Source organism: Helicobacter pylori, from assembly GCF_002832345.1.
GTDB classification, from domain to species: Bacteria; Campylobacterota; Campylobacteria; order Campylobacterales; family Helicobacteraceae; genus Helicobacter; species Helicobacter pylori_CP.
Genome location: NZ_PHLZ01000015.1, coordinates 1 through 43,893, shown reverse-complemented (window position 1 = coordinate 43,893; position 43,893 = coordinate 1). Strand labels below are relative to the sequence as shown.

39 protein-coding genes, 4 tRNA genes and 3 pseudogenes are annotated in these 43,893 nt (G+C 39.0%); 14 read left to right on the top strand and 32 right to left on the bottom strand.

Going from position 1 to position 43,893, the window contains the following annotated elements; all coding sequences use genetic code 11:
- Positions 1 to 221 precede the first annotated feature (221 nt).
- The 6 genes from CXY28_RS05415 to CXY28_RS05390 all read right to left on the bottom strand — a co-directional run bounded on the left by CXY28_RS05415 (position 222) and on the right by CXY28_RS05390 (position 5,925).
- Positions 222 to 935, bottom strand: coding sequence for an amino acid ABC transporter permease (locus CXY28_RS05415; protein WP_100979845.1), 714 nt, complete (start codon positions 933 to 935; stop codon positions 222 to 224).
- On the bottom strand, positions 919 to 1,689 hold the full coding sequence (locus CXY28_RS05410) for an amino acid ABC transporter substrate-binding protein (RefSeq protein WP_100979843.1): 771 nt from the start codon (positions 1,687 to 1,689) through the stop codon (positions 919 to 921). The genes CXY28_RS05415 and CXY28_RS05410 overlap by 17 nt, the downstream gene beginning before the upstream one ends.
- Before the next feature lie 70 nt (positions 1,690 to 1,759).
- The gene (alr, locus tag CXY28_RS05405; RefSeq protein ID WP_100979841.1) at positions 1,760 to 2,893 is read right to left on the bottom strand and encodes an alanine racemase; all 1,134 of its coding nucleotides are present in this window, start codon (positions 2,891 to 2,893) and stop codon (positions 1,760 to 1,762) included.
- A 6-nt stretch (positions 2,894 to 2,899) separates the two neighbouring features.
- Positions 2,900 to 4,252, bottom strand: a complete 1,353-nt coding sequence (locus CXY28_RS05400; protein WP_100979839.1) for an alanine/glycine:cation symporter family protein — start codon at positions 4,250 to 4,252, stop codon at positions 2,900 to 2,902.
- Between the two features lie 40 nt (positions 4,253 to 4,292).
- Positions 4,293 to 5,525: an NAD(P)/FAD-dependent oxidoreductase gene (locus tag CXY28_RS05395; RefSeq protein WP_100979838.1), complete on the bottom strand. Its 1,233-nt coding sequence runs from the start codon at positions 5,523 to 5,525 to the stop codon at positions 4,293 to 4,295.
- Positions 5,526 to 5,547: 22 nt separating this feature from the next.
- Positions 5,548 to 5,925 (bottom strand): RidA family protein, encoded by a 378-nt coding sequence (locus CXY28_RS05390; RefSeq protein WP_100979837.1) that lies wholly within the window; start codon positions 5,923 to 5,925, stop codon positions 5,548 to 5,550.
- A 314-nt stretch (positions 5,926 to 6,239) separates the two neighbouring features.
- Here CXY28_RS05390 and CXY28_RS05385 point away from each other — a divergent pair.
- The 6 genes from CXY28_RS05385 to CXY28_RS05360 all read left to right on the top strand — a co-directional run bounded on the left by CXY28_RS05385 (position 6,240) and on the right by CXY28_RS05360 (position 9,021).
- Positions 6,240 to 6,314 (top strand) — tRNA-Gly (locus CXY28_RS05385).
- Positions 6,315 to 6,355: 41 nt separating this feature from the next.
- Positions 6,356 to 6,442 (top strand) — tRNA-Leu (locus CXY28_RS05380).
- A 73-nt stretch (positions 6,443 to 6,515) separates the two neighbouring features.
- A tRNA-Cys gene (locus tag CXY28_RS05375) sits at positions 6,516 to 6,590 on the top strand.
- Positions 6,591 to 6,637: 47 nt separating this feature from the next.
- Positions 6,638 to 6,725 (top strand) — tRNA-Ser (locus tag CXY28_RS05370).
- Between the two features lie 125 nt (positions 6,726 to 6,850).
- Complete coding sequence (locus tag CXY28_RS05365; RefSeq protein WP_100979836.1) at positions 6,851 to 8,341, top strand: Na+/H+ antiporter NhaC family protein; 1,491 nt, start codon at positions 6,851 to 6,853, stop codon at positions 8,339 to 8,341.
- 317 nt (positions 8,342 to 8,658) lie between these two features.
- Positions 8,659 to 9,021, top strand: coding sequence for a hypothetical protein (locus CXY28_RS05360; protein WP_100979835.1), 363 nt, complete (start codon positions 8,659 to 8,661; stop codon positions 9,019 to 9,021).
- Positions 9,022 to 9,424: 403 nt separating this feature from the next.
- Here CXY28_RS05360 and CXY28_RS05350 read toward each other — a convergent pair whose 3' ends face one another.
- Genes CXY28_RS05350 through accD form a run of 3 tightly spaced genes read right to left on the bottom strand, consistent with a single transcriptional unit; the run spans position 9,425 to position 11,783 of the window.
- The gene (locus CXY28_RS05350) at positions 9,425 to 10,438 is read right to left on the bottom strand and encodes a LapA family protein (protein WP_100979834.1); all 1,014 of its coding nucleotides are present in this window, start codon (positions 10,436 to 10,438) and stop codon (positions 9,425 to 9,427) included.
- 9 nt (positions 10,439 to 10,447) lie between these two features.
- Complete coding sequence (gene rlmH / locus CXY28_RS05345) at positions 10,448 to 10,900, bottom strand: 23S rRNA (pseudouridine(1915)-N(3))-methyltransferase RlmH (RefSeq protein ID WP_100979833.1); 453 nt, start codon at positions 10,898 to 10,900, stop codon at positions 10,448 to 10,450.
- Between the two features lie 13 nt (positions 10,901 to 10,913).
- Complete coding sequence (gene accD / locus CXY28_RS05340) at positions 10,914 to 11,783, bottom strand: acetyl-CoA carboxylase, carboxyltransferase subunit beta (protein ID WP_000505060.1); 870 nt, start codon at positions 11,781 to 11,783, stop codon at positions 10,914 to 10,916.
- A gap of 80 nt (positions 11,784 to 11,863) precedes the next feature.
- Here accD and recO point away from each other — a divergent pair, with 80 nt between their 5' ends.
- Complete coding sequence (gene recO, locus CXY28_RS05335) at positions 11,864 to 12,478, top strand: recombination protein RecO (RefSeq protein ID WP_198542623.1); 615 nt, start codon at positions 11,864 to 11,866, stop codon at positions 12,476 to 12,478.
- Positions 12,479 to 12,488: 10 nt separating this feature from the next.
- Positions 12,489 to 13,146: pseudogene (locus CXY28_RS05330) on the top strand (CinA family protein).
- Positions 13,147 to 13,148: 2 nt separating this feature from the next.
- Here CXY28_RS05330 and CXY28_RS05325 read toward each other — a convergent pair.
- The 17 genes and pseudogenes from CXY28_RS05325 to glyS all read right to left on the bottom strand — a co-directional run bounded on the left by CXY28_RS05325 (position 13,149) and on the right by glyS (position 32,591).
- On the bottom strand, positions 13,149 to 13,715 hold the full coding sequence (locus CXY28_RS05325; RefSeq protein ID WP_100979832.1) for a hypothetical protein: 567 nt from the start codon (positions 13,713 to 13,715) through the stop codon (positions 13,149 to 13,151).
- Positions 13,716 to 13,782: 67 nt separating this feature from the next.
- Positions 13,783 to 14,415: an oxygen-insensitive NAD(P)H-dependent oxidoreductase RdxA gene (gene rdxA, locus CXY28_RS05320; RefSeq protein WP_100979831.1), complete on the bottom strand. Its 633-nt coding sequence runs from the start codon at positions 14,413 to 14,415 to the stop codon at positions 13,783 to 13,785.
- 10 nt (positions 14,416 to 14,425) lie between these two features.
- Positions 14,426 to 15,265 (bottom strand): prolipoprotein diacylglyceryl transferase, encoded by an 840-nt coding sequence (lgt, locus tag CXY28_RS05315; protein WP_100979830.1) that lies wholly within the window; start codon positions 15,263 to 15,265, stop codon positions 14,426 to 14,428.
- 9 nt (positions 15,266 to 15,274) lie between these two features.
- Positions 15,275 to 16,003, bottom strand: a complete 729-nt coding sequence (locus CXY28_RS05310) for an RluA family pseudouridine synthase (protein WP_100979829.1) — start codon at positions 16,001 to 16,003, stop codon at positions 15,275 to 15,277.
- Between the two features lie 11 nt (positions 16,004 to 16,014).
- Positions 16,015 to 17,196, bottom strand: a complete 1,182-nt coding sequence (gene waaA, locus CXY28_RS05305; RefSeq protein ID WP_100979828.1) for a lipid IV(A) 3-deoxy-D-manno-octulosonic acid transferase — start codon at positions 17,194 to 17,196, stop codon at positions 16,015 to 16,017.
- Positions 17,197 to 17,961, bottom strand: a complete 765-nt coding sequence (locus tag CXY28_RS05300) for a zinc ribbon domain-containing protein (RefSeq protein WP_100979827.1) — start codon at positions 17,959 to 17,961, stop codon at positions 17,197 to 17,199. It lies immediately after the preceding gene.
- 9 nt (positions 17,962 to 17,970) lie between these two features.
- On the bottom strand, positions 17,971 to 18,702 hold the full coding sequence (locus tag CXY28_RS05295; protein WP_100979825.1) for a GTP cyclohydrolase I: 732 nt from the start codon (positions 18,700 to 18,702) through the stop codon (positions 17,971 to 17,973).
- Position 18,703: 1 nt separating this feature from the next.
- The gene (glyQ, locus tag CXY28_RS05290; protein ID WP_100979823.1) at positions 18,704 to 19,600 is read right to left on the bottom strand and encodes a glycine--tRNA ligase subunit alpha; all 897 of its coding nucleotides are present in this window, start codon (positions 19,598 to 19,600) and stop codon (positions 18,704 to 18,706) included.
- 14 nt (positions 19,601 to 19,614) lie between these two features.
- The gene (locus tag CXY28_RS05285; protein WP_100979821.1) at positions 19,615 to 20,553 is read right to left on the bottom strand and encodes an NAD(P)H-dependent glycerol-3-phosphate dehydrogenase; all 939 of its coding nucleotides are present in this window, start codon (positions 20,551 to 20,553) and stop codon (positions 19,615 to 19,617) included.
- A 335-nt stretch (positions 20,554 to 20,888) separates the two neighbouring features.
- Entirely contained in the window at positions 20,889 to 22,472 is a 1,584-nt protein-coding gene (locus CXY28_RS05280; protein ID WP_232779986.1) for a dynamin family protein, read from the bottom strand.
- Positions 22,469 to 24,120 (bottom strand): annotated as a pseudogene (locus tag CXY28_RS05275) (dynamin family protein). Before CXY28_RS05275 ends, CXY28_RS05280 begins: the two are co-directional and overlap by 4 nt.
- 296 nt (positions 24,121 to 24,416) lie before the next feature.
- Positions 24,417 to 24,704: a virulence associated protein D (vapD) gene (locus tag CXY28_RS05270; RefSeq protein ID WP_015644500.1), complete on the bottom strand. Its 288-nt coding sequence runs from the start codon at positions 24,702 to 24,704 to the stop codon at positions 24,417 to 24,419.
- Between the two features lie 69 nt (positions 24,705 to 24,773).
- Positions 24,774 to 25,055, bottom strand: a complete 282-nt coding sequence (locus CXY28_RS05265) for a DUF3240 family protein (protein ID WP_000880314.1) — start codon at positions 25,053 to 25,055, stop codon at positions 24,774 to 24,776.
- A 10-nt stretch (positions 25,056 to 25,065) separates the two neighbouring features.
- Positions 25,066 to 28,125 (bottom strand): efflux RND transporter permease subunit, encoded by a 3,060-nt coding sequence (locus CXY28_RS05260; protein ID WP_198542622.1) that lies wholly within the window; start codon positions 28,123 to 28,125, stop codon positions 25,066 to 25,068.
- Entirely contained in the window at positions 28,125 to 29,204 is a 1,080-nt protein-coding gene (locus CXY28_RS05255) for an efflux RND transporter periplasmic adaptor subunit (RefSeq protein WP_100979817.1), read from the bottom strand. Before CXY28_RS05255 ends, CXY28_RS05260 begins: the two co-directional genes overlap by 1 nt.
- Complete coding sequence (locus CXY28_RS05250) at positions 29,201 to 30,496, bottom strand: TolC family protein (RefSeq protein ID WP_198542621.1); 1,296 nt, start codon at positions 30,494 to 30,496, stop codon at positions 29,201 to 29,203. Before CXY28_RS05250 ends, CXY28_RS05255 begins: the two co-directional genes overlap by 4 nt.
- A complete protein-coding gene (gene glyS, locus CXY28_RS05245; protein WP_100979815.1) occupies positions 30,486 to 32,591 on the bottom strand; it encodes a glycine--tRNA ligase subunit beta in 2,106 nt (701 codons plus the stop codon). The genes CXY28_RS05250 and glyS overlap by 11 nt, the downstream gene beginning before the upstream one ends.
- Before the next feature lie 113 nt (positions 32,592 to 32,704).
- Here glyS and CXY28_RS05240 point away from each other — a divergent pair, with 113 nt between their 5' ends.
- Genes CXY28_RS05240 through gatC form a run of 3 tightly spaced genes read left to right on the top strand, consistent with a single transcriptional unit; the run spans position 32,705 to position 35,568 of the window.
- A complete protein-coding gene (locus tag CXY28_RS05240) occupies positions 32,705 to 33,784 on the top strand; it encodes a hypothetical protein (RefSeq protein WP_100979813.1) in 1,080 nt (359 codons plus the stop codon).
- Positions 33,785 to 33,796: 12 nt separating this feature from the next.
- The gene (gpmI, locus tag CXY28_RS05235) at positions 33,797 to 35,272 is read left to right on the top strand and encodes a 2,3-bisphosphoglycerate-independent phosphoglycerate mutase (protein WP_100979810.1); all 1,476 of its coding nucleotides are present in this window, start codon (positions 33,797 to 33,799) and stop codon (positions 35,270 to 35,272) included.
- A 14-nt stretch (positions 35,273 to 35,286) separates the two neighbouring features.
- Positions 35,287 to 35,568 carry an Asp-tRNA(Asn)/Glu-tRNA(Gln) amidotransferase subunit GatC gene (gatC, locus tag CXY28_RS05230; protein ID WP_100957300.1) on the top strand — a complete coding sequence of 94 codons (282 nt, stop codon included), beginning with the start codon at positions 35,287 to 35,289 and terminating at the stop codon, positions 35,566 to 35,568.
- A gap of 113 nt (positions 35,569 to 35,681) precedes the next feature.
- On the opposite strand, the gene CXY28_RS05225 is transcribed toward gatC, so the two are convergent.
- Positions 35,682 to 36,992: an adenosylmethionine--8-amino-7-oxononanoate transaminase gene (locus CXY28_RS05225; protein WP_100979808.1), complete on the bottom strand. Its 1,311-nt coding sequence runs from the start codon at positions 36,990 to 36,992 to the stop codon at positions 35,682 to 35,684.
- 129 nt (positions 36,993 to 37,121) lie between these two features.
- Between CXY28_RS05225 and CXY28_RS05220 the strand changes: the two genes are divergently transcribed.
- The 3 genes from CXY28_RS05220 to ftsZ all read left to right on the top strand — a co-directional run bounded on the left by CXY28_RS05220 (position 37,122) and on the right by ftsZ (position 41,368).
- Entirely contained in the window at positions 37,122 to 38,585 is a 1,464-nt protein-coding gene (locus CXY28_RS05220) for a peptidylprolyl isomerase (RefSeq protein WP_100979847.1), read from the top strand.
- Between the two features lie 15 nt (positions 38,586 to 38,600).
- The gene (gene ftsA, locus CXY28_RS05215; protein ID WP_100979806.1) at positions 38,601 to 40,082 is read left to right on the top strand and encodes a cell division protein FtsA; all 1,482 of its coding nucleotides are present in this window, start codon (positions 38,601 to 38,603) and stop codon (positions 40,080 to 40,082) included.
- Positions 40,083 to 40,210: 128 nt separating this feature from the next.
- Positions 40,211 to 41,368 carry a cell division protein FtsZ gene (ftsZ, locus tag CXY28_RS05210; RefSeq protein ID WP_000233623.1) on the top strand — a complete coding sequence of 386 codons (1,158 nt, stop codon included), beginning with the start codon at positions 40,211 to 40,213 and terminating at the stop codon, positions 41,366 to 41,368.
- Positions 41,369 to 41,817: 449 nt separating this feature from the next.
- Here the strand turns inward: ftsZ and CXY28_RS08765 are convergent.
- The 5 genes and pseudogenes from CXY28_RS08765 to CXY28_RS09035 form a co-directional block, all read right to left on the bottom strand.
- A pseudogene (locus CXY28_RS08765) lies at positions 41,818 to 42,013 on the bottom strand (hypothetical protein); the annotation flags it as partial.
- 189 nt (positions 42,014 to 42,202) lie between these two features.
- Complete coding sequence (locus CXY28_RS08900; protein ID WP_258233626.1) at positions 42,203 to 42,334, bottom strand: hypothetical protein; 132 nt, start codon at positions 42,332 to 42,334, stop codon at positions 42,203 to 42,205.
- 48 nt (positions 42,335 to 42,382) lie between these two features.
- Entirely contained in the window at positions 42,383 to 43,207 is an 825-nt protein-coding gene (gene mscS / locus CXY28_RS05200) for a small-conductance mechanosensitive channel MscS (protein ID WP_100977797.1), read from the bottom strand.
- A 134-nt stretch (positions 43,208 to 43,341) separates the two neighbouring features.
- Positions 43,342 to 43,533: a hypothetical protein gene (locus CXY28_RS08680; protein WP_080218789.1), complete on the bottom strand. Its 192-nt coding sequence runs from the start codon at positions 43,531 to 43,533 to the stop codon at positions 43,342 to 43,344.
- A gap of 136 nt (positions 43,534 to 43,669) precedes the next feature.
- Entirely contained in the window at positions 43,670 to 43,864 is a 195-nt protein-coding gene (locus CXY28_RS09035) for a hypothetical protein (protein ID WP_416136688.1), read from the bottom strand.
- Positions 43,865 to 43,893: the final 29 nt, after the last annotated feature.

The following is a 43,893-nucleotide window of genomic DNA, read 5'->3' as shown; positions in this document are numbered from 1 at the left end:
AGGGAATGCGTTGGAGCTCAAACTCTGTAAAATCCCTACTATAGGGACACAGAGTGAGAACCAAACTCTCCCTACGGGCAACATCAGCCTAGGAAGCCCAATCGTCTTTAGCGGTTGGGCACTTCACTGCTCTTATCCAAAAACACACCCATGAGAATCCCCTTATTTTGTATTATTTAGGCTGTATTATAATCAAATAAAGAGATTAGAATGAGCCAACTTTAATTTAAGATTTTTTCCACGCGCTTTTGGATCACTTCTAAAACCAAGCAAAAAAGCCAGTAAATCAAAGCGGCTTCCAAGTAAATAGGCAAAAAATCATAGCTAGCGTTCGCTTTTTGCTGCGCGATTCTAAAAACCTCTGCGATAGTTACCACAGAAGCTAAAGAAGTTTCTTTAAAAAGACTGATGAAAGTGTTACTCAGGCTTGGCGTGGCGACTTTGAGCGCTTGAAAAAAGATGACATGCCAAAAGGTTTGCAAGTAATTCAAACCCAAACTCAAGCTTGAATCCCATTGATCTTTAGGGACAGAAAGAAAGCTCGCCCTTAAAGTCTCTGAAGCGTATGCCCCCACATTAAAAGAAAACGCAATAATGCCTGCCGGGATTGGATCCATATAAACCCCAAGGGCGGGCAAACCATAAAACACCACCACAATTTGGACCAATAAAGGCGTGCCTCTAATGAGCGAGACATAGAAATTCACGCCCGCCAATAAAGCCCTATGAATGAAACGTTTAGGGGGTGCGATTTTAATGAGAGCCACCACAATAGCAATGAATAAGCCCAAAATAAAAGAGACGATCGCTAAAGGCAAAGAAATAGAAAAAGCGGCTTTTAGCATGGGGTAAAAAGCCTCTAATAATAATTCCAAACGCTCCTTGCTTAAATCTAAAGATTCAAAAAACAAAGACAGATTAGGGCTGGCTGACATCTTTTCCAAAAAATTGTTCGCCTAAGCGTTTTAAAACCCCTTTATTGATCAATCTTTGCATCGCTTGGTTGATAAGCTCTAAAGCTTTTTCTTGGTGCTTGTTAATGACAAAGGAAGCACCCCCATCTTTTTCTTTGGACTCCCATGCGATTTTAAAGGGGTTGTTTTTGTGGGTGTTTAGGTAGTTTAAGATCGCTAAAGAACTATTTAAGGTCAAATCGGCTCGTTTTTGCGCCACTAACAGCAAGGCTTGCGCCATAGAATCCACCGAAACGATTTGAGCGTCGTATTTAAAAGCGATTTCCCCATAAGTGGAGCTTAAGGTGTTAGCCACCTTTAAGCCCTTAATATCTTTAATGTCTTTAATGCGGTTTTCATCTTTCCTGACCAGCATGATCGTTCCTGAATAGCTATAAGGCAAGCTTTTGTCAAAAGCCGCTTGGCGTTTTTTAGTCGTCAAACTCACTTGGTTAGCGACCATATCAAAACGCCCTGATTTCAAACCTGTCAGCATGATATCCCATGAAGTTTCGTGGAATTTGATTTTCACGCCAAGCTCTTTAGCCAACTCCCTAGCCACTTCCACATCATAGCCGGTGAGCTTGCCCTCTTTATTATGGTAAGTGAAAGGGGGGTAAATGCCTTCTGTGCCAACGCTGATCGTTTCTTTATTAATAAGTTTTTCATACAAGCTAGAAGCGTTCAAAAAACCCCAAAAAAAGCTTATTACTAACAAAAATAAAACTTTTTTCATTTTATAATCATTCCTAATCATTATTTTTCGCGCATTCTAGCACAAAATAAAAATTTTGTATGGTTTGATTTTAAATATAGACGCGCTCCAAGCGTTTGGATAGGGTGCTTATGGTTTCATAAGGAATGGTGTTTAAAAGTGCAGCGATCTCGCTTGCGTCATTAGCTTTAGCACTTTTATCCCCAAACAAAATAATCTCATCGCCCTCTTTGGCTTGAATATCATTGAGTTTGACAAAGCACTGATCCATGCACACCTTGCCAATCAAGGGGGCTAATTGGTTATTGATCGCTACTTGAATGCGATTGCCTAAAGCGCGCGCTAACCCGTCAGCATACCCTAGAGCTAAAACACCCACTAAAGTCTCTTCATTGGTATAAAAATGCTCGCCATAGCCAATAAATTCGCCTTTTTTAACGCTTCTGATTTGAACGATTTGAGCTTTCAAACTGATAACATTTTTCAAGATGGTTGGGCATGATTCTTTCATTTCATTAGAGGGGTAAAAACCATAGAGCATGATCCCTGGGCGATAAAGGTTTAAGAAGCGGTTTTCATTCCCGTTACACAAAGAAAGGATGCCGGCGGAATTATAAGCATGGCGGTATTGAAACTCTATTTTTTGATCCAAAAGCTGCTCTAAAAAAGCGTTAAAGGCTTTCATTTGGTTTTTAGCATGGGTTTTAATCTTAGCATCAGCGTTGCTTAAATGCGTGAATATCCCCTCTATTTCCAAGCCTTTTAAAGCGCGGATTTTTTTAATGGTTTCTATGCTTTTAAAATTAGGCTCTAAACCCAAGCGGTGCATGCCGGTATCAATTTTGAGATGCACTTTTAAGCGTTTTTTGGCTTTTAAGGCCATTTGAGAAAAAACCTCTGCTTGTTCAAGGCTAAAAATCATAGCGCTCAAATCGTTATCAATCAGCATGGAAGCGTTAGCATTAGGGCTATAGCCTAAAATCAAAATGGGGGTTTTAGGGAAATGAGAGCGCAATTCTAAAGCTTCATCTAAAGTCGCTACCCCTAAATAATTAGCCCCTTCTTGTAAAAAAATTTCGCTCGCTTTAATCGCCCCTGCCCCATAAGCGTTCGCCTTGACAACCGCCATGACACAAGCGTCTTTAGGGACAATGCTTTTGACTGCACTAAAATTATGCCTTAAAGAAGCGGTATTCACTTCTACAAAACTCGCCCTTTTTAACATGCCATCTTACTTGTTAGAATGCTTGCTAAAATACCAACGAGTTTCAGAATAAACCACTTTATGCAATAAAATCAAAGCGATTAAATTGGGGATAGCCATAAGCCCGTTAGAAAGATCCGCTAAATTCCACACAAAATCAATTTTAGCCATAGCCCCCACCATCACGCTCGCTAAAAAGATCAAGCGGTAATATTTCACTTTTTTTTCACCAAAGGCGTATTCAGTGCATTTTTCCCCGTAATAAGCCCAACCAATAATCGTAGAGTAGGCAAAAAAGATCATGGTTAAAAAAATCACCACCGTCCCTAATGAGCCTAGAAAATACTCCGTGCTTTTTAAAGTGAGCAAATTAGCGCTTAATTTTTCCCCATTAGGGAGCAAGGTGTTGTATTCTGGCGCCATTAAAATCACGCTCGCTGTTGCCGAACACACTATTAAGGTTACAATAAAAGTTTGGAGCATGGACACTAAGGCTTGACGCACCGGGTGGCGCGTTTGAGCACTTGCGGCAATAATGGCTGAGCTCCCTAACCCCGCTTCATTAGAATACAACCCCCTAGCCACGCCCGTTTTTATCATCGTCGCTACCAACGCACCGCTCGCTCCGCCTACAACGGGTTTGGGGTTAAAGGCTTCTTCAAAAATGAGTTTGATCGCTTGAATGGCTAAATCAAAATGGCTGACAATAATATAAATGATAGCGATCAAATACAAAAGCACCATAACAGGAGCTAAGTAAGAAGTGAATTTACCAATGGATTTAATCCCCCCAATGACAATAAAAGCGGTTAAAATCGTGAGCAATAAGCCTGAAACCCAATTAGGCAAGTTCGCTTGTTCGCTTAAAATGGAAGAAACCGCATTAGATTGCGTCATGTTACCGGTGCCAATGCTCGCAATAATCGTAAAAATCGCAAACGCCATGGCGAGTTTGGGCATGTTAAGGCCGTTTTTGATGTAATACATAGGCCCTCCGTTGTATCCAAACGCCCCTTTTTCCCTGTATTTCACCGCTAAAATCCCCTCAGAATACTTAGTCGCCATGCCAACAAGCCCGGTAACCCACATCCAAAACACCGCTCCTGGCCCTGCAATGCTGATAGCAGTCGCTACACCTACGATACTCCCAATGCCTACAGTCGCTCCTAAAGAAAGCATGAGAGCGGAAAATTGCGAAATGTCGCCCTTAGATTGGGACTCTTTGTCAAAAAGGATTTTGATCGCATAAAAAATCTTACTGAATTGCAAACCCCTAAGATAAAAGGTTAAAAACAAGCCGGTGCCTACTAATAAAATTTGCATGGGAATCCCCCACACAAAATTAGATAATAAACGCACCACCGAATCAATCGTTTCCATAAAAACTCCTCAATAAACTAGGGTTTAAAAAAGAAATTCCTTAATCCCTAAAAAATGCAGAAAAAAGCATAATATCGGCATTTTTTTCATTCGCTCCGTCTTGGCTTAAATCGGCGATGATTTTACCAATGGCCGGGCCAAAAGTGATGCCAAGCCACCCCAGTCCTGTCGCATGGATTAAGTTTTTATAGCGTTTGTCAAACCCTAAATAAGGAATATCATTAGGGGTTAAGGGTCTGAAACCGCACCACTCTATGGCGTCTTTCATTTCAAAAGGCTGCGTGAAAGCGGCTAAATTCTTTTTCATGTTAGCGATCTGCTCTTTATCAATGAGGGCGTTGTTGGTGTTTAATTCTAATTTAGAGGTGATCCTAACGGTGTCTCTTCGTGGGGTCATTGCCATGAAAATATCCGCAAATAAAGAAGAAGTCTTGGGCTTTAATTCTTCAGGCATTTTAAAGGTGATGCTATAACCTTTAGCCCCCATCATTAAAAAATCGTTCTTGGTTTTTTTAATGAGAGTGGGGCTAGCCCCGGTGGCTAGAATGATTGTTTCTGCTTGGATTTTTTCCTTATGCGTGATAACGCCATCAATAAGGTTTTTTTTAAATTCAAAATCAACAACCTCTTCATTATAAAGGAACTCCACGCCTGCGTTTTGTAGATATTTTTGTAAAGAGCGCATCACTTCGCCCGGATCCACATGCGCGTTTTCGGTTAAAAGCACGCTCCCGCAGATATTGTCATTAACAATGGGCATGTATTCTTTGGTCTCTTTGGCGCTAAGGATTTTATAAGCACCGCTGTCATCGCAAGTTTTAAGCTTTTTTTCAAAACTTTCTTCTAGAGTGTAGATCATTAAAAGCCCGTCTTCTTTATACCAAAAGTCCATGCCGTCTTCTAGCATTTGATGATACATATCAATACTCAGCCACCCATAGCGTTCAAACAACGCCATGGTGCGGTGCGTGGATTTGGCGTTCGCGCTTTTTACAAATTTTAAAATCCATTGATAGAGCTTTAAATTAAGCCCGAAATGGAATTTTAAAGGGGCTTGGTTTTTGAGCATGAGCTTTAGGGTGTCTAACACCACACCAGGGCATGAGAGTGGGGCTTTTTTAAACGCAGAAATGAGCCCGGCATTCCCAAAAGAAGTGCCGTTTGTGCCATCGCTTTTTTCAATCACGCAAACCTTATGCCCTAACTTATGCATAGAATACGCGCAAGAAAGCCCTACAATCCCACCGCCTATGACCACGACTTCTTTTTTCATGCTGATAGCCCCTTTAATAAAATCACTTAATGGCTATCGCTTCAATTTCTACTAAAGCGTCTTTAGGCAGTTTAGCCACTTGAAAGGTCGCTCTGGCCGGATAAGGCTCTTTAAAATAACTCCCATAGATTCCATTCACCACCGCAAAATCGTCTAAACTTTTCAATAAAATAGTCGTTTTAACCACGCTATCCATCCCTAACCCTGCTTCTTTTAAAACCGCTTTGATATTTTCCATGGACTGCGTGGTTTGAGAATGAATATCCGTGCCTTTAAACTCGCCGGTGCTCGCATCAATGCCCAATTGCCCAGAGACAAAAACAAGATCGTTAGTAGCGATAGCTTGAGAGTAAGGGCCTATAGCCTTTGGGGCTAGCGTTGAATGGATGACTTCTTTCATGATTGAAACTCCTATGATGATGTGTTATGTCAGCTATTATTATGCAATCAAATTAAAAAGAAATAAAAAATGAGCGCAAAACGCCATGAATTTTCATCTTATTATAAGGTATTGTATATTTTTTACCCATATTTAGAAATTCTTAAACGGGTTTTGTTTGAATGGAAACTCAAAACATTATTGTTCATTTTTTAAATAAAAGGGATTTTGGCTGTTTTGATCGGTTTTAAAATCAGTTTTGAAATTTTTCATAAGCCCTTGACTTTTATTATTGAGTTTAGATACAATAACAATCGTCTTTTTGAATAAAGAGCGCGGGAATAGCTCAGTGGTAGAGCACGACCTTGCCAAGGTCGGGGCCGCGGGTTCGATCCCCGTTTCCCGCTCCATATTTTGATTTAACTTCTAGAGCATGGTTTCTATTTAGTTTGCCCAGGTGGTGGAATTGGTAGACACAAGGGACTTAAAATCCCTCGGTAGCAATACCGTGCCGGTTCAAGTCCGGCTTTGGGCACCATCGTTGCAAATTAAACCAAATTAAACATGGTTTGATTTTGTTATCTCAATAGACGCACTATTGTTAAATTTAAGGCGACATAGCCAAGTGGTAAGGCATGGGTCTGCAAAACCTTGATTCCCCGGTTCGAATCCGGGTGTCGCCTCCATATTGTAGTCATTTAGGGACTTTTGTAAGGGACTTTTATGAAAATAGCGGGAGATGGCTGAGTGGTTGAAAGCGGCGGTCTTGAAAACCGTTGAGGGTCATACCTCCGGGGGTTCGAATCCCTCTCTCCCGGCCACTTGATTAAAATCTTTTAAGCGATTTGTTTTGGCAAATTCATCTCTTCTTTTAACAAAGAATTTTGTGAATATTGATTGTCTCTTTTAATTGAAATTTAAAGATTAGTTTAAAGGATTTTATTCGGTGGGATTGTCAGCATCAAGCCTTATTGTTCCTATTAGCGTTATTTTAATGGTGGTTTTTACTAAAAGAGTCGCGCTCTCGTTGTTTGTGGGCATTTTAGTGAGCGCTGTTTTAATGCATTCGTTACACCTTTCTTACATCGTAGAATATGCCTATATCAAAATCACTTCCGTTTTTTACACTTACGAGCCAAAAAAAGGGCTTAATTTCAATCTTTCCAACCTCTATGTTTTTGGGTTTTTAATCTTTTTAGGCATCTTAAGCCAAGTGATTTTAAAATCCGGTAGCGTGCAAAACTTTGTCAAAAAAGCTAAAAAATACTCCAAAAACGCTAAAACCCCTGAATTTATCGCCTTTTTTTCAGGCATCATTATTTTTGTAGATGATTATTTTAACGCCCTGACCGTGGGGCAAATCTCAAAGTCTTTAAACGACGCTCATAACTCCACACGAGAGCGCTTGGCTTATATCATAGACTCCACTTCAGCACCGGTGTGCTTGCTAGTCCCTATTTCTAGCTGGGGGGCATATATTATGGGGATCATGAATAACGACAGCTCGCCCTTATTAAAAGATAGTTTTTTGGTGCTTGTCCAAAGCTTGAGCAGTAATTATTATGCGATTTTTGCGCTCATTGCAGTCTTTCTCACTATTTTATGGCAAATCAACCTCCCTAGCATGAGAAAGTATCAAAACATAGGCGTGAAGGATTTTTATAGCGAACAAGAAGAAAGCTCTTCAAAATTAGCCCCCTTGAGTTTGTTGCCTCTTTCTATTTTATTATTGATTGTGTCCATTTCATCATTGATTTTTTATACAGGAGTGATCTTAAAAAACACTGATGCGAGTTTTTCGCTCTTTTATGGGGGGCTGTTTTCACTCATTGTTACCTATCTTCTAGCTTATAGGTTTTTAGAAAAAGGGAGTTTTTTTAAACTCATGTTGGATGGCTTTAAGAGTGTGGGGCCGGCGATACTAGTCTTAACGCTCGCTTGGGCTATTGGGCCTGTGATTAGAGATGACGCTCAAACGGGGATTTACTTGGCCCACATCAGCAAGGGATTTTTAAATAGTGGGGGAGGTGCGTATATGCCTTTAATCTTTTTTTTAATTTCTGGGTTTATCGCTTTTTCTACCGGCACAAGCTGGGGAGCGTTTGCGATCATGCTGCCCATTGGAGCGGGCATGGCCAATGAAAGCGATATTATTTTGATTGTTTCAGCGATCCTCTCAGGTGCGGTTTATGGGGATCACACAAGCCCTATTTCTGACACGACTATACTATCAGCTACTGGGGCAGGGTGTTCGGTGCAAAGCCATTTTATCACGCAACTCCCTTATGCGACTATTGCGATGCTTTGCAGCGCGGTGAGTTTGGGGGTGGCAAGTTTTATGCATTCGCGCTCGCTCGCGCTTGTAATCGGTGTGGCTTTGCTTGTGGGGGTGTTTTATCTTTTAAAAAAATTTTATGGTGAAAATCTAAAAACTTGAATTGGGCATTGACCTAAAAATTTAAAAATCCCATTTTTTAAAATTAAAATTAAGGTTTTAGCGATCCCTACTGGATTAAAAAAGAGTCTTATCTCATTATCAATTAATTTAAAAAAATTATTCAAAAATAACCATCAATTATAAAAATCTTCACAAACCTCTAAATCGTAACGCTTTTTTAAAAAATACATTTTTTTTAATTTTTTAATCAACCATTAAGGTGTTTTAGGTTAAATTTCCTTATCTGTTAAACATGCGGATAATGTTATATCTTAAGGAAAGAAAATGGGGTTAGGACACTAATAAGTTTAGGGATTTTGTTAAGCGTTTTGAGTGGCGATGATCTGAGATTGTATTCAAAACCTTTAGTCTATTCGGCTGGAAGTGGGATTGTTGGGATTGATATTGACAAACGGACATTTTACAAACGAGCGTTCGCTTTCACGATGAAATCGTTGTTTGGTGAAAACTTGCTTTTGTTTGTCAAATTAAAGCATTCTGCGTTGATGAGCAAACACATGAAAGGGCCTTTAGAAAACCGCCATCATCATTCTTTCACTAAAAATTATGAAAAAGCGGTTAATGGTTGTCAAAAGTATTTCCATATCAAATTGCCTGAAGGCGCTCCTAGCAACTTCAAATCAGGTTCATACATGGCCACTATGGTGGTGCGTTTTTAAAGCGTTATTTGGGGTATTCTTTTAATACCCTTATCGTCTTTAAAATATCATCTTTCAAAAGCACAAATTTATTTTTTAGCCCTTTTTTTAAATCTTCTTAAAACTCTTTTTGTTGTATTGATTGAGCAAAGTATTTTTAAAATACGGATAAAATTCATAAAAAATTTAAAAAATAAAAAAGCTCTGTTTTCATCAAATACGGGTTACTAAAACTTTTTATGGTGGGTTAAAGCGTATTTTTGGCTTTAATTGTTTCTTTTAGGGTTAGTTTCATCAAGGTTTAAAGCATTAGCGTCTTTCCTCTTATCATTTGGCGCTAAAAGCGACCCAATTAGCCCATTCCTTGAATTTTTTGCAATCATCTATTTCTATCTGCCCTAAAAACATGAAGCCAAACAAACCCCTACAAAAACGCTTCTAATTTATAAGCTTTTTTATGCTCTTGTTTCAAATCCATATAAGCGTTTAAAAGCATGTATTCTTCAAAAGATAAAACCGCTAGATGCTCCTTAGCGAGATCGTTCATTTCTAATTCTAACAACACGAATAAAAAGGCTTTTTGCGCCTTATCGTCTTCTTGGCTTAAAATCTCAAAAAACTGGAACCATTGATCGGGGACAAGAAATTTTTGCGCTTTTTGCGCGAGCTGTAAATAATCGTTCTTGTCATAACCCACCCTTTTGCAAAGCTCTGAGATCTTTAAAGTGTCTGTGTTTAAAGATTTTTCAAAAAAGGCTTTTAAAAAAGACTTCACGCACTCTTTATCCAAGTTCTCTTGCATCGCATTCAAAGCCTTTAAAACCTCTTTTTTGTTGCCTTTTTGGGCGATTTCCATAAAAGCGTAGCGGCGTAATTCCAAAGGGATTTGCGCGTTTGTTAAAACTTCAAAGGCGTTTTTCAAATCGTTATGAATGAAAGCTTTCAAGCGTTTAGAAAAATAAGCATGCTCATAAGCTAACGAATGCTTGGTGTGATCTTTAGGCTCAAGGGTGTTATTTTCTATATTGTGGTAATGCTTAAAAAGGTTGTCCACTTTTTCGCACCCGCTATTTGGCGTGTTTAAATCAGCCTTTAAATCATAGCGGGCTAAGATTTGAGAGAGGTTTTTAGCGAGATCGCTTTTAAATTTCGTTTTTAAAAAAGTCTTTTGGGTGTCTTGAGATAGGATTTGTTTGAGCAATTTGTCAAAATCCCTTTTTTCATGGTATAAGCGGATTTTATGGCTGAGATTGTGCTTGAATAAAAAAACCCATGAAAAAAAAGCGAACATGCCTAAAACGCCCATAAGCCATACCGCAATGGGAAGATTAAAGCTGTAACTCCCTAAATTGAAGGCGTAAGCTTGCGGATCGATACTATAAACAAACACACCAAAACCCACAATGAACAAAAATGTAAAAATAATGTAAAAACGCATGCGCACCTCCTATTTATGGTATGGATGCTTAAAAATAATGCTTAAAGCCCTATAGATTTGCTCGCATAAGACAATTTTAGCCACTTCATGGCTAAAAGTCATCTCGCTCAAACTCCAAGCTTGACAATCTTTTAAAAAATTTTCTTCAAACCCATACGCTCCAGCGATAAAAAAATTAATATTAAGATGATTTTCTAACATTTTACTAAACGCAAAACTATCGCCCCTTTGAGCTTTAGGGTGTAAAGCAATGTTTTTTGCCCTAGGGTTTAAATACGGCTCAAAGGCTAGAGAGTAGCTTTTTTGAGCGAGTTCTCTAGAGATTTTTTGAGCGTTGGCGGTATTTTTAGGGAATAAATCCACTAATTCCAGCTCGCAATCAAATCGCTTGCATTGCTTTTGATAGATTTTCACTAACTCTAGGGGCGAACTTTTAGCGATAGAATACACCACGCAACGCATCAATGTTAAAACTTTAAAAAATCTTTGAAGTCTTATGCGTCATCATAGCGATGAGATCGCTCAAAGTTTTTTTCAAATCCTTCCTATGCACAATCATATCAATCAAGCCATGCTCTAATAAAAATTCCGCTGTTTGAAAGCCCTCAGGCAAATCCGCCCCTATAGTTTGCTTAATCACTCTAGGCCCTGCAAAACCTATCATCGCCCCAGGCTCTGCGATAATGAGATCCCCTAAAAACGCAAAAGACGCGCTAACGCCCCCATAAGTGGGATCACTTAAGAGCGAAATGAAAGGGAGTTTGGCCTCACTCAATCGGTTTAAAGCCGCGCTCGTCTTAGCCATTTGCATGAGCGAATAAGTGGATTCTTGCATCCTAGCCCCCCCACTCGCTGAAACAATCAGTAACGCTTCTTTTTTGGCGACTGCACGATTGATCGCTCTTACGATCTTTTCGCCTTCCACAGAGCCTAAACTCCCCCCCATAAAGCTAAAATCAAACACCACGATCTGCAAAGGCATGCGGTTGATTTTAGCCTCACCGCTGATCACGGAGCTTGGGCGGTTAGTCCTTTTTTCGTATTTTTTAATGCGTTGTTTGTAGCTCTCTTTATCCACGAAATTTAAAGGGTCATTAGGCCGTAAATGTTTGTCAAACTCTTCAAAACTCCCCACATCGCATAAAAATTCAATCCTTTCAGTTGCGTTCATGCGGAAATGGTAATGGCATTTCAAACACACGCTGTATTTACTAAACACTTCTTTATGATACATTAACGCATAACATTTAGGGCATTTCACCCAATGGCTTGGCTGTTCTTCCTTACTTGGCGCTGTCCGCAATTTATTGATCTTAAAATTTTTAAAGAAATCTGCAAATCCCATGTTTTTCCTTAATTTTGCAGTTTTATTAGGATTGTATCCAAGTTTTGCTTATAATAAACAAAATTAGCTTAAGAGTAGTGATGCAAGGGTTTCTTTTACAAACACAAAGCATAAGAGATGAAGATTTGATCGTGCGCGTTTTAACCAAAAACCAGCTCAAAACCCTCTATCGTTTCTATGGCAAACGCCATAGTGTGCTGAATGTGGGGCGTAAAATTGATTTTGAAGAAGAAAACGATGATAAATTTTTACCCAAGTTAAGGAATATTTTGCATTTAGGCTATATTTGGGAAAGAGAAATGGAGCGCTTGTTTTTTTGGCAACGCTTTTGCGCTCTCTTGTTCAAACATTTAGAAGGCGTGCATTCTTTGGATAGCATCTATTTTGACACTTTAGATGATGGGGCTAACAAACTCGCCAAACAGCACCCCTTAAGAGTGATTTTAGAAATGTATGCCACGCTTTTGAATTTTGAAGGGCGCTTGCAAAGTTACAATTCTTGTTTTTTATGCGAGGCAAAATTAGAGCGTTCTGTCGCTTTGGCGCAAGGGTTTATTTTAGCGCACCCCTCTTGTTTGAAAGCTAAAAGCTTAGATTTAGAAAAAATCCAAGCTTTTTTTCGCACTCAAAGCACGATTGATCTAGAAACAGAAGAAGTGGAAGAATTATGGCGCACGCTGAATTTAGGGTTTTGAAAGGTTAAAAATGAAATTTAAATTTTTGAATATGGATAATGAGAGCGGTTTTATTTTGATTGAAAAAGAATTGAAACGATTGAACGTTCTCGCTCAAGTCAAAGAAGATTGCATTGAATTAAAAGGCGAGAATATCCAACAAGCGAGAATCTATCTTAAAACGCTTTTTAACTCCAATATTGTGGAATTAGACGATCATCAAAAAAGCGCAAACGCTTTAATAGAGCGCTTGAAATCTTTAGATTTAAAAATTGCGGTGGCTGAAAGCTGCTCTGGGGGATTATTATCGCATGCATTCACTTCCATTAGCGGGGCTTCAGCGGTTTTTATGGGGGGTGTTGTGTGTTACAATGAAGAGGTGAAGCGCGAATTACTGAAAGTCAATGCCACAACCTTAAAAGTCTTTGGGGTTTATAGCGAAGAATGCGTGAAAGAAATGCTATCAGGCGTGTTTTTCAATTTTAAAGTGGATTTAGCACTTGCGATCAGTGGGGTGGCTGGCCCTAATGGGGGGAGCAAGGCTAATCCTGTAGGCACGATTTACATTGGTGCACAAAAGTTAGGAACTCAAGCTTTAATTGATCGCTGTTTTTTTTGAAGGGGACAGAGAAAATATTCAAAATAAAAGCGTAGAGCATGCCCTAAACATGCTCGCTAGAATGCTATAAAACTACCTTAACGTGCAAACGCTACCAAATTCTTTTTGAGCGACCTTAGCGATGTAAGCGATTTCGTTATCGTTAAGGTTTTCAACGCTCGCTTTTAAATACCTTTTGATTTGCTCAATCTGACAACCCACTAGCTTGATTTTCACCACAGCCACCTCCGATTTTAAATTCGTATAGGTGTCGGATACCTGGATCTTAGTCGCTAGGTAATTATAGATAGCGTAGCTGATATTCGTAGCCGTTTGCTCAGACTCATGGAATTGCTCCATGAAGCGTTTTTTATACTTCAACATGATTTCATGAAAAACCACAATCAAGCTCAATTTAGCGTTTAAAGCCGCTTGCTCAATCCCTAAATATTTATTATTAACAGGGATATACGCCGCGCCCATTTCTTCGTAGGGGACTTTAGCATCTTCAAAAACCCAAGCAGGAGCATCAGAGAGTTCTGATTTCATGCCCTTTAAATCAGAAACTAAAATCCCATCATCTCTTAAAAGACTCTTAGCGCTTAATGAAACGCTTGAAAACACCCCTAAAAGAGCGATTAAAACCATTCTTTTAAACAAAACACCACTCCTTAAACCTTAATTATTTAGGTTTGATTATAGTTGAAAAATTTTTGATTTTGTTTAATCACAACCAAGTAATTGCAGCAATCTTTGATTTTCTTGATTTTTGGCTCGCTTCTGCCACCCTCTTACCCAAAGCGATCAAGCATGCGATTTTAGGCTTATTGATACGCTCTTCTAAAATCTCGCCCACTTTTAAAGGATCAAAGCCCCCAATAATGCAACTATCCAACCCCATTAAGCTCACGCCCATGCAAATTTGCCCCACAGCGATATAGCATTGCTCTAAAATATAGCTTTCTAATTTTTGCATGCTGTGGTTGAATCTCACGCCAAGCATTTGAGCGAAAGAGGGGATCACTCTAACTTTATAAGACTCCGAATAAAGGTTTTGCATGTAATGACCCGTGGGCAACAACTCGCTGGGTCTTAAAGAGCATACCACCATTAACGCTGAAGTGCTTTTAATCATTTCTTCATTAAAGTAGCTGTGCGCTGCAATTTGATTTTTTAAATCCTTATTAGTAACCATCACAAAATGCCATGGTTGCGTGTTGTAAGAGCTTGGCGATAGTCTGGCGATTTCAGCGATTTCTTCTAATTCTTCGCTAGAAAACTCATAATGGCTATCAAACATCTTGCAAGAATGGTGCTCGTTTAGCAATTGTCTTCTTTTTTCTTGATCCAAAAATTTCATTGATTTTCCTTTATTTTTTTAGAATTTTTGTAGCATACAATAAAATCCCTAATGAAACAATTACCATAAGTAAGCTTAAAATCTGCCCCATGCTCAAATTTAAAAAATAAACCCCTAATTGGCTATCCGGCTCTCTGTAAAATTCCGCAATAAAGCGCATCAAGGAATACCCCAAGCCATAAACCACAATCAGCAACCCATGCGTTTTGGTGTGTTTTTTAGCCCACATCACCATTAAAAACACGATAACCCCCTCTAAAAACGCTTCAATCAATTGGCTGGGATAACGCAATTGATTATCCACCATAATGCCTATGATTTGCCCTAAATGGCTGTCTTTGGGGACAACCCTCCCCACAAGCTCCTGGTTTAAAAAATTCCCAATCCTCCCAAAAACATACCCTAAAGGCAGGCTGATCGCAATCAAATCCAAATAAATCAAAAGCTTTTTCAAATCCTTACGGCTATAAAGATACGAAGCGATCAAAAACCCCACCAACCCCCCATGATAGCTCATCCCACGAATGCCTACAAAATTCCCATGGCTATCAAAGGGGTTAAAGATTTGCCAAAAATGCGTCAAATAATAGCTGGAATTAGGCTCATAAATGAGAATGTATCCTATCCTTGCCCCTAGCACAATGCCAAGCTCCGCCCATAGAAAATAACTCTCAAATTCTTTCCTTTCAATGGGGAATCGCTTGGGGTCTTTTTGGATCATTCGTAACGCCATGTAAAATGCGATAACAATCGCACACGCATACGCCAAACCATACCAATGCACTTCAATACTGCCAAGACTAAAAGCGATAGGGTTAAATTGATCATAAATCGTATTCCAAGCGTTCATGATCAATCCTTAAATTTCAAATTCTTTAGGAGCGATCGCTTCAAATTCATACCCTAGTAGCGCGATTTTATGCGCATGGAGCATCAAGCGTTTGGCGGAACCTGTCTCGTTATTATAAAGCGTATCGCCTATAATGGGGTGGTTGATATGCTTTAAATGGACTCTGATTTGGTGGGTTCTTCCGGTTTTGATCCCCACTTTTAAAAGGGTTTTTTTGTTGATAATTTTTAAGGGCGTGATGATCGTAACCGCTTCTTGCCCTTTTTTAGAGATCTTGCTAAACGCTTTAGTGGTTTTAATCGTAAGAATGGGGGCGTTGATTTCTCGCTCTTCTTCTACAATCCCTTGAACGAGAGCTAAATACTCCTTTTTAACCACCCTGTCTTTAAAAGCCTTTTTAGCTTTTAAATGGAATTCTGAATTTTCTTTCACCAATAAAATCACCCCGCTTGTTTCTTTATCCAAGCGGTGCAACAAAACCCAACCTTTGAAAAAAGAGACTAAATCATAGCTCTCTATAAAAGGGGGTTTAAAAAGGGCTAGAATGTTTTCATCTTCAAAAATCACGCTGGGTTTTTCAATTTTTTGGACATTAAAGCGTGTGTTTTTAGGTAATTCCTTTCTGGCGACCATCAATTTCTTCCCCCCTATACTCACTAACCCCAAATCAATCAAAGCTTTGGCTTTTTTATGCGAAATGTTTTCTTGAACGCTCAATATTTTATAAGCTTTTTCCATGTTTATCCTTTTTAATGTTTAATGAAAGCGAGCAATTCGTTTAAATCATGCCCGTTTTCTAAAAAACGCGCCACGCCTAAATTTTTGTAATCTAAGAGAGCGTCTAACAGATCCTCTTTTGGAACGATTTTATAAGGCTTGACTAGTTCAAACAACGCTACTTGGTTGAAAAGATACTCCCCTGTGATTAGGCGCACATTAAAAAACGCCGGCTCTAAAGGGTTATGCCCCCCCATTTTGACAAACGAACCCCCTAAAATGACAATATCTGCGATCGCATAGAAGTTATTCAATTCCCCTAACCTATCCACTAACAAAATATCGCATTCCACAAAACCCTTTGAAGAAAAACACTCCAAACTAAAAGGCGTCGTTTTTAAAATATCTTGCAACAAATTTTGCACGCTTTTAAAACGCTCCGGGTGGCGCGGCACAACAATCAGTCTTGCGTTTTTAAAAGTCTTTTTGAACTCCAAAAACGCTTTTAACCCTAATTCCTCTTCGCCCTCATGCGTGCTGGCTAAAACAATGTTTAAAGCGCTTGGGTTTTTAGGGTAAAACGAAGCGATTAGGGGCTTTGAAAAACGCTTGATATTCAAAAAATCCACCACTTTTTTTGCCCCTAGATTCAACAAGCGCTTTTTATCGTCCTTGCTTTGTGCTAAAATCAAATCAATGCGTTTGAATAAAAGCGCATAAAAGAAAGAAAAACGCTGGTATTTAGGGTAGGAACGAACGCTGATGCGAGCGTTAATGAGCATGGTTTTTGCCCCTAATTTTTGAGCCGTGTCAAACACATTAAACCACAATTCCGCTTCTGTAACCACCAAAGTTTTTAAGCGTTTTAAGTTTTTTTTCCATGCAAATAATAGGGTTTCAAAAGGCAAGTAGCGCACTTCTATATGCTTAGAATGCCGATAAGTTTGAGCGGCTAATTCAAAGCCGGTATTAGTGGTAACGCTAATTAAAATCGGCTCTTTCAAAGCTTGAATGATCGGCTCTAAAGATTTGACCTCCCCATAAGAGCATGCATGAAACCAAAAAACCGGCTCGCTTTTTAAAAGATTGTCTTTGAGAAAAAAACGGGCTTTTAAAGAATGGCGGTATTTTTCCTTAAAGCTCCAAAAAAAGATGAAAGGCGCACCAAAAAGATGCCCCAAAGTTAAAAATAAAAGGTAGAAAAACTTAAACAATCAAACTAATTCTTGGCTTTCTTCTTGGCTTTCTTTTGGAGGTTGAGCGCTGTTTTCATACGCGCCCTCAGCGTATAAAATACGCCCGCAATACGGGCAAGTGATCATATCCCCACTCGTTAGCACTTCGGTATAAATCTTATCGTTCAATCTAATGAAACAACCCCCACAAGCCTGTTTTTTGATCGTTACAATGCTCGTGTTTTTCGCCCATCTTCTGATCCTTTCATAAAAGCTATAGATTTTAGGCTCGGTTTTTTCCACGAGTTCTTCTTTCTTTTTAAAGATGATTTGTTGGGTTTCTTTGATGTTTTTAACTTCGTTTTCCACTAAGCTTTCTAATTCCAGCACTAATTTTTCAAGCTCTAGCATTTCTTTTTTCAAATTCTCTTGTTTTTCGCTTTTGCGCTTGATTTCATTTTGCAGGTTTTCAATTTCTCTGTTAGCTTGGTTGGATCGCTCTTTAGCAATATCTTCTTCAATGTTTAAAGAGCGCAACTCCCTTTCGGATTTGATCTCACTCATTTTCTTTTGAATGCTAGCGATTTTAGCGTTCGTGTCTTGTAAGGTTTGCTCGTTTTTAGAAACCTGTAATTTTAGGGCTAATTTTTCCTCTTCTAAATTCAAAATCGCTTTATTTTTAGCTTCTTTATCATTCAAGGCTTTATCCAAGTCTTTTCGTTTTTCTCTGATCAATGGCTCTAAGGAGTCAATTTCTTTATCCAAATGCGAAATTTCAATCAATTGTTTGAGATGGGTGTTCATCGCTTTCCTTTAAATGATTTGCAAGGGGTTTTTAAAATTCTCTATTGTAACCAAATAATTAAAAGAATGCAAAATTTCAGCCACAATCAGCGCAAAACCCCTTTCGCTATAATAATGCGTGGCGTCAATCAAGCTTATCCCTAAAGATTGAGCGATCATAGCGTCGTGGTATTTCACATCGCCTGTAATTAAACAGCTTTGCGCTTTTAAAGAAGAAAACATGGACGCTCCCGCCCCGCACACAAACGCTAGATCTTTAATGGTTTGAGAACTTTTGACGCATGCTAATTGTCCCACCCCTAAAGAAGATTTAATCCTTTCTACAAGCGCATCAAATTCTATATTAGCGTTTTCTTTCACTAGCATAAGGCCTTTTTCCATCAAGCCATCAAACCCTAAAAGCGCGCTAGCGAAATGCTTGTTTAAATGCGTTTTGTCAAAATTCGTGTGCATGCTGATGACTGAAATGTTTTTTTGGATTAGGATTTTTAAAATATTCCCCGGATAAGCCTCATCATTTAGCGTTTTTAAGGGCTTGAAAATTAAAGGGTGGTGCGTGATGATTAGGGCGTTTTTGGGAGCGTTTAGAGCGATTTGAAGCGTGATTTCTAAGCATGCGATAATCTCGCTAAATTCACTATTTCCACTCCCCACATTTAACCCGCTATTATCCCACGATTCTTGAAGTTCAAAAGGCGAAAGGCGATTCAAAACTCCCAACACTTCCTTAACTAACGCCATTTTAAGCCTTTGTTAAAGCGTTTTTTAAACGCTCTTCCCTCTCTTCTTCTTGCTCTTTATAAAGAAGCGCACACCCTTTGGCTAAATCCCTAATTTGTAAAATATAATTTTGCCTTTCAGCCACCGAAATCGCTTTTCTAGCGTCTAAAATATTGAAAAAATGCGAGCATAGCATCACAAAATCATAAGCCGGCAAGGGGAGCTTGTTTTCCAAGCAATGCAAGGCTTCGGCTTGAGCGTTTTTAAACATTTCTAACAGCCTTTTCACGCTCGCTGTTTCAAAATGATACTTGCTGAATTCGTATTCGCTTTCTAAATGCACTTGCGCATAACGCACGCTGTCATGATTGTTTTTAGCCCATTCAATCTCTAGGATATTTTCCACTTTTTGCACATACATCGCCAATCTTTCTAAGCCATAAGTGATCTCCACCGGGATAGGGTTACAAAGAATGCCCCCCACTTGCTGGAAATAAGTGAATTGCGTAACCTCCATGCCATCAAGCCACACTTCCCAGCCAAGCCCCCATGCCCCCAAAGTCGGACTCTCCCAATTGTCTTCTACAAATCGTATATCATGCTCATTAAGGTTTATCCCTAACACTTCTAAGCTTTTTAAATACAGTTCCTGAATATTAGAAGGGCTTGGCTTGATGACCACCTGAAATTGGTAATAACTCCCCAAGCGGTTAGGGTTTTCCCCATAGCGCCCGTCCGTTGGCCTTCTAGAGGGCGCGACATACGCCACATTCCACGGCTTTTTATCCAAACTCCTTAAAAGCGTGGCCGGGTGGAATGTCCCAGCTCCTGCAGGAATATCATAAGGCTGGATCACCAAACAGCCTTGATCTTTCCAATACTCTTGTAATTTTAATAATAAACTTGAAAAATCTTGCATGCTCTCTTTCCTTATTAAGCGCGTCTGATCAAATCGTTCATGCTCTCTAGCACACTCTTACCCTTTAAAAGCAAGGCTAGTTCGCTCGCAATGGGCGTATAAATGCCGTATTTTCTAGCGATTTCCACAATGGCGTTGGTCGTTTTCACCCCCTCAGCCACTTCGCCCAATTCTTCTAAAACCACCTCTAAAGGCTTGTTTTGGGCTAGCCCCAAGCCCACACGATAATTCCTGGATAAAATAGAATTAGCGGTTAAAAACAAATCCCCAGCCCCAGAAAGCCCTAAAAAAGTCTCTGTTTTGCCCCCAAAGAACGCCCCAAAGCGTTGCATTTCCACCAAACCTCTAGATAATAAACTCGCTTTAGCGCTATTGCCTAATTTCAAGCCATCACAAACCCCCCCCGCAATGGCTATCACATTTTTATACGCCCCAGCGATTTCGCCCCCTATGATGTCTTGTTGGGCGTAGGCTCTGATAAAAGAGGGGGTTTTATTGGCAAATTCTAGCGCTAAAGCCTGATTATTAGAATGAATGACTAACGCACAAGGCAGGCCTTGAATGATTTCAGCCGCAAAACTAGGACCCGCTAAAAAACACAAAGAATTAAGATCGATAAAATCCTTTGCGATCTCGCTCACAAACGCCCTGTTTAAAACCTCTATCCCTTTAGAAGCGATTAAAACTTTAGCGTTTTTGGGTAAAGAAGCGTTTTGAAACCATTCCCTTAAGTGCTGCACGCTAATAGCGATCACATAGAGTGCGGCTTTTAAGCCTCTTTGTAAATCCACTTGCTCTATGGGGGCAGAACCTTTAGAAATCAAGGCGTCATTGAGCTTTTTTAACGGCTCGTTTAGATCGCGCCTTGAAATGATTTTGACTTCATTCTTTTCTCCAAAAGCAAAGGCTAAAGCCCTCCCCCACGCCCCGCCACCAAATACTGCAATTTCCATTAAATTCCTAATCTCATTGATTGTAAAACTCACCATTTTACAATAATAAGTTTAAAATAGCCCTTACATTCAAAACGCTGTCTTTGATTAAAAATAGGGTAGTTTAAAAAATTTTTTAAATTTTAAAAAATGGGATTTTGGTTACTTTACCTTAAACTCATTGTTTAAGGGGATAGGGGGGTATTTTGCACTTAACTCTCCCCCTTAACCCCCTTAAGTATCCCCCTAACCCAAGAATACCGCTTCAAGGGGTTATCGCTTGCTTGACGCAAGCTCTTTTATTTTGATTATAAAAAATGCTTTCAGCATTTTTAAATTCTTAATTGCTGTTTTTCTTATTTGCCAAACAAATCATTAAAAAGGCTTTCAAAAAAGCCTGGCTTATCGCCATTTTTCCACTTCCGCAAATCGTTTTGAAGCTCCTCATCGTTTAAGTAATCTTGATAAGCTTTCTCATTTCTTTCTTTGTATCCTTTAAGTATTGATAAATTTCTTAAAGAATAGTCTAATTGGAGCATTTCATTACGACGATCTATCAAATCTCTATATTCTTGGATTTTTTCTTGGCTCAAATCATACCAATCCAAGCAAAACATGTAATAATCCCTAAAATACAGTGCCATTTTTTTGATTTCTTCAAACTCTCTGTAGTTTTCTTCTTCCGGTGTATTTTTTAGATCCCTCCACTCCCGCAAATCGTTTTGAAGCTTCTCATCGTTTAAATCAGATTGATAACTTTCATTCATTGCTTCTTTAAATCTTTTAAGCTCTATTAGGTTTTTTAAAGAGTAGTCTAGTTGGAGTCGGTAATTATTGTCATCCGCATAACCTTTTAATTGAGATGAAAGGGATTTTTGCGCGTTTTCTAAGGCTGTAGGGAGGTGTTGGCGAGATTTTTCCACTTCACTCATAGAGCCAACGGTGCTGTCGGCTTGGCTTGCCACAAAATAAATTTCTTGAAGGCCTTCTTTGTTAGAAACCCTGTCAAACAAACTCATATCGCTATCTGTTAAAAACTGATTAGAAGGGCTTACAATAAACACCACATCGCAATCTTTCAATAAGGCTTTGGTGCGCTCTTCTCTGGAAGCGATGGGATCATTCACGCCCGGGGTGTCAATCACTTCCAAATCTTTAAGATTGGGGTTATTCAAAGAAATTCGCACCGCTTTAGTGCAGGGCATATACTTCCCGTCCGCGCCCACGAATTGGAGCAATTTTTGATTCAGCTCTTGTAGGCTGTTGGCTTGAATGCGCGGATCCAATTTTTCCGTGTTGAACAATCCGCTTTTTTTTATTTTTTCGTATTGATCGTGTGATGAAACGAGTTTTTCGTCCCCTTTTAATTTATCTTTAGCGATCCTTTCAGCCCTTTTTACTATTTCTTCATCGCTTAAAATATTCTCTTTAGGCGCTGCTTCATGGCTTTTGTTTATGTTAAGCATGTTGCTAAGATTCTTAATTCCCTCTTTAGCTCTGTTTGAAAGACTCTGTTTTTCTTTTTGCTTTTTGACTTCTTCATCAACAATCCTGTTAAACTCCCTTACATACCTTTCATGTTCGTTTTTAAGCTCTGCAATATCCTTTGGGCTATAAAACTCCACTTCAGCGTTCAGAGTATTGGCGTATTTTAAAACAGTAAGGCTAGCGGTCATGGGCGTTGCCGCTTTGGGTAAAACCTCTACACCCTCAAAAATCAAAGCGTTCAAGAGCGAGCTTTTGCCCGCTTTCACGCGTCCGATGATACCGACTTTAAGATCCCTACCTTCAGCCTGCATTTCTTTTAGCGTTTTCTCTAGCTCTTCGGTTTTAATCACAGAGTTATCACTCATAAAAGGCTTCGCTCTTTCTTGCAAACCTTGTTCTTGTAGCGTTTTTTCAATTAAAGCGCTTTTTTTGATGATTTCTTGCGCGTTCATTGTTGATCCTTTAAATATTGTTGTTCTAGATCGCTTAAAGCGTTGATCTTATTTTCTAAGATTTGTTTTTGCACTTCTAGATCGTTTAGGTGTTTTTCTTTTTCTGTTTGCGCGAGCGCGATTTCTTGTTTTTTATGCGTGATTTCTAGTTCGCACCGATCTTTTAAACCTTTTAGGGAATTTTCCAAGCATTCATTAAACAAGCCCGGTAAAACTTTTTTAAGATTGTATTGAACCTCTGGTATCACTTTGACTTCAATCAGATTTTCTAATTTCGCCCGCTCTTTTTCCTCGTTTCTAAAGAATGAAGCGATGATATTAGGCAACAAAGTCAATAATTCTTTTAAAAGAGGTTTTAACCCTTGCAAAATCAGCGCGAAGGGTCTTGTAACCGGGTTCTTGGATAAAATCACGCTTAAGGCGTTGATCCCTAGTTCAAGGCTATGCTCTAAATTTACAGAAAAACCGCTAGAAAGCTGCGTGTTATTTAGGCTTTCAAATTCCGCGCAAAAATCTTTTGAAAAAGAAAGGTTGATCTTTTCAATCTCTAATTTAGCGTTTTTGATCAAGCTTTGTTGCATGATGCTTTCTATTTCGCTATTGAACTCGTTAGGCTTGTTGATTAAAGAGGCTAAATAGGATTTTTGCTCCCTGACCTCTTCTACTACTTTTTTAACCACCGATCCCAAGCCACGCTAGAATATTCTTCTTCTAAATTAGCCCTTAATTTTTCATAGGTTTTTTCAATGTCTTTAACGCTCAAATCCAAAGCTTGTATTTCTTCTAAAGCCTTTTCTTTAGAATAATCAAAGCTTTCAATCACGCTTTTTAGGCTGTTTTGTAACTGGGAATTTAAAAACTTCAATCGTTCCAAATACAAAGCGCTAAAAAGCTTTTCAGCGTCTATTTTATCCGCTACCTCTAAAAGAGCGTTGTTGTCTTTATTAGAATAAATAAGATGCGTTGTCAAATCAAGGTGATCCTGGATTTGCTCTTCAATATAATGAGAAACCTCTTCTACTTGTGAAGGCGTTCTTAAATTCGTTTTACTCAAAATAAAGCTAAGGCCTTTGTCAAACTCTAAAAGGTTTTTTAATTCCCTAACCATGCGTTTGGTGAGATTGCTCTCTTCTACGCTTGCAAGAATGACAAAATGCACGCCCCTTTCTAAATATTCCAAAATGGCATGGGTGTGGCTTGAAATAAGGCTATCAAAGCCTGGCATATCCACAAACACTAAAGGAGCACTGTTTTTCAAAGCTTCATTATTCAAATAAACTTTAAGGTAGGAATACTTAGACGCATTCTCTTTAATAACCTCAAAACTTTGCTCATTCAGTTCAAAACTCTCTGCTTTTTCATCATTGTTTGAAAAAGCCTCTATGCGTTCGTTAGCGCTATAGTGCAACTCAGTGGCTAAAGAAGTCTCTGGCGTGATACCGGTAGGCAAAACGCTACTGCCTAAAAAGCGGTTTAATAGCGTGCTTTTGCCTGTGCTGAAATTCCCCACAACGGGTATCACTAGCTGTTGTTTTTGAATGCTTGCTAAAAGAGTGGAGCATTCTGTTTTATCGATCTCCACTTCTTTTAAAACTTCTAAAACCTGTTCTAAAAACTCCACAAAATTTGTCTGTGCACGTAAAATCATTACCAATCCTTTGTAATTAAAAATTAAAATCTAAAAATTAAAAACTAAATCAGACGCAAAAATCCCTAAAATATGGGTTTATATGAGGGTGAAAAGATAAAACGGCTGACTAGAGAGAGAAAGCGGATTTTTAAGTAAGAATAACAGTCATTACAAACTCCTAGCACCATTTAATAGTTGGTATTATACTTGATTTTTATGGGTTAGAGTTAATACGACAAAATGAATGATTTTTGATTGCGTCAAATAGCGTGAGATCCTCTTGTCTTGTTTGTCAAAACTCGCAAGAGCTATACTTATAAAACGATTTTAATAGCCGGCATCAAATCGTTGTTTTCTTCTATTTTTAACATTCTGACATCTTTAACACAATCCGCAAAACATGGTACTTGCTTAGCTAAAATTTGCACCGTAGCGACGCAAGTAACAGCGTTGATGGTCTCATCGCCAAAATACACGCTACCTTGTTGCCATTTAAAGCCGTGTTGTTCCATGAATTTACGAATATCAGAATAAACTTTTGACAGATTCACTGCGTTTTCATTCAAGCAATTGGTGTCAAGATCAAAAGTTACAGCATACATTTTAACTCCTTTATTGGTTTGTGTTATAGCATGTTTTTACTTAGAATTTCGTTTGATAACCCATGCGTTTTACAACCCATGCGTTTGAGAATAAAACAATTTCATTTCTTTAGAAGCGAACTGGTTTTTTAAAGCTTGGGCTAGAGATAAAGCGATCTCATCGCTTAAAAAAAGCTTGAATTTAGCGTAATCCTTGCGCCCGCTCACCTGCTCTTTTTGGCTTAAAAGCAGCGAAGAAGCGGCGTATTTATAGCATTCCACATAAAAAAAATCATCAAAACCTTTTTCAAATAAATAATCTATTAAAGCGTCTTTCAAGCAAATATCAATATAAATTTCTAAAGCGAGCATGTAAAATCCCTTAATTGATTTTAATCTTTTTAGCGATGAGCATAAACATAGGCGGTAGTAAGAGTAAGGTTAGAGCGCTTGAGGTAACCAAGCCTCCAAGCACCACGATCGCTAAAGGTTTTTGGACTTCTGATCCTACGCTATGAGAAAATAATAAAGGGAGCAAACCCAAACCGGCAATGCAAGCGGTCATTAAAACCGGTCTCAAACGCCTTTTAGCGCCCAATAAAACGCATTCTTCTACGCTTTTTCCTTGCAAGAGAAGCTCTTTAAAATAGCCTATCATCACCACGCCATTTAAAACCGCAATCCCAAAAAGAGCGATAAAGCCCACGCTCGCTGGCACGGAAATATACTCCCCTACCGCAAACAACGCAATAAGACCTCCGGTAACCGCAAAAGGGATATTCAAAAGAATGAGCAAGGCTAAAGGAATGCTTTTAAAAGTGAAAAAAAGAATGAAAAAAATCGCTAAGATGCTTAAAGGGATAACGGTAGAAAGCCTTTTATTGGCCCGTTGCTGGTTTTCAAACTGCCCCCCATAAGTGATATAGTAGCTAGGAGGGAGCTTGATGTTTTGAGCGATCACTTTTTTAGCCTCTTCTACAAAGGAATTCAAATCGCGCCCCACCACATTACTGCGAACCACGCTCATGCGCATTGAATTTTCACGCACGATAGAAACAGGGCCATCCACTTCTTCAATTTTGGCGATAGAAGTGATAGGCACTAAAACGCCATATTTGGAAGTCAAGGCTAAACTTTTGATTTTAGTGATAGAGCTTGCAAAATCGCTCTCTTGGCGGATCATCACTGGCGTGCGTGAAATCCCTGTAGGGATCACATCTACAACTAAGCCCTCTAAAGCGGATTTTAAAAACTTGGAAAATTCATCGCTAGTGATCCCCACATTCGCCATCGCTTCTTTATTAGGGGTTACATACAAATAATTCACGCCCTCATTGAGCATGGTTAAAACTTCACTAGAGCCTTTAATCCCTTTTAAAGCTTGCGCGATTTGAAAACTCAACTCGTTTAAGGTGCTAATATCATCTCCAAAAATCTTAACCGCTAAATCCCCCCTAACCCCTGTAAGCATTTCAGAAATCCTCATTTCAATGGGTTGGGTGAAAGAAAAGTTAATCCCCTTAAAGTCTTTTAAAGAATCCATGATTTTTTCTAATAATTCATCTTTGGTTTTAACGCTCCATTCTTTTTTAGGAATAAAGGAAATAAAAGTATCGGTTTGATTCAATCCCCCCAAATCCAGCCCCAATTCATCGCTCCCTGTGCGCGCGACAATGCTTTTAACTTCCTTGACATGCTTTTTAATCGCGCTCTCAATGTTTAACATGAGATCTTTAGATTGATCTAAAGAAATAGAAGGGGTGGTTTCCACGCTCAAAACCACATCGCCCTCATCTAAAGCGGGCATGAAATTCTTCCCCACAAAAGGGAATAAAGAAAGGCTTGCGATTAAAAAAACAAACGCTCCTAAAATCACTTTTTTAGGGTTATGCACAAAAAATTCCAATAAAGGGGCGTAGATTTTATTTAAAAACCTCGTTAAAAAGGTTTCGCTATGGGGCGTGGCTTTTAAGACAAGAGAGCTGACTACAGGAATGATAGTGATGGATAAAACTAAAGTGCCTAAAAGCGCATACACAATGCTTTGCGCTAAAGGCCTAAACATCTTGCCCTCTAACCCCTGCAAGGTTAGAATCGGCACAAAAAACACAATAATAATCACCACCCCGCTCACCACTGAAACGGCGATTTCTTTGCAAGAGCGATAGATCGCATGGAGTTTAGTGGTTTTAGTGTTAGCACTCAATTTTTCAAAAGCGTTTTCCACCACCACCACGGCTGAATCAATGAGCATGCCTATAGCGATAACCAACCCCCCTAAACTCATCAAATTTAAAGTCAGATCGCTAAACTTGATAAAAATAAACGCCACGGACAAGCTTAAGGGTAAAATCACCCCCACAGCCACGCTCGCCCTCAAATTCCCTAAAAATAAAAAGAGCGTGATGATAATTAAAACAACGGCTTCAATGAGGGTTTTAGAAACAGTGGCAATGGCTTTTTGCGTGAATTCTGAGCGATCATAAAAAACATTAATGGACACGCCGCTCGGTAAAAGGGGTTTTAATTCTTCTAATTTTTGATACACTTGAGTGATGATTTCTTTGGTGTTGGCTTCTTTTAAAGAAAGCACTAAGCCCTCTGTGGTCTCGCCCACGCCATCTTTAGTGACAAACCCCAAACGGGTGCGAGACTGGCTGATGACTTTTGCAAAATCCTTAATGTGCAAATGCCCTAAATTAGTGGAAACGGTGATTTTGCCAATGTCTTCCAAACTCAAAGAAGCGGTTTGGATTTTGACTAAAAAGGTTTCGCCATCTCTATCCACGCGCCCCGCTCCGCTGTTTCTTAAATTCACTCTCACAGCCGATTCTAAATCAGAAATACTCACCCCAAGCCTTGCCATGTCATTAAAATCCGGCACGATCACAAACGCCCTGCTAAAGCCTCCAATAGAATTGACATCCGCCACACCGCTAATCATTCTTAATTGCGGGCGGATCACAAAGTCTAAAAGCTGTCGTTTTTCTATCTCAGTGATATTGCCATCAATGGTGAACATAAAGATGTCTGATAGCGGCGTAACAATGGGCGCCATGCCCCCCTCAACCCCCACGGGTAAATCTTTCATCACGCTGCTCAAGCGTTCATTAACAATGTTTCTCGCTAAATAAATATCCACGCTGTCATCAAAATCTATCGTGATGTCTGAAATAGAATATTTTGAAATACTTCTTAAAGATTTTTGCCCTTTTAGCCCTAAAAGCTCCAATTCTAAAGGGCGCACGATGTTGTTTTCCATTTCTTCAGGGCTAGAGCCGGGGAGTTTTAAAATGATTTTAACTTGAGTGGGCGAAATATCCGGGAAAGCATCTACTGGAGTGTGGATAAAACTATAAGTCCCAAAAAACAAAACAAGAATCGCGCCAACAATCACGATTATTCGCTGGCGTAAGGAAAATTCAATAATGGAAGCGAGCATTATTCTTCCCCTAAATTGTTGATCATGCCTTTTAACCCTATCAATGACCCCACTGCCACGCTGTCATTAGGGTGTAAATTTTGAGCGTTCACGATAAAAATCTTGCTGCGTTCTTCTAAAACTTGAACCACCACAGGCCTAAAACCTTTAGGCGTTCTCACAAACACCAGGTAATCCTTTCCGTTTCTGATTAAAGCGTTTGAAGGGATTAAAACCGAGTCTTTGGGTTGAGAGCCTTGAATATACATTTCTACCATTTCCCCCACATGGTAATTGCCCTCATCTAATAAGGCGGTGGCTAAAATCGTGTTAGATCCTTTGTCTAAAACCACCGAAACGCTTTGGATCTTCCCGATTTTTTCCCCCTCTTCATTATAGACCGGCGAATCTCTTTTAATGGATTTAGAAACGCCTACAGGCAATTTGATTTGAGCGATCAAATCATCGCTTTTTGAAATACGCACATAGCTAGTGAAAGCTAAAATCTTCTCGCCCACATTTTTAGGCGCTAACGCCAAAAGACCGCTATCGCTAGCCACAATCCTAAAACCATAATGCCCTTTAGGGTTTTTGGGATCCACGCCAAAGCTTTTAAACGCGCTCTCTAATTGTTCCACCTTTAAGCCCATTTCTTCACTGGCTAGAAAGCTCGTTTGATACTCCCTTTTAGGGATCACTCCAGCCCTATAAAGCTCTAAATCTTTTTTAGTGATATCTTTAGCGATTTTTAATTTATTTTGGTTGTTTTGCAATTCAAAATACAAATTGCTCAAATCAATAGAGCTCACTTCACAGATCGCATCTCCAGCCTTCACCTGCTCGCCCTCTCTTTTATAAACCGCAACCACAGACGCATCAAAACTCAAGCTCTGCACCACAGAACTCTTGCTATCAAAATCAATATAAGCGTTAAAAGGAAGCCCTTTACTGAAAATCTCTTTATCTAATTTAATCACCTTTAACCCCATGGGTTGCAAGTTTTTTTCTTCTAAAACAATTTCTGGATACTCTTTAGCCTCCAAAGAAACACCCATTGAAAAAACGCCCATTAACATAAGCCACAATAACGCTCGTTTCAATGCAATTCTCCTAATCTGGTCAAACTCTCCCCTAAAGTCTCTTCTAAAAGCGCGCTAATATCAATGTATTCAATCTTCGCTTCCGCCAGAGTAATAAGAGCGTCCATGTAAGAATTTTGATAAATCAAGTATTCAAAAAGCCCGATTTTTTGAGCTTCATAAGCGATGCGCCCCATTTCCATCAAACGCTTCTTATTGGCAATGGCTTCTTTTTGGGTTTCAATGTATGCTTCTTTGGTTTTGAGCTGGTTTAAGTAGGAGTTGGCGTTGATTCTAATGTTTCGTTTCATCACTTCATTTTGCGCGAGCGTCCCGCTTTGCAAATCCAAGAATTTACGCTTTTGATAGATATTTTTAGGCGTTACCGGTAAAGGGATACGCACTTCTACAGAAAGATTAGTTGAAGAGTTATAGCTTTCAGAGCCAATCCCGAATTCAAATGCATTAAACACATCTCTATTAGCCAATTTCGCATTCACCTGATAATCTTTAGCCGTCAAATCCAAAATATCCACATACAACGAGCGATCCAATTTAAACTTTAAAGCTTCAGGCTCTAAATGCACGTATTCAAAATCCAAACCGATCACCTTGACATCATGCAAATGGTTTAAATAAGTGTCAAAATGCGCCCCCTCTTTGACCGGCTCCACAATCGCTAGCATCGTGTCTAGCATTTTTTCTAAATCTATGAGTTTGGTTTCCACATTGGTTTTAGCGAGTTTGGATTCCAAATAAGAATTATTAAAGTTGATATAGTCCTTTTCGCTCATGCTACCGGCTTTGACTTTTTCTTTAGCGATTTTGAGCTGCGAATAAAAATTCGCTTCTCGTTGCACATACACCTGATACTTTTCTTTAGTCATCACGTAAGTCAAATAAAGGCGTTTAGCGCCAATAAAAGCGAGATTTTTATTTAATTGATAGCTTTTATCGTATTGAATGGTTTTAATAGAAAGGCTTTTGGATAAAAGCGAACTCACCCATGGGAGCTTGGGTCTTACTATTAAAAGGGTTCTGGGTTGCGCTTCTATAATGCCTTGGAAGTTTTTCACCATAGAAGTTTCATTATCAATATAGGGAAAATCCCATGCATTGATTGAACGCTGTTCGTTCAAACGGCTTTTAAAATCGGCTTTTTTACCGATCAGTTCCATAGAATTGGTTTCCACTTCTTTAAAAAACTCTTGTAGGGTAAAGGTTTTCGCATCAAGTGCACCCACACCGCTTATTAAAAAAGCTACCCCCAAACAAAAACGCTGGACTTTGCGTTTGAAAAAATTAAATCGCAATTTCTTTAATATCCCCAATCTCTAAGAAACTTTGATACACGCCCCACAAGAAATTTTTACGATTTTTTTGGATTTCTATGTCTTTATCCATGACCAGCACGCTTTTAAAATATTCTTCTAAAGGTGCATGCAAACCAAAATAAGCCTCTATTTTGCTATCCAAACTCTCAAAAGCGCTCGTTTTGATCGCATTGAACGCTTCAAAAAGGGCATGCTCTTGCGATTCTTTGAAAAGACTCGTAGAAAACCCGCTTAATTCGTTAGGGTTTCTGTCTTTATTGATATTGGCTAGGCGTTTGAAAGCGCTAAAAAGCAACTCTTTTTTTTGAGCGTTCTTAGGATCGTCTAAAAAGCGTTTTAAGGCTTTGACTTTTTGAATGATTTTAACAATGTCTCGCTCGTTGGTGTTTAACACGCTCCTTATAATAGAGGGGTTACAATCTATTAAATTATGAAAGCGCTCCAGTAAAAACTTCTCTAAAATCTCTAAATCAAAGCTTTGATAAACGCCCACTTTTTCAAAGAGGTTTTTCAAATCCGCTTTCAAATCAAATTCTAACCCGTAATGCGCGATGATTTTCAACAGCCCAAAACTCAAGCGCCTTAAAGCAAAAGGATCTTTAGAACCGCTAGGGATTTTACCCGCGCTAAAAAGAGAAAACAGGCTGTCTAATTTCAAGCTCAAAGCCACGATCGCACTAAAAACGCTAGAGGGCAAGGGAGCGTTTTCGCTTGCGGGCAAATACTGCTCTTTCAAGCTCAAGGCGACTAACTCGTTTTCGTTTTGTTTTAAAGCGTAGTAATAGCCCATGATCCCTTGAAGCTCGCTAAATTCATACACCACTTCACTAAGTAAATCCGCCTTAGCGATTTGAACGGCTCGGCCAACTAACTCAAGGGCTTTTTCTAAAGGCATGTTTAAAGATGAAAGATATTTTTGCGTCAAGTATTGAGCGATGGTTGATTCGCGCTCCATTTTATCCTTTAAAGTCCCTAAACCTTGCACAAAAACCACGCTCTCTAAAGGGGCGTTATCTAAGGGCTTTTTGAGATCGTTTTCATAAAAGAAAACCGCATCGCTCAAGCGGGCTTTTAAAACCTTTTGGTTGCCTGCAATGATTTTTTGCTTGTCTTTATTGATAGCGTTACTCACCACAACAAAGCCGTTGTGCAATGTTGGGCTTTCTTCTTGGCTTTTTTGACTAAAAACTGCAAAATAGCGTTGGTTTTCTTTCATGGAAGTGATGATGATTTCACTGGGCAATTTCAAAAACGCCTTGTCAAACTCCCCTAAAAGTGCACTAGGGTATTCCGTGATCGCTACAACCTCATCTAATAAATCCCTATCTATTTCTACGATGATGTGGTGCTTTGTTTCTAGCTCTTTAATTTCTTGTAAGATTTTAGCTTCGCGCTTTTTAGGATCTAAAATGACATGGTTTTTTTCTAAAACTTCAAAATACGCTTTAGGGCTATCCACTTGGATGAAATCAAAACTCTCTTGTCGGTGCGCTTTCGTGGCTTGCTTGGTTTTAAAGCCATACTCTTTGACTTCAATATCGTTAAAATTTTCCCCATTAAACAACACGCAAATATTATGAATGGGTCTGATAAAGCTTTTTTCCACATTACCCCAACGCATAGACTTCCCGAAATTCAAACCCTCTAAAAACTCTAACACAATGGGCATGATTAAGTCTTTTGTAGGCTCTTTTGCATGGATTTTAGCGTGATAAAGCACTTCTTTATTGTTTTTAAACGCTGTTTGGAAATGCTGGTGATCCTTTAACCCTAATTTTTGATAAAACCCTAAACCTAGAGCGTTCAACCCTTGCGTTTTATCTTGATGATTGCATGCGATTTTAACCGGAGGCCCAAAAAATTCCTCTTTAGTTTCTTGGGTTAAAAGAGGAAAGTCTTTAATGAACAAACACAAGCGCCTAGGGGTGTAAAAAACCTCTATAGTTCCCACTTCTAAAGCGCGTTTTTGAAAAAGAGCGTGGAGTTTTTTAGGCATTTCTTTATATTCATTCAATAACGCTTGTGCGGGCAATTCTTCAACCAAAATCTCTACTAACAATTCATCTGAATGCAAAATCTCAATTCTCCCTAAAAAACAAAATCACTATTAAGACTAAATCATGTTAGAATTATACTTGAATTTATTTTTAGTTTAGTTTATTTTTTAAATACAACAAGGTAGGCGTTTTGAAACATTTAACCCCACTCACTCACACCCTTTTTAAAGCCTTATGGCTAGGTGCAGCCTTAAGTGCATCTTTAAGCTTAGTTGCAGCAGAAAGCCCCACTAAAACAGAGCCTAAGCCCGCTAAGGGGGTTAAAAATAAGCCCAAATCGCCCGTTACTAAAGTCATGATGACCAATTGCGACAACATTAAAGATTTTAACGCTAAGCAAAAAGAAGTCTTAAAAGCCGCTTATCAATTCGGCTCTAAAGAAAATTTAGGCTATGAAATGGCAGGCATCGCATGGAAAGAATCATGCGCAGGGGTTTATAAAATCAATTTTTCCGATCCGAGCACGGGCGTGTATCATTCTTATATCCCAAGCGTTCTAAAAAGCTATGGGCATAACGATAGCCCCTTTTTGCGTAATGTGATGGGGGAATTGCTCATCAAAGACGATGCGTTTGCTTCTGAAGTGGCTTTAAAAGAGTTGCTCTATTGGAAAACACGCTACCATGACAATCTAAAAGACATGATTAAATCTTACAACAAGGGCAGTCGTTGGGAAAAAAACGAGAAGTCTAACGCCGAAGCTGAAAAATATTACGAAGAGATACAAGACAGGATCAGGCGTTTGAAAGAATCTAAAATCTTTGATTCGCAGTCCAGTAATGACCAAGAATTGCAAAAAAGCGCTAATAGTAACTTGGATTTAGACCCTATCGGCAACGCCATGCCCCAAACTTTAGCCACCCAAAAATCTCAAATAGAAAAATCTCAAATAGAGGAAACCCAAGCAGAAAAACCCCAAGAAATGAAAGAGGCAGCTAGCGAGCGAGCCATTAATAAGCCGCTAGAAAAAGAAAAAGATAAACCCATGTATTTCGCTCAAATCAATAACGCTGATTTCGCGCCCGCTAAAAAAAGCCCCAAAAAACCGGCTAAAGTGAGCCAAAAACGCTCCTTTAAGAATAACATTAAAAATAATGTAAAAAACAACGCCAAAACCGCTTCCAAAAAACAAGAAGTGTGCAAAAATTGCTCTCCAGGGCAAAGGAATGCGATTTTAGCCAACCACATCACTCTCATGCAAGAGCTTTAAAAAGTCCTAAAAATGGTGCAAAAAACTCTTTTGATTATCACTGATGGCATTGGGTATCGTAAAGATAGCGATCATAACGCTTTCTTTCATGCTAAAAAACCCACTTATGATTTGATGTTTAAAACCTTGCCTTATAGCCTGATTGATACGCATGGCTTGAGCGTGGGCTTACCTGAAGGGCAAATGGGGAATTCTGAAGTGGGGCATATGTGCATTGGGGCTGGTAGGGTGCTGTATCAGGATTTAGTCAAAATTTCTTTAAGCCTTCAAAACGATGGATTAAAAAACAACTCCGCTTTTTTAAACACGATCCAAAAAAGCCCTGTGGTGCATGTTATGGGTTTGATGAGCGATGGAGGCGTGCATTCACACATTGAGCATTTTATCGCTCTGGCTTTAGCGTGTGAAAAATCCCATAAAAAAGTCTGTCTGCATTTAATCACCGATGGGCGCGATGTCGCTCCTAAAAGCGCTTTAACCTACTTGGAACGAATGCAAAATATCTGCAATGAAAGCATTCAAATCGCTACCGTAAGCGGTCGTTTTTATGCGATGGATAGGGATAAGCGCTTTGAAAGGATTGAGCTTGCGTATAACAGCCTAATGGGGCTTAATCACACGCCTTTAAGCCCTAGCGAGTATATCCAAAGCCAGTACGATAAAAACATTACCGATGAATTTATCATGCCCGTTTGTTTTGAAAATTATTGCGGCATGCAAGATGGTGAAAGCTTTATTTTTATCAATTTCAGGAATGATAGGGCTAGAGAAATCGTGAGCGCTTTAGGCCAAAAGGAATTTAACAGCTTTAAGCGTCAAGCTTTTAAAAAACTCCATATCGCTACCATGACCCCTTATGACAACACTTTCCCCTACCCTGTTTTATTCCCTAAAGAAAGCGTTCAAAACACGCTCGCTGAAGTGGTGTCTCAACACAACCTGACCCAAAGCCATATCGCTGAAACTGAAAAATACGCGCATGTAACCTTTTTCATCAACGGCGGAGTGGAGACGCCTTTTAAAAATGAAAACCGAGTGCTTATCCAAAGCCCTAAAGTTACCACTTATGATTTAAAGCCTGAAATGAACGCTAAAGAAGTAACCCTTGCGGTGTTAGAGCAAATGAAACTAGGCACGGATTTGATCATTGTGAATTTTGCTAATGGCGATATGGTGGGGCATACGGGGAATTTTGAAGCGAGTATCAAAGCGGTAGAAGCAGTGGATGCATGTTTAGGAGAGATCCTTTCACTAGCGAAAAAATTGGATTACGCCATGCTTTTAACAAGCGATCATGGGAATTGCGAACGCATGAAAGATGAAAACCAAAACCCCTTAACCAACCACACCGCTGGGAGCGTGTATTGCTTTGTTTTAGGGAATGGAGTCAAATCCATTAAAAACGGAGCCTTAAACAATATCGCTAGCAGCGTGTTAAAACTCATGGGCCTTAAAGCCCCAGCAACGATGGACGAACCCCTATTTTAAACTAAAGGAAAAGAATGCAAATTGATGACGCATTATTGCAACGATTAGAAAAATTGAGCATGCTAGAGATTAAAGACGAACATAAAGAGAGCGTTAAAGGCCATTTAGCGGAGGTTTTAGGCTTTGTAGAAAACATTTTCGCTTTAGAAACTAGTGCGCTAAAAACAGATACAGAGCTATGCGCCCCTTTAAGAGAAGATGTGCCCAAAAGCCAACCCAACATAGCCAATGAGATTTTAAGCCAAAACAAACACAGCCAGGATCATTACTTCGTTGTGCCTAAAATCATTGAATAGGTTTTATTGAATGGGTTTTATATCAAGTTAAAAACTTTTGAAATCAAACAGACAGAAAAAGCTGTCGTTTGATCCAATTCAAGCTTTTTACTATTTTATTTTTAAAAACGCTTTCAGTCTTTTTTTAACTCATCAAGAATTTCCACTAACCCCGCAACCGCCTTTTTGACTTCTTCATGCGTGATAATATAAGGGGGCATGAGGTAAATGGTGTTGTTTAAAGGGCGCAATAACAGACCTTTGGTTAGAGCTTTTTTAAAAACCGCCAAACTCAAACGCTCTTTGGTTTGAATAAAGACTTCAAAGGCAAAGACCATGCCCAAATGCCTTAAATCAGACACCACTTGCTGCTCTATCAAGGGTTTTAATGCGTTTTGGAGCACGCTAAAAATAAACCCGCTTAAAGCCTTGTTCTTCTCAATAACATTTTCTTTTTCAAAAATATCCAGAGTGGCGTTCGCGCATGCGCATGCTAGGGCGTTTCCTGTGTAGCTGTGCGAATGCAAAAACGCTTTATTTTCTTCATAGGGAGCGTAAAATTGGTTATAGATTTCATTATGGGTCAATAGCGTGCTTAAAGGCAAATACCCCCCGCTAATCCCCTTAGACAAGCATAAAAAATCAGGCTCAATCCCGCATTGTTCATAAGCGAACATGCTCCCTGTGCGCCCAAACCCGGTAGCGATTTCATCAAAAATAATGTGGATGTTTTTTTGCTTGCATAATAAAACGGCTTGTTTTAAATATTTTGCGCTATAAATATGCATATTCCCTGCGCATTGCAAAAGAGGCTCTGCAATGAAGGCGCAAATTTCTTCATGATGCTTATCTAACAAACGCTTTAAAGCGTTCAAACTATTTTCTATTTCATTATCGTTTTTAGGCACGGGTGTGGTGAGATTTTTGAGTAATAGTGGGGTGTAAGTGTCTTTATAAAGTTTCACATCGCCCACGCTTAACGCTCCCAAAGTCTCGCCATGATAGGAATTAGAAAGCGATAAAAAAAGCTTTTTAGGGCGTGTTTGGTTTTTTAAAAAATGGGCGTGATAGCTCATTTTCAAAGCGATTTCAATGCAAGATGAGCCGTTATCCGCATAAAAGCATTTGTCCATATGAGTGAGCTGGCAAAGCCTTTGAGAAAGCGTAATAATGGGCTTATGGCTAAAAGAAGCCAAAAGGACATGCTCCAAACTATCAATTTGATTTTTGAGCTGTTGGCTGATGTAGGCGTTATTATGCCCAAAAAGATTCACCCACCATGAGCTGATTAAATCCATGTAAGCGTTATCATTAAAATCATAGAGATAAATCCCTTGAGCCTTTTTAATGGGGATAATGGGGAAATTTTGATGCTCTTGCATTTGCGAACAAGGGTGCCAAAGATACTCCAAATCCAAAGCGGCTAAATTTTCTTGAAAATTCATGTTAAAAACTCTCTATAATAAGGATAATTTTAATAACCTTTGGTTAAAATAAGGTTATTTGATTTTACTATAAGGTTGTTTAAACTTGAATTTCATATTTTTGATTTTTTAAAAGGGATTAGAGTTCTTATGATTGAATGGATGCAAAATCATAGAAAGTATTTAGTGGTTACAATATGGATAAGCACGATCGCTTTTATTGCTGCCGGAATGATAGGTTGGGGGCAATACAGCTTTTCTTTAGATAGCGATAGCGCTGCCAAAGTGGGACAGATTAAGATTTCTCAAGAAGAATTAGCCCAAGAATACCGCCGCCTTAAAGACGCGTACGCTGAGTCTATCCCTGATTTTAAGGAACTCACTGAAGATCAAATCAAAGCCATGCATTTGGAAAAAAGTGCTCTAGATTCGCTCATTAATCAAGCCTTATTGAGGAATCTCGCTTTAGATTTAGGGCTTGGCGCTACGAAGCAAGAAGTGGCGAAAGAAATCAGAAAAACGAGCGTTTTTCAAAAAGATGGTGTTTTTGATGAAGAATTGTATAAAAATATCTTAAAGCAAAGCCATTACCGCCCCAAGCATTTTGAAGAAAGCGTTGAAAGGCTTTTAATCCTTCAAAAAATCAGCGCTCTCTTCCCCAAAACCACTACCCCTTTGGAGCAATCCAGTTTATCGCTTTGGGCAAAATTGCAAGACAAATTAGACATTCTTATCCTGAACCCTAATGATGTTAAAATCTCTCTTAATGAAGAAGAGATGAAAAAATATTACGAGTCCCATAAAAAGGATTTTAAAAAGCCCACGAGCTTTAAAACACGCTCTTTATATTTTGACGCTAGTTTGGAAAAACCTGATTTGAAAGAATTGGAGGAATACTACCATAAAAACAAGGTGTCTTATTTGGATAAAGAGGGGAAATTACAGGATTTTAAAAGCGTTCAAGAGCAAGTCAAGCATGATTTAAGCATGCAAAAAGCGAATGAAAAAGCCTTAAGGAGCTATATCGCTCTAAAAAAAGCGAATGAGCAAAACTACACCACGCAAGATTTTGAAGAAAACAACTCCCCCTATACTGCTGAAATCACGCAAAAACTCACCGCTCTCAAGCCCCTTGAAATCCTAAAGCCAGAGCCTTTTAAAGATGGTTTTATTGTGGTGCAGCTCATCTCTCAAATTAAAGACGAATTGCAGAATTTTAATGAAGCCAAAAGCGCTCTTAAAACCCGCTTGACTCAAGAAAAAACCCTTATGGCGTTGCAGGCATTAGCTAAAGAAAAGCTTAAGGATTTTAAAGGCAAAAGCGTGGGCTATGTAAGCCCTAATTTTGGAGGCACTATTAGCGAACTTAACCAAGAAGAAAGCGCTAAGTTTATCAACACCCTTTTTAACCGCCAAGAAAAAAAGGGGTTTATTACTATTGGTAATAAAGTGGTGCTTTATCAAATCACAGAGCAAAATTTCAACCACTCCTTTAGTGCAGAAGAAAGCCAGTATATACAGCGTTTAGTCAATAACACTAAAACGGATTTTTTTGATAAAGCGTTGATAGAAGAATTGAAAAAACGCTATAAGATAGTCAAATACATTCAATAAATGCAAGGGGAAATCATGGAACATAAAGAAATCGTTATAGGGGTTGATATAGGCTCTAGAAAGATTTGTGCGATAGTGGCTGAATTTAAAGAAGGGATTTTGCGCATCATTGGCACAGCCCATCAAGACTCCAAAGAAATCAATTCAAAAGCCATTAAAAGAGGGCGTATCAATAGCCTTGCTCACGCTTCTAACGCCATTAAAGAAGTGATTAATAGCGCTAAAAAAATGGCAGGTTTGAACGCTGATGAAGACAGGAATAACCCCATTTCCTCCTTTAGAGAATCGTATTACCCTAAAACTAAAGCGATTGTTTCTTTTTCTGGGGCTTATACTGAAAGCATTAGAGATGTTACCGGTGTAGCTAGCACTAAAGACAATGTGGTAACCATTGATGAAATCAATCGCGCTATCAATAACGCATGCGCTAAAGCAGGCTTGGATAACGACAAACATATTTTGCATGCCCTCCCCTATCGCTTCACTTTAGACAAACAAGAAGTGAATGACCCTTTAGGGATGAGCGGGACTCGCTTGGAAGTTTTTATCCACATTGTCTATACAGAAAAAAACAACATTGAAAATTTAGAAAAAATCATGATCCAATCTGGAGTAGAGATTGAAAACATCGTGATCAATTCTTATGCAGCCTCGATTGCCACCTTGTCTAATGACGAAAGGGAATTGGGCGTGGCTTGCGTGGATATGGGCGGAGAGACATGCAACCTTACGATTTATAGCGGCAATTCCATACGCTATAACAAATACTTACCCATAGGCTCTCACCATTTAACCACGGATTTATCGCACATGCTCAACACCCCATTCCCTTACGCTGAAGAAGTTAAGATCAAATACGGGGATCTTTCTTTTGAAGGCGGAGAAGAAACGCCCCATCAAAATGTCCAAATCCCTACCACCGGCTCTGATGGTCATGAAAGCCATATTGTGCCGCTTAGTGAAATCCAAACTATCATGAGGGAAAGGGCTTTAGAAACTTTTAAAATCATCCACAGAAGCATTCAGGATAGCGGCTTAGAAGAGCATTTGGGCGGAGGCGTTGTGTTAACCGGTGGGATGGCTTTAATGAAAGGGATCAAAGAATTAGCCAGAACCCATTTCACTAATTACCCGGTGCGTTTGGCGGCCCCTGTGGAAAAATACAATATCATGGGCATGTTTGAAGACTTGAAAGATCCTCGCTTTTCAGTCGTGGTTGGCTTGATTTTATACAAAGCAGGGGGGCATACCAATTATGAAAGAGACTCTAAAGGGATTATCCGCTACCATGAAAGCGATGATTACACAAGAACAGCCCATCAATCAAGCCCTACCCCCCATATCCATCCATCGCCCACAGAAAGGAATTTGAGCGATTTAAAAGCCCCTAGCGCTCCTTTAAACACCGCTAAAAACGATGACTTCTTGCCTATAAAACCCACCGAACAAAAAGGTTTTTTTAAAAGTTTCCTTGATAAGATTTCTAAAATCTTTTAAGATACAGCCATTTCTTTATGCGATAAAAACGCCTTGATAGTTAAAAAGCCAGAAAACATGGTATAATCCTTTAGCTATTTATCAAAGTTTAAGATTTGCAAAAATCGTATCTCAAGGGGAATGTGGCTATGGTTCATCAATCAGAGATGGAAAATTATAATATTGGTCAAGCGAGCATTGAAGAAGTAAGCGATCCAGCTTATAAAGGGGCTAAGATTGTCGTCATCGGTGTTGGAGGTGGGGGGTCTAACATGATTAAACACCTGGTTGAATACGGCGTGCATCAAGATGTTACCCCCATTGCAACGAACACTGATGGCCAACATCTCAAAAACAATCCCGCTCCGGTTAAAATCCTTTTAGGCAAAGAGTCTACTGGAGGTTTAGGCGCTGGAGGGGTTCCTGATATTGGTAGGAAAGCCGCTGAAGAAAGTGCTAATGAAATTAGAGAAGCGATTAAGGACGCCAAATTAGTCATTGTCTCTACAGGGCTTGGAGGAGGGACTGGGACTGGAGCCACCCCTACTATCGTTAAAATCGCAAAAGAAGTGGGAGCGCTCACGATTGCTATCGTTACCAAGCCTTTCAAATACGAAGGGTCTCAAAAAAGCAAGAAAGCCGAAGAGGGGTTAAAGGAGTTGGAGCAATCTAGCGATTCTATTTTGGTTATCCCTAATGATAAAATTCTTTTGACCATGAAAAAAAACGCCAGCACCAAAGAATGCTATAAGGAAGTTGATGATGTCTTGGTTAGGGCTGTGAGTGGCATTTCTACGATCATCACTAAACCCGGTGATATTAATGTTGATTTTTCCGATTTAAAAAGCGCTCTTGGTTTTAAAGGCTTTGCGTTAATGGGTATTGGTGAGGCCACTGGCGAAGAATCCGCTAAATTAGCGGTGGAAAATGCGATCCAATCGCCTCTTCTTGATGACGCTTCTATTGATGGGGCTAAGAGCATTATTGTCTTTTTTGAGCACCACCCTGATTATCCTATGTATGCTTATTCTCAAGCTTGCATATCTATTCAAGAACGAGCCAATCAAGATGTTGATGTTAAGTTTGGCCAACACACGAGCGAGAGTATCCCCATTGATCATGTGCGCGTTACTATCATTGCAACCGGTGCTGAAAGAAACAGCGGTGGAGCGGGTTTGGAATCTATCGCTACGCCCTCTCAGCCTGTGGTGAAACAAACAAGAAAAGTGGGTAATAGCGATTTTTTAAGAATCCCCACTGAAGAAGAACTATCCACACCCACAGCCATAAGAATCCAGCAAGATTAATTGCAAATCTCGCTTTCCCCCTATTTTTATAGGGTCATAATAAAGCGGTTTGTTGGGTTTGCTCTCATCTATTTTTTAGAATCAAATTAAAAAGCTTTGATTTTAAAGCTTTGATTTTCGGTGTGTTAGCTTTTAGAGCGTTTGGGGGTTTTTAAAAACACTTAGAGGGGAATATCCCAAAAACACCCCCTGGTTAATGAAACGCTAGAAACCCATTTGGCAAAAACCAAGAGCTTTAATGTTTGCGTAAATTCATAAACTCCGTTATAGATTTGGTAAGTCAATGCATTTTTACTTTGATTGAGCTTCACATCTCATCAAATACAGATTATTTTTCCCATCAAAATAATTGATAATAGCAGTGATTTTATCAGACAAGTCATCACTTTCTTTGGTAATCTTTTTTCAAGAAATCGCACGCATCAGTGAAAAACTCTCGCTCATTAGTTTTATGAGTTTTCTAACACGCTCGCAACAAGACCAACGCTTACGCTCTTACCTTGTGATAGAGCGTTAGAGATTTTAATGATTTCAAGGTTTTGTTTCGCGCTCAATCTATACCTTACTCAAATTCCGCTTCTCATAGTCTCGGCTTTTAATGGTTTCTTTTTCTTATTTACTCATCTCATCAATGGTTCTGACTTTAGAGCCTTCAATTCTTTCTAAAAATCATAGTTTAGTAACAATTTGCTAGAGCTAACCACTCTACCACTTGCACTATACTTTAACGCTGACTTTTTCTTATCATACTCTTTTAGTTGGGCTGATAGGGGTTGGTTAGAATTGACAGAGATTTTAAAGAGAGATAGTTGGCTTCTAGCTTCCTTGTATTCCTTAAAGGCGGGCATCAATGAGAGATGATAACGAATGAGTATGGATACGACCTTTTTCGCTATCCAATAAGTTAGACTGGGTGCGTTTAGAATTATTAGCACCGATGAAAAGGTTTTTAAAATCGCTTGACATGGGTTATCCTTTAAAATCAATCACCATAATCAACGCATCTCACACCAATCACTTAGAAGAGTCTTGATTTTTAATAGCAATATCTAGCTTGTTGAAAGGGATTTCAATGTGGTTAGCGTCTAGGGCGTTTTTGATGCGTTCAATGAGTTCGCTCCTCACATTAAAGATCCCATCTTCAATCTTTGCCCAAACCCTAATGGTGAAATTCAATGAACTTTGTCCAAAATCCGTGATCCCAATAAAAATGGGCATGTTTTTATCAATTTTTTCCATTGAGTCAATAACATCTTTTATAGTTTTATGCACCAGTTCAATATCGCTCCCATACCCTACCCCACAGACCCATTCAATGCGCCGACACGCCGTGTTATTGCTATTAATAATATTAGAATTAGCGACACTTCTATTAGGCAAAACCGCCAAGCGCCCGTCATGCAAGCGTAAAGAAGTGTTAAAAAAATTAAGCGCTTCTACTTTGCCCTCTAGGCCAGAGATTTCAATGATGTCTCCTTTTTTGAAAGGGTGTAAAATAATAAGGATTATCCCTCCAGCAATGCTTGAGAGGTAATCTTTTAAAGCCAACGCCACCGCAATCCCCACCGTTCCTAAAACAGTGATAATAGAGGTGGTTTGCACGCCTAGCGTGCTGAGCGCAATGATTGTGGTGATGATAAGGATTAAGATAAAAGTAACCTGCGCGACAAAATTCGCTAAAATCTCATCCTTTTTGGATAAAAGCTTCATGGTTTTGTTCCGTAAGAAAAACGAAAAATAAAAACCTATACAAAAGACAACAATAGCCTTGATTAAGATTATCCCAAAATGCTTTGCCTGCGGAAAAAAATCCACTAACAGCGTTTTAATTTCATCCATAAATCTTTCCTTGCAAATCACAAAATCGCTAAAAGAGACAAGATAACTTACCCTTATGTAGCTAATTTTGACATGTTAGCATGTTTAGGACTAACCTTATTACCACAACTCAAACGCTCAACCCAATGCCAGTGTCAAATTGATTGGCTTTTAGCACGCTGTCTAATGAAAAAGGGTTTTTTAGTGTTGAATCTAGAGATTACTTTACGCACACCCCCTACTTGATGACTACCGCTTACTTTATGGCAATGGTTACCCCCTAGCTTGGCTTTAATGGATTTTATCGTTACGCTATCAACAGATACCGCTCTATAAAATTTTCGCATAAAAGCTATGGTGTGTTTAAAAGCCTCTGAGTAATTCTTTAAGAACTTAGGGGAGTTGGGGCTTTCTCAATTTTGGTCAATGTTGATGCGGTTAGTAATCTTAATTTTTTGACCCTTTTTATAAGGCTTATAACCTTCACCCTTCCTTTTTCTCAAAGAATAAAAGAATAAAAGAATAAAAGAATAAAAGAATAAAAGAATAAAAGAATAAAAGAATAAAAGAATAAAAGAATAAAACAATAAAAAAACTTAAACAAAATAAGCAAACAAAAACCTTTGAATAAAACATTAACCACCAAACAAACCAAACAAACAAAAACAAGCAATCAATAATGAAATTAAATAAAAAGCAAGACTAAA

What these genes read in the sequence shown, in the direction of transcription:
- gatC (WP_100957300.1), top strand. Translation starts at nt 35,287, where the DNA reads ATGCAAATTGATGACGCATTATTGCAACGATTAGAAAAATTGAGCATG.
- lgt (WP_100979830.1), bottom strand. Translation starts at nt 15,265, where the DNA reads ATGAACGCTTGGAATACGATTTATGATCAATTTAACCCTATCGCTTTT.
- CXY28_RS05390 (WP_100979837.1), bottom strand. Translation starts at nt 5,925, where the DNA reads ATGAAAGAAGTCATCCATTCAACGCTAGCCCCAAAGGCTATAGGCCCT.
- alr (WP_100979841.1), bottom strand. Translation starts at nt 2,893, where the DNA reads ATGTTAAAAAGGGCGAGTTTTGTAGAAGTGAATACCGCTTCTTTAAGG.
- glyQ (WP_100979823.1), bottom strand. Translation starts at nt 19,600, where the DNA reads ATGCAAGATTTTTCAAGTTTATTATTAAAATTACAAGAGTATTGGAAA.
- CXY28_RS05400 (WP_100979839.1), bottom strand. Translation starts at nt 4,252, where the DNA reads ATGGAAACGATTGATTCGGTGGTGCGTTTATTATCTAATTTTGTGTGG.
- CXY28_RS08680 (WP_080218789.1), bottom strand. Translation starts at nt 43,533, where the DNA reads ATGCGAAAATTTTATAGAGCGGTATCTGTTGATAGCGTAACGATAAAA.
- rlmH (WP_100979833.1), bottom strand. Translation starts at nt 10,900, where the DNA reads ATGCGTTGCGTGGTGTATTCTATCGCTAAAAGTTCGCCCCTAGAGTTA.
- gpmI (WP_100979810.1), top strand. Translation starts at nt 33,797, where the DNA reads ATGGTGCAAAAAACTCTTTTGATTATCACTGATGGCATTGGGTATCGT.
- CXY28_RS08900 (WP_258233626.1), bottom strand. Translation starts at nt 42,334, where the DNA reads ATGTCAAGCGATTTTAAAAACCTTTTCATCGGTGCTAATAATTCTAAA.
- CXY28_RS05415 (WP_100979845.1), bottom strand. Translation starts at nt 935, where the DNA reads ATGTCAGCCAGCCCTAATCTGTCTTTGTTTTTTGAATCTTTAGATTTA.
- CXY28_RS05410 (WP_100979843.1), bottom strand. Translation starts at nt 1,689, where the DNA reads ATGAAAAAAGTTTTATTTTTGTTAGTAATAAGCTTTTTTTGGGGTTTT.
- rdxA (WP_100979831.1), bottom strand. Translation starts at nt 14,415, where the DNA reads ATGAAATTTTTGGATCAAGAAAAAAGAAGACAATTGCTAAACGAGCAC.
- CXY28_RS05285 (WP_100979821.1), bottom strand. Translation starts at nt 20,553, where the DNA reads ATGGAAATTGCAGTATTTGGTGGCGGGGCGTGGGGGAGGGCTTTAGCC.
- recO (WP_198542623.1), top strand. Translation starts at nt 11,864, where the DNA reads ATGCAAGGGTTTCTTTTACAAACACAAAGCATAAGAGATGAAGATTTG.
- CXY28_RS05395 (WP_100979838.1), bottom strand. Translation starts at nt 5,525, where the DNA reads ATGAAAAAAGAAGTCGTGGTCATAGGCGGTGGGATTGTAGGGCTTTCT.
- ftsA (WP_100979806.1), top strand. Translation starts at nt 38,601, where the DNA reads ATGGAACATAAAGAAATCGTTATAGGGGTTGATATAGGCTCTAGAAAG.
- CXY28_RS05270 (WP_015644500.1), bottom strand. Translation starts at nt 24,704, where the DNA reads ATGTATGCTGTAACTTTTGATCTTGACACCAATTGCTTGAATGAAAAC.
- mscS (WP_100977797.1), bottom strand. Translation starts at nt 43,207, where the DNA reads ATGGATGAAATTAAAACGCTGTTAGTGGATTTTTTTCCGCAGGCAAAG.
- CXY28_RS05225 (WP_100979808.1), bottom strand. Translation starts at nt 36,992, where the DNA reads ATGAATTTTCAAGAAAATTTAGCCGCTTTGGATTTGGAGTATCTTTGG.
- CXY28_RS05260 (WP_198542622.1), bottom strand. Translation starts at nt 28,125, where the DNA reads ATGCTCGCTTCCATTATTGAATTTTCCTTACGCCAGCGAATAATCGTG.
- CXY28_RS05300 (WP_100979827.1), bottom strand. Translation starts at nt 17,961, where the DNA reads ATGAACACCCATCTCAAACAATTGATTGAAATTTCGCATTTGGATAAA.
- ftsZ (WP_000233623.1), top strand. Translation starts at nt 40,211, where the DNA reads ATGGTTCATCAATCAGAGATGGAAAATTATAATATTGGTCAAGCGAGC.
- CXY28_RS05280 (WP_232779986.1), bottom strand. Translation starts at nt 22,472, where the DNA reads ATGAACGCGCAAGAAATCATCAAAAAAAGCGCTTTAATTGAAAAAACG.
- CXY28_RS05220 (WP_100979847.1), top strand. Translation starts at nt 37,122, where the DNA reads ATGATTGAATGGATGCAAAATCATAGAAAGTATTTAGTGGTTACAATA.
- CXY28_RS05310 (WP_100979829.1), bottom strand. Translation starts at nt 16,003, where the DNA reads ATGGAAAAAGCTTATAAAATATTGAGCGTTCAAGAAAACATTTCGCAT.
- CXY28_RS05350 (WP_100979834.1), bottom strand. Translation starts at nt 10,438, where the DNA reads ATGCGTTTTTACATTATTTTTACATTTTTGTTCATTGTGGGTTTTGGT.
- CXY28_RS05265 (WP_000880314.1), bottom strand. Translation starts at nt 25,055, where the DNA reads ATGCTCGCTTTAGAAATTTATATTGATATTTGCTTGAAAGACGCTTTA.
- accD (WP_000505060.1), bottom strand. Translation starts at nt 11,783, where the DNA reads ATGGGATTTGCAGATTTCTTTAAAAATTTTAAGATCAATAAATTGCGG.
- CXY28_RS05295 (WP_100979825.1), bottom strand. Translation starts at nt 18,702, where the DNA reads ATGGCGTTAGTTAAGGAAGTGTTGGGAGTTTTGAATCGCCTTTCGCCT.